Origin of the sequence: Rouxiella silvae (assembly GCF_002093625.1) — a bacterium.
Lineage (GTDB): Bacteria > Pseudomonadota > Gammaproteobacteria > Enterobacterales > Enterobacteriaceae > Rouxiella > Rouxiella silvae.
The window spans coordinates 1-56,122 of sequence record NZ_MRWD01000036.1; the positions used below are offsets into that span (position 1 = coordinate 1).

General features: G+C 50.7%; 53 protein-coding genes and 1 other annotated feature. Of the genes, 25 read left to right on the plus strand and 28 right to left on the minus strand.

The genetic code is table 11. The annotated features are described in order from the left end of the window. The coding region (locus BS639_RS24925) for a coiled-coil domain-containing protein (RefSeq protein WP_206601160.1) at positions 1-457 on the plus strand (457 nt) is incomplete at its 5' end. Positions 458-530: 73 nt separating this feature from the next. Here BS639_RS24925 and hisIE read toward each other — a convergent pair. From hisIE to hisG, 8 genes are read right to left on the minus strand one after another with little or no spacing between them, the layout of a single operon-like run. Next, positions 531-1,145, minus strand: a complete 615-nt coding sequence (gene hisIE, locus BS639_RS15000) for a bifunctional phosphoribosyl-AMP cyclohydrolase/phosphoribosyl-ATP diphosphatase HisIE (RefSeq protein WP_084983518.1) — start codon at positions 1,143-1,145, stop codon at positions 531-533. 44 nt (positions 1,146-1,189) lie between these two features. Continuing rightward, positions 1,190-1,963, minus strand: a complete 774-nt coding sequence (gene hisF, locus BS639_RS15005) for an imidazole glycerol phosphate synthase subunit HisF (protein ID WP_055780292.1) — start codon at positions 1,961-1,963, stop codon at positions 1,190-1,192. Further along, positions 1,945-2,682, minus strand: a complete 738-nt coding sequence (gene hisA / locus BS639_RS15010; RefSeq protein WP_084983495.1) for a 1-(5-phosphoribosyl)-5-[(5-phosphoribosylamino)methylideneamino]imidazole-4-carboxamide isomerase — start codon at positions 2,680-2,682, stop codon at positions 1,945-1,947. Before hisA ends, hisF begins: the two co-directional genes overlap by 19 nt. Before the next feature lie 5 nt (positions 2,683-2,687). Further along, entirely contained in the window at positions 2,688-3,278 is a 591-nt protein-coding gene (hisH, locus tag BS639_RS15015; protein WP_055780286.1) for an imidazole glycerol phosphate synthase subunit HisH, read from the minus strand. After that, a complete protein-coding gene (hisB, locus tag BS639_RS15020) occupies positions 3,278-4,345 on the minus strand; it encodes a bifunctional histidinol-phosphatase/imidazoleglycerol-phosphate dehydratase HisB (protein ID WP_084983519.1) in 1,068 nt (355 codons plus the stop codon). The genes hisH and hisB overlap by 1 nt, the downstream gene beginning before the upstream one ends. An 11-nt stretch (positions 4,346-4,356) precedes the next feature. Further along, positions 4,357-5,517, minus strand: coding sequence for a histidinol-phosphate transaminase (gene hisC, locus BS639_RS15025; RefSeq protein WP_084983496.1), 1,161 nt, complete (start codon positions 5,515-5,517; stop codon positions 4,357-4,359). Then, positions 5,517-6,830, minus strand: coding sequence for a histidinol dehydrogenase (gene hisD / locus BS639_RS15030; protein ID WP_055780279.1), 1,314 nt, complete (start codon positions 6,828-6,830; stop codon positions 5,517-5,519). Before hisD ends, hisC begins: the two co-directional genes overlap by 1 nt. 4 nt (positions 6,831-6,834) lie before the next feature. Continuing rightward, on the minus strand, positions 6,835-7,734 hold the full coding sequence (gene hisG, locus BS639_RS15035; RefSeq protein ID WP_055780276.1) for an ATP phosphoribosyltransferase: 900 nt from the start codon (positions 7,732-7,734) through the stop codon (positions 6,835-6,837). 70 nt (positions 7,735-7,804) lie between these two features. Then, positions 7,805-7,928, minus strand: a sequence feature (His leader region). Between the two features lie 337 nt (positions 7,929-8,265). Between hisG and BS639_RS15040 the strand changes: the two genes are divergently transcribed. Both BS639_RS15040 and BS639_RS15045 read left to right on the plus strand, forming a co-directional pair. Beyond that, complete coding sequence (locus BS639_RS15040; protein ID WP_084983497.1) at positions 8,266-9,099, plus strand: SDR family oxidoreductase; 834 nt, start codon at positions 8,266-8,268, stop codon at positions 9,097-9,099. A 111-nt stretch (positions 9,100-9,210) separates the two neighbouring features. After that, on the plus strand, positions 9,211-9,990 hold the full coding sequence (locus BS639_RS15045; RefSeq protein ID WP_084983498.1) for an ABC transporter ATP-binding protein: 780 nt from the start codon (positions 9,211-9,213) through the stop codon (positions 9,988-9,990). Between the two features lie 29 nt (positions 9,991-10,019). Here the strand turns inward: BS639_RS15045 and BS639_RS15050 are convergent, their stop codons facing one another. The 4 genes from BS639_RS15050 to BS639_RS15065 form a co-directional block, all read right to left on the minus strand. Beyond that, positions 10,020-11,150: an NAD(P)/FAD-dependent oxidoreductase gene (locus BS639_RS15050; protein ID WP_084983499.1), complete on the minus strand. Its 1,131-nt coding sequence runs from the start codon at positions 11,148-11,150 to the stop codon at positions 10,020-10,022. 107 nt (positions 11,151-11,257) lie between these two features. Beyond that, positions 11,258-12,034: an amino acid ABC transporter ATP-binding protein gene (locus BS639_RS15055; RefSeq protein WP_084983500.1), complete on the minus strand. Its 777-nt coding sequence runs from the start codon at positions 12,032-12,034 to the stop codon at positions 11,258-11,260. Position 12,035: 1 nt separating this feature from the next. Continuing rightward, the gene (locus tag BS639_RS15060; protein ID WP_055780260.1) at positions 12,036-12,824 is read right to left on the minus strand and encodes an amino acid ABC transporter permease; all 789 of its coding nucleotides are present in this window, start codon (positions 12,822-12,824) and stop codon (positions 12,036-12,038) included. Positions 12,825-12,898: 74 nt separating this feature from the next. Then, positions 12,899-13,726 (minus strand): ABC transporter substrate-binding protein, encoded by an 828-nt coding sequence (locus BS639_RS15065; protein ID WP_084983501.1) that lies wholly within the window; start codon positions 13,724-13,726, stop codon positions 12,899-12,901. Between the two features lie 202 nt (positions 13,727-13,928). Here BS639_RS15065 and BS639_RS15070 point away from each other — a divergent pair, with 202 nt between their 5' ends. Beyond that, complete coding sequence (locus BS639_RS15070; protein WP_084983502.1) at positions 13,929-14,993, plus strand: LacI family DNA-binding transcriptional regulator; 1,065 nt, start codon at positions 13,929-13,931, stop codon at positions 14,991-14,993. Positions 14,994-15,083: 90 nt separating this feature from the next. Here BS639_RS15070 and BS639_RS15075 read toward each other — a convergent pair whose 3' ends face one another. From BS639_RS15075 to BS639_RS15105, 7 genes are all read right to left on the minus strand, one after another. After that, positions 15,084-15,941 (minus strand): transporter substrate-binding domain-containing protein, encoded by an 858-nt coding sequence (locus tag BS639_RS15075; protein ID WP_055780251.1) that lies wholly within the window; start codon positions 15,939-15,941, stop codon positions 15,084-15,086. A 27-nt stretch (positions 15,942-15,968) separates the two neighbouring features. Continuing rightward, entirely contained in the window at positions 15,969-16,691 is a 723-nt protein-coding gene (locus tag BS639_RS15080; RefSeq protein WP_055780248.1) for an ABC transporter permease, read from the minus strand. After that, entirely contained in the window at positions 16,691-17,407 is a 717-nt protein-coding gene (locus BS639_RS15085; protein ID WP_084983503.1) for an ABC transporter permease, read from the minus strand. Before BS639_RS15085 ends, BS639_RS15080 begins: the two co-directional genes overlap by 1 nt. A 35-nt stretch (positions 17,408-17,442) precedes the next feature. Next, positions 17,443-18,903 (minus strand): M20 family metallopeptidase, encoded by a 1,461-nt coding sequence (locus BS639_RS15090; RefSeq protein WP_084983504.1) that lies wholly within the window; start codon positions 18,901-18,903, stop codon positions 17,443-17,445. A 247-nt stretch (positions 18,904-19,150) separates the two neighbouring features. Then, entirely contained in the window at positions 19,151-19,843 is a 693-nt protein-coding gene (locus tag BS639_RS15095) for a CidB/LrgB family autolysis modulator (protein WP_055780239.1), read from the minus strand. Then, on the minus strand, positions 19,840-20,238 hold the full coding sequence (locus BS639_RS15100; RefSeq protein ID WP_055780237.1) for a CidA/LrgA family protein: 399 nt from the start codon (positions 20,236-20,238) through the stop codon (positions 19,840-19,842). Before BS639_RS15100 ends, BS639_RS15095 begins: the two co-directional genes overlap by 4 nt. A 204-nt stretch (positions 20,239-20,442) precedes the next feature. Continuing rightward, on the minus strand, positions 20,443-21,519 hold the full coding sequence (locus tag BS639_RS15105) for a sugar ABC transporter substrate-binding protein (RefSeq protein WP_055780234.1): 1,077 nt from the start codon (positions 21,517-21,519) through the stop codon (positions 20,443-20,445). A gap of 348 nt (positions 21,520-21,867) precedes the next feature. Between BS639_RS15105 and BS639_RS15110 the strand changes: the two genes are divergently transcribed. Next, positions 21,868-23,043, plus strand: a complete 1,176-nt coding sequence (locus BS639_RS15110) for a PQQ-dependent sugar dehydrogenase (RefSeq protein ID WP_206601161.1) — start codon at positions 21,868-21,870, stop codon at positions 23,041-23,043. Between the two features lie 48 nt (positions 23,044-23,091). Here the strand turns inward: BS639_RS15110 and BS639_RS15115 are convergent, their stop codons facing one another. Beyond that, the gene (locus tag BS639_RS15115) at positions 23,092-24,369 is read right to left on the minus strand and encodes an MFS transporter (protein ID WP_055780231.1); all 1,278 of its coding nucleotides are present in this window, start codon (positions 24,367-24,369) and stop codon (positions 23,092-23,094) included. Next, positions 24,366-25,805 (minus strand): M20 family metallopeptidase, encoded by a 1,440-nt coding sequence (locus BS639_RS15120; protein WP_084983505.1) that lies wholly within the window; start codon positions 25,803-25,805, stop codon positions 24,366-24,368. The genes BS639_RS15115 and BS639_RS15120 overlap by 4 nt, the downstream gene beginning before the upstream one ends. A 165-nt stretch (positions 25,806-25,970) precedes the next feature. On the opposite strand from BS639_RS15120, the gene BS639_RS15125 reads away from it, so the two are divergent. After that, positions 25,971-26,894 (plus strand): LysR family transcriptional regulator, encoded by a 924-nt coding sequence (locus tag BS639_RS15125; RefSeq protein WP_055780227.1) that lies wholly within the window; start codon positions 25,971-25,973, stop codon positions 26,892-26,894. Between the two features lie 30 nt (positions 26,895-26,924). Here the strand turns inward: BS639_RS15125 and BS639_RS15130 are convergent, their stop codons facing one another. Beyond that, positions 26,925-27,632 carry an HAD family hydrolase gene (locus BS639_RS15130; RefSeq protein ID WP_084983506.1) on the minus strand — a complete coding sequence of 236 codons (708 nt, stop codon included), beginning with the start codon at positions 27,630-27,632 and terminating at the stop codon, positions 26,925-26,927. A gap of 411 nt (positions 27,633-28,043) precedes the next feature. Here BS639_RS15130 and BS639_RS15135 point away from each other — a divergent pair, with 411 nt between their 5' ends. Then, positions 28,044-29,312: a serine hydrolase gene (locus BS639_RS15135; protein ID WP_055780221.1), complete on the plus strand. Its 1,269-nt coding sequence runs from the start codon at positions 28,044-28,046 to the stop codon at positions 29,310-29,312. A 55-nt stretch (positions 29,313-29,367) separates the two neighbouring features. Here the strand turns inward: BS639_RS15135 and ybjG are convergent, their stop codons facing one another. Both ybjG and BS639_RS15145 read right to left on the minus strand, forming a co-directional pair. Then, positions 29,368-29,973, minus strand: a complete 606-nt coding sequence (ybjG, locus tag BS639_RS15140) for an undecaprenyl-diphosphate phosphatase (RefSeq protein ID WP_084983507.1) — start codon at positions 29,971-29,973, stop codon at positions 29,368-29,370. A 368-nt stretch (positions 29,974-30,341) separates the two neighbouring features. Further along, the gene (locus BS639_RS15145) at positions 30,342-30,893 is read right to left on the minus strand and encodes a cysteine hydrolase family protein (protein WP_084983520.1); all 552 of its coding nucleotides are present in this window, start codon (positions 30,891-30,893) and stop codon (positions 30,342-30,344) included. Positions 30,894-31,209: 316 nt separating this feature from the next. Here BS639_RS15145 and BS639_RS15150 point away from each other — a divergent pair, with 316 nt between their 5' ends. The 3 genes from BS639_RS15150 (at position 31,210) to BS639_RS15160 (ending at position 33,468) form a co-directional block, all read left to right on the plus strand. Next, positions 31,210-31,869 carry a class I SAM-dependent methyltransferase gene (locus BS639_RS15150; protein ID WP_228779658.1) on the plus strand — a complete coding sequence of 220 codons (660 nt, stop codon included), beginning with the start codon at positions 31,210-31,212 and terminating at the stop codon, positions 31,867-31,869. Positions 31,870-31,917: 48 nt separating this feature from the next. After that, a complete protein-coding gene (locus tag BS639_RS15155) occupies positions 31,918-32,565 on the plus strand; it encodes a glutathione S-transferase family protein (protein ID WP_084983509.1) in 648 nt (215 codons plus the stop codon). 264 nt (positions 32,566-32,829) lie between these two features. Next, entirely contained in the window at positions 32,830-33,468 is a 639-nt protein-coding gene (locus tag BS639_RS15160; RefSeq protein ID WP_084983510.1) for a hypothetical protein, read from the plus strand. A 99-nt stretch (positions 33,469-33,567) separates the two neighbouring features. Here the strand turns inward: BS639_RS15160 and BS639_RS15165 are convergent, their stop codons facing one another. Both BS639_RS15165 and BS639_RS15175 read right to left on the minus strand, forming a co-directional pair. After that, the gene (locus tag BS639_RS15165; RefSeq protein ID WP_233427683.1) at positions 33,568-33,831 is read right to left on the minus strand and encodes a TyeA family type III secretion system gatekeeper subunit; all 264 of its coding nucleotides are present in this window, start codon (positions 33,829-33,831) and stop codon (positions 33,568-33,570) included. A gap of 580 nt (positions 33,832-34,411) precedes the next feature. Continuing rightward, the gene (locus BS639_RS15175) at positions 34,412-36,094 is read right to left on the minus strand and encodes an aspartate:alanine antiporter (protein WP_055780091.1); all 1,683 of its coding nucleotides are present in this window, start codon (positions 36,092-36,094) and stop codon (positions 34,412-34,414) included. A gap of 299 nt (positions 36,095-36,393) precedes the next feature. Here BS639_RS15175 and ybjM point away from each other — a divergent pair, with 299 nt between their 5' ends. Both ybjM and BS639_RS15185 read left to right on the plus strand, forming a co-directional pair. Next, the gene (gene ybjM / locus BS639_RS15180; protein ID WP_084983512.1) at positions 36,394-36,765 is read left to right on the plus strand and encodes an inner membrane protein YbjM; all 372 of its coding nucleotides are present in this window, start codon (positions 36,394-36,396) and stop codon (positions 36,763-36,765) included. Positions 36,766-37,289: 524 nt separating this feature from the next. Further along, the gene (locus BS639_RS15185) at positions 37,290-38,501 is read left to right on the plus strand and encodes a conjugal transfer protein TraF (protein ID WP_173882100.1); all 1,212 of its coding nucleotides are present in this window, start codon (positions 37,290-37,292) and stop codon (positions 38,499-38,501) included. Positions 38,502-38,624: 123 nt separating this feature from the next. Here BS639_RS15185 and BS639_RS15190 read toward each other — a convergent pair whose 3' ends face one another. Then, on the minus strand, positions 38,625-38,888 hold the full coding sequence (locus BS639_RS15190) for a GrxA family glutaredoxin (RefSeq protein ID WP_055780082.1): 264 nt from the start codon (positions 38,886-38,888) through the stop codon (positions 38,625-38,627). Positions 38,889-39,224: 336 nt separating this feature from the next. On the opposite strand from BS639_RS15190, the gene nfsA reads away from it, so the two are divergent. The 9 genes from nfsA (at position 39,225) to rlmC (ending at position 48,099) form a co-directional block, all read left to right on the plus strand. Continuing rightward, positions 39,225-39,947 carry an oxygen-insensitive NADPH nitroreductase gene (gene nfsA / locus BS639_RS15195; RefSeq protein ID WP_084983514.1) on the plus strand — a complete coding sequence of 241 codons (723 nt, stop codon included), beginning with the start codon at positions 39,225-39,227 and terminating at the stop codon, positions 39,945-39,947. Positions 39,948-39,965: 18 nt separating this feature from the next. After that, positions 39,966-40,868 (plus strand): 30S ribosomal protein S6--L-glutamate ligase, encoded by a 903-nt coding sequence (rimK, locus tag BS639_RS15200; RefSeq protein ID WP_055780076.1) that lies wholly within the window; start codon positions 39,966-39,968, stop codon positions 40,866-40,868. Between the two features lie 237 nt (positions 40,869-41,105). Continuing rightward, entirely contained in the window at positions 41,106-41,588 is a 483-nt protein-coding gene (locus tag BS639_RS15205) for a type III secretion system chaperone family protein (RefSeq protein WP_055780073.1), read from the plus strand. Positions 41,589-42,113: 525 nt separating this feature from the next. After that, positions 42,114-43,223: a spermidine/putrescine ABC transporter substrate-binding protein PotF gene (potF, locus tag BS639_RS15210; RefSeq protein WP_055780070.1), complete on the plus strand. Its 1,110-nt coding sequence runs from the start codon at positions 42,114-42,116 to the stop codon at positions 43,221-43,223. Between the two features lie 192 nt (positions 43,224-43,415). Continuing rightward, the gene (potG, locus tag BS639_RS15215; RefSeq protein WP_407690310.1) at positions 43,416-44,579 is read left to right on the plus strand and encodes a putrescine ABC transporter ATP-binding subunit PotG; all 1,164 of its coding nucleotides are present in this window, start codon (positions 43,416-43,418) and stop codon (positions 44,577-44,579) included. 15 nt (positions 44,580-44,594) lie between these two features. After that, positions 44,595-45,548: a putrescine ABC transporter permease PotH gene (gene potH / locus BS639_RS15220; protein WP_055780066.1), complete on the plus strand. Its 954-nt coding sequence runs from the start codon at positions 44,595-44,597 to the stop codon at positions 45,546-45,548. Further along, positions 45,545-46,390 carry a putrescine ABC transporter permease PotI gene (gene potI / locus BS639_RS15225; RefSeq protein ID WP_084983515.1) on the plus strand — a complete coding sequence of 282 codons (846 nt, stop codon included), beginning with the start codon at positions 45,545-45,547 and terminating at the stop codon, positions 46,388-46,390. The genes potH and potI overlap by 4 nt, the downstream gene beginning before the upstream one ends. Before the next feature lie 37 nt (positions 46,391-46,427). After that, complete coding sequence (locus tag BS639_RS15230; protein WP_055780060.1) at positions 46,428-46,874, plus strand: YbjO family protein; 447 nt, start codon at positions 46,428-46,430, stop codon at positions 46,872-46,874. A gap of 82 nt (positions 46,875-46,956) precedes the next feature. Continuing rightward, entirely contained in the window at positions 46,957-48,099 is a 1,143-nt protein-coding gene (gene rlmC / locus BS639_RS15235) for a 23S rRNA (uracil(747)-C(5))-methyltransferase RlmC (RefSeq protein WP_055780057.1), read from the plus strand. Between the two features lie 26 nt (positions 48,100-48,125). Here rlmC and BS639_RS15240 read toward each other — a convergent pair whose 3' ends face one another. Beyond that, positions 48,126-48,302 (minus strand): GhoT/OrtT family toxin, encoded by a 177-nt coding sequence (locus tag BS639_RS15240; protein ID WP_084983516.1) that lies wholly within the window; start codon positions 48,300-48,302, stop codon positions 48,126-48,128. A 334-nt stretch (positions 48,303-48,636) separates the two neighbouring features. Here BS639_RS15240 and fliZ point away from each other — a divergent pair, with 334 nt between their 5' ends. The 4 genes from fliZ to BS639_RS15260 all read left to right on the plus strand — a co-directional run. Continuing rightward, positions 48,637-49,173 carry a flagella biosynthesis regulatory protein FliZ gene (gene fliZ / locus BS639_RS15245; RefSeq protein ID WP_084983517.1) on the plus strand — a complete coding sequence of 179 codons (537 nt, stop codon included), beginning with the start codon at positions 48,637-48,639 and terminating at the stop codon, positions 49,171-49,173. Positions 49,174-49,330: 157 nt separating this feature from the next. Then, complete coding sequence (locus tag BS639_RS15250; protein WP_082457415.1) at positions 49,331-50,374, plus strand: D-cysteine desulfhydrase; 1,044 nt, start codon at positions 49,331-49,333, stop codon at positions 50,372-50,374. Between the two features lie 406 nt (positions 50,375-50,780). Further along, positions 50,781-51,536, plus strand: coding sequence for a YoaK family protein (locus BS639_RS15255; protein WP_055780049.1), 756 nt, complete (start codon positions 50,781-50,783; stop codon positions 51,534-51,536). 329 nt (positions 51,537-51,865) lie between these two features. Continuing rightward, the coding region (locus BS639_RS15260; RefSeq protein WP_139804116.1) for a hypothetical protein at positions 51,866-56,122 on the plus strand (4,257 nt) is incomplete at its 3' end.

Below are 56,122 nucleotides of genomic sequence, written 5' to 3' on the forward strand. Positions count from 1 at the left end.
CGTCTATTATAAACCTTTCTACGATACTTATTTATTTATCATTGAACATTGTGCAGAAGAATATCTATTCTATTTAAGAATGAATTTAGAGCGTGATATTGAGGAGTCTCATAACCAGATTGCGTCATTAGAGGCCAAGTGTCATGAAGCTCAAAATGAGATCGATGAGTTTATTGATAGAGTAGAATATTTAACTTCTGAAGCACACAGTACGCAACTCACGCTCGATGAAATTAAAGCGGCGAAAGAGCTCCTTATTGGCGAACACGAAAGTATTCGTACAAAATATGACACCGAGTTAGCGGCAAGAGAAGAGAAAATTGCTCAGCAAAATGAGCTGATTGCCACGGTGATAGCTGACGCTACGGCAAAAGAGCGAATGATAGAAAGTCTCTTACAGTCACGCTCTTGGCAAATAACGTCGCCGTTGAGATGGGTGATGAACAAGTTAAGGTAAAGGCCTGACTCGTTCGATAAGCACAAAAAAAAGCCGCGTAACGCTATGTTTGCGCGGCTTTTTTATTAGAATATTACTTGGCGTGACGTTGACGCAGATTCTCAATCACCGTGCTGAAATCGAGGTCCTGATCTTGCAGCAGCACCAGCAGGTGATATACCAGATCCGAAGCTTCATTTTTCAGTTCAAAACGGTCGTTGACGGTGGCGGCCAGCGCGGTTTCAACGCCTTCTTCACCGACTTTCTGCGCAATACGCTTGGTGCCGCTGGCGTAAAGGCTGGCGGTGTAGGAGCTGTCCGGACTCGCCGTTTTACGTGACGCCAACAGTTGTTCCAGCTGGTAGAGAAAACCCCAGTCGGAGCTAGCAGGGTGGAAGCAGCTGTTATTGCCTTTGTGGCAGGTTGGGCCAATCGGGTTTACCAGAATCAGCAGTGTGTCGTTATCGCAGTCCGGCGTGATGCTGACAACGTTAAGGAAGTTGCCGGAGCTTTCGCCTTTAGTCCACAGACGCTGCTTGGTGCGTGAGAAAAAGGTGACTTTGGCCGTTGTCTGCGTAACGTTAAGGGCTTCCTGATTCATGTAGCCCATCATTAGCACTTCACCGGAAACCGCATGTTGCACGATGGCAGGCATCATGTTGTCGGTTTTTCCCCAGTCAAGCTGCGCCAACTGTTCTGTACTTAGCATAACCGGATCTTTAACAGGTTTAACTTCATTGACTGCTGAATTACTCACAAGCGGATCTCCACGCCTTGGTCGGCCAGATAGCGTTTAAGCTCACCGATATTAATGATTTGTTTGTGGAACACCGAGGCTGCCAGTGCGCCATCGACTTTTGCCAGTTTGAAGGCGTCGAGGAAATGCTCACGTGTTCCGGCACCGCCCGAGGCGATTAATGGCACGCGGCACACTTCGCGAATGGCGTTCAATTGACGCAGGTCGTAACCGTTGCGCACACCGTCCTGGTTCATCATGTTCAACACAATTTCACCCGCGCCGCGTTCCTGCACTTCTTTTACCCAGTCCACGGTTTGCCAGGTGGTGACCTTAGTGCGTGCTTCGTCGCCGGTAAACTGATGTACCTGATAAGTGCCGCTTGCTGCGTCATGCCAAGTGTCGATACCGACCACGATGCACTGTACGCCGTAGCGGTCAGCGAGGCGAGTGATCAGCGACGGATCCGCCAGCGCAGGGGAGTTGATAGATATCTTGTCGGCACCGAACTGTAAAATATTGCCTGCGTCTTCGATGCTTTTAATGCCGCCCGCCACGCAGAAGGGAATATCAATGACTTCCGCTACGCGCGAGATCCAGCTTTTATCGACGACCCGGCCGTCGGATGAGGCAGTGATGTCATAAAACACCAGCTCGTCGGCACCTTCTTCGGCATAGCGTTTGGCCAGTGGCACAATGTCGCCGATTATCTCATGGTTACGGAATTGCACGCCTTTTACTACCTGACCGTCTTTAACATCCAGGCAGGGGATTATCCGTTTTGCCAGCATGAGATTGCCTCCGTTACGTTAAACTTGCCGTCGAGCAGGGCGCGACCGACGATAACACCTTTCACTCCGCTGCCGCGCAGAGCGGCGATATCATCAAGATTTCCGATGCCGCCGGAGGCTTGAAACGCTACCTGCGGAAAACGTTGGCAAACTTCACGATACAGCTCAACGTTAGAACCGGCCAAGGTACCGTCGCGTGAAATATCGGTACACAACACATGTTTAAGCCCGAACGGGAGAAATTTTTCCACTGCTTGTTCCAGCGTTGAATCGGAGTTTTCCTGCCAGCCGCTGACGGCGACATGTTTGTTACCGGCTTCGTCAATGCGCACGTCCAGCGCCAATACCAGCGCATCTGCGCCAAAGCGGGTAAACCACTGCTGCACTCGTTCAGGATTTTTTATCGCCGTGGAACCCACCACCACGCGAGAAACGCCAGCCTCAAGCAGGGCTTCAACGTCCTGCTCGGTGCGAATACCGCCACCCACCTGCACTGGGACGCTAACGCCCGCGACTAACTGTTTGAGCAAAGGAATCTGGCGCGCCGCCGGGTCTTTAGCACCTGTCAGGTCAACCAGGTGCAGAACCTGTGCGCCCTGCGCCTGATAGTCCTGCAGGCGAGGCAGCGGCGAACTGCCATAGTCGCGCTGCTGTCCATAATCGCCCTGATGCAAACGCACCACGCTGCCTTCGATTAAATCTAAAGCGGGGATAATCATGCTGTTCACATCTCCAAAAAGTTTTTCAACAGCTGCGCGCCTGCGGCACCCGAACGCTCTGGGTGGAACTGCACGCCGAAGAAGTTATCTTTCTCTACCGCGGCGGTAAACGCGTCACCGTACTGCGTCTGCGCGATAGTGTTCTCACACACCGGCATCGCATAGCTGTGCACAAAATAGAAGTAGGCATTGTCGTCAATGCCGCGAAACAGGTGATGTCCTGCCTTGGCGGTCACCTGATTCCAGCCCATGTGCGGCAGCGGCAGGCCGCGCTCAGGCATCTTGATCACAGTTTGATCAACGATACCCAAGGTGTTGATGCCGCCGCTTTCCTCACTTGAACTTGCCAACAGCTGCATGCCGAGACAGATGCCCAGCACCGGTTGGGTGCAGGCCTTAATGAGGTCAACCAAATCACGTTCAATGATTTGGTCCATCGCCGCCTGTGCGGTACCTACGCCGGGCAGGAACAGTTTATCTGCCTGTAAAACGATATCTGAATCGCGGCTCACCACTGGGTCGTAGCCCAGTCGCTTTACCGCCGCCTTGACTGAAAACAGATTGGCGCAGCCGGTATCAAGAATAACCACATCCATTAAAGCACTCCTTTAGAGCTCGGCAGGGTGTTGCCCTCGACGCGGATCGCCTGACGCAGCGTGCGGCCAAAGGCTTTAAACAGGCTTTCAACACGGTGATGATCGTTCTTGCCTTTGGTTTTCAGGTGCAGCGTGCAGCCCATCGCGTAAGACAGTGAGCTGAAGAAGTGCTCAACCATTTCAGTGCTCAGATCGCCTACGCGCTGATAGCTGAATTCGGCCTTGTATTCGAGGTGCGGACGGCCTGAGATATCCAGCGCGCAGCGCGCCAGGCATTCGTCCATCGGCAGCACAAAGCCAAAGCGGCCAATCCCGCGTTTGTCGCCCAGCGCCTTGTTTAAGGCTTCGCCCAGCGCCAGACCGGTATCTTCTACCGTGTGGTGATCGTCAATATACAGGTCACCTTTTACTTCGATGTTCATACGAAAACCGCCGTGGGTGGCAATCTGGTCTAGCATGTGATCGAAGAAGCCGACGCCGGTTTTAATTTTGCTGCCGCCTTCGCGGTCCAGCCACACGTCAACGTCGATGGCGGTTTCGCGGGTTACGCGATTAACCTTGGCGTGACGGTCGCGCTGGGTCAGCTGCTTGGTAATTTCAGCCCAGCCGAGATTGTCACGCTGGTAGCGCAAACCGGCGATACCCATGTTCTGTGCCAGCTGGATATCGGTTTCGCGGTCGCCAATGACATAGCTGTTAGCCAGGTCCAGCACGCCGCTGTCGAGGTAACTCTGTACCAGCTGTGTTTTTGGTTTGCGGCATTCGCAGCCGTCGGCGGGCAGGTGAGGGCAGATGAGCACCTCGTCAAAGACGATGCCCTGAGAAGTTAGTACCTGCATCATCAGGTTATGCGGTGGATCAAAGGTTTCCTGCGGGAAGCTTGAGGTGCCCAGTCCATCCTGATTAGTGATCATCACCAGTTTAAAACCAGCGGTCTGTAGTGCGAGCAGCCCAGGGATTACGCCCGGCTCAAAGGCCAGCTTGTCGAGGCGGTCAACCTGAAAATCTTCCGGTGGCTCAGAAATCAGCGTGCCGTCGCGGTCGATAAAAAGGATTTTCTGACTGATAGGGGACTGGCTCACATTGGCTCCTTGCTGGCGCTGTTGTTATTAACGGATGAATCATTAACGAATGGAACACGAACGGATGATTTAGCGCCCGGTAGTGGACGAAGTGCGTCAACGACGCGCTGGCATTCCTGACGGGTGCCAATAGTAATACGCAAACAGCCGGAAAGCCCCGGTTGCTTATTCTGGTCACGCAGGATAATACCTTGATCCCACAGCGATTTAAATACGCTGCTGGCGGCGGTAAAACGCGCCAAAAGATAGTTGCTCTCACTGGAGAATACCTGCTCAACGCAGTCGCACTGTTCAAGCTGCTGGCGTAGCCATTGGCGATTATTCGTGACGTCGGCAACGCGCTGACGCATGGCGCTTAACCCTTGCTCACTCAGCGCCTGAGCGGCAATGTCGGCCACCGGCGTAGAGAGCGGATACGGTGCGATCACTTTCATCAGGACTTCGATCAGCTCGGCGTTGGCCAGCGTGAATCCACAGCGTAAGCCGGCTAGCGCAAAGGCTTTCGACAGCGTACGCAGGATGGCGAGATGTGGGTAATCTTTTAGCCAGCCTGCCACGGTGGCCTGCGGGCAAAATTCGATATAGGCTTCGTCAACCGCCACAATCGCCTTGCCGCGCGTGGTTTCGAGCAGTGAGCGAATATCGTCAGGATTGATCAAATTGCCGGTCGGATTGTTCGGACTACATACGTAAACCAGCTTCACGCCGTCCAGCGCCTGCTCAATGGCCGGTAAATCAAGCTGCCAGTCCTCTTTTGCCATCACGGTGCGGCCTTCAACGCCAAAGGTTTCGGCGCTGACGCTGTACATCCCATAGGTTGGAGGACAGTAAAGGATGGCGTCTTTGCCCGGCACGCAGAAGGCGCGGATCAGCAGTTCAATGCTCTCATCGGCACCACGACAGACCAGAACCTGCTCCGGCTGCACTCCTGCATAGGCCGCATAGCGACGGATAACTTCAACCGGCTGGCATTCAGGATAGCGGTTGAAGGTTTGCGCCGTGAGCTCAAAAGTGGGTGCCAGCGGATATTCGTTGGCATTGAGCCAAACGTCACCGTTGCCGCCGAGACGACGCGCCGACTGATAGGGCGTTAACCGCTGAACATTTTCACGCGCCAGTGTGGTGACAGAAGCACTGTTATTGGTCGTCTCACGCATTATTTACGCTCCATCAGGGCGGCAACGCGCAGCGTTACGGCATTTTTATGTGCGGTAAGCTGTTCGGCCTGCGCCAGGGTTTCAATGGTTGGTGCCAATGCCAGCAGGCCGGCAGGGGTTAATTGCTGAACGGTCATACGTTTCTGGAAATCCGCCAGGCCCAGACTTGAGCAGGTTGCGGTATAACCGTACGTTGGCAGCACGTGGTTGGTGCCTGAGGCATAATCCCCCGCAGACTCTGGCGACCAGTCACCAAGGAACACTGAACCTGCGCTGGTAATGCTGTCTACCAGCGCTTCCGGTTCCCGGGTTTGCAGGATCAGGTGCTCGGGGCCGTAGGCGTTGCTGATTTCAATACACTGCGCCAAATCCTTCGCCACAATCAGTCGGCTGCTCTCTAGCGCCTTACGCGCAATCGCGCTACGCGACAGAGTCTGAAGCTGATTTTCTACCGCAACGGCTACCGCATTGGCCATGTTGGCGTCGGGGGTGAGCAAAATAACCTGTGAGTCTGGGCCGTGTTCCGCCTGAGAAAGCAGGTCGGAGGCCACAAAGTCTGGTGTGGCACCGGCGTCGGCAATCACCAAGACTTCTGAAGGACCGGCCGGCATGTCGATAGCCGCGCCGTTAAGATTCTGGCTCACCTGACGTTTGGCTTCGGTGACAAAGGCATTGCCCGGGCCAAAAATTTTGGCGACTTTAGGCACGCTTTCGGTGCCGAAGGCCATGGCAGCAATAGCCTGAGCACCGCCGAGCTGATAAATTTCTGTCACTCCGCACAGCTTGGCGGCGTAAAGGATCGCATCGGCAATGGGCGGTGGCGAGCACAAAATAACTTTATTGCACTCGGCAATGCGTGCAGGCGTTGCCAGCATCAGCACAGTAGAAGGCAGCGGTGCCGAGCCCCCTGGAATATACAGGCCGACGGAGGCAATCGGGCGGGTAATTTGCTGGCAGCGCACGCCAGGCTGCGTTTCGATATCAACAATCGGCAACTTCTGCGCCTGATGAAACGTCTCTATATTGCGCACCGCATTGGCCATCGCCTGTTTGACATCGTCACCCAGACGCGCCGAGGCCTGCTCGATTTGTTCGGAGGTGATGCGCAACTGGTCAATCTCGATTTTATCGAAGCGCGCGCAGTATTCACGCAGGGCGCTGTCGCCCTCATTGCGCACGCGGGTCAAAATTTCAGTCACCGTCTCGGTAATGCTGCCTGAGGCGGCGATAGCAGGGCGAGTCAACAAATCGCGGCGCTGCTGTTCGTCACACTGCTGCCAGTCAATAGGGGTAGAAAAACCGTTGCCTTGCATCGTCTTACTCCATCATTTTTTCAATTGGCAGTACCAGAATAGAGCTGGCACCCAAGGCTTTCAGTTTTTCCATGGTTTCCCAGAACAGTGTCTCGCTGCTGACCATGTGCATGGCGACGCGCTGTTTGTCGTTGGCCAACGGCAGAATGGTTGGACGCTCGGCACCCGGCAGCAGGGCGATGATTTCGTCCAGACGTTCGGTTGGCGCGTGCAGCATGATGTATTTGGACTCTCGCGCCTGAATAACCCCCTGAATACGGGTCATTAGCTTGTCGATCAGCAGTTGTTTGGACTGTGGCATTTCGCCGTCGCGCTGAATCAGACAGGCTTTAGAACGATAAATAACTTCATCTTCTTTCAGACCGTTGGCTTCAAGCGTTGCGCCGGTAGAAACCAAGTCACAGATTGCATCGGCCAGACCCGCACGCGGTGCCACTTCAACGGAACCGTTGAGCAAACAGGATTTGAAATCGAGGTTCTTTTTGTCGAAATACTGTTTGAGGATGTGTGGATAAGAGGTGGCGATACGTTTATTGCTCAGGCTTTCGGGACCGGCATAATCAAAGTCCAGCGGCGTTGCCAGCGACAAGCGACAACCACCGAAGTCGAGACGGCGCAGCGTGAAGTAGCGTGGGTCTTCGCCTTGGGCGCGGCGCGCCAGCAGCTCTTCTTCCAGCACGTTTTCGCCGATAATACCCAAGTCAACCACGCCGTCCATCACCAGTCCTGGAATATCGTCATCGCGTACGCGCAAAATGTCGATTTCCATGTTCTCGGCGAAGGCAATCAGACGCTGTTCCTGTAGGTTGATTTTGATCCCGCAGCGCGCCAGCAGTTCACGAGAATCGTCGCTCAGGCGACCGGATTTTTGCATGGCGATACGTAAACGATTTTTGTCCAACATAGTGACCTCTGTCCTTTCTATACTTATGATTTAATTTAATATTTAAATTGGTTCAGCAAATAATTTAGGTAAAAAAAAACCCTCGGAAGAAATCTTCCGAGGGCTCTCTGCTGCATTCTGCGCCACTGGAAGATCTTAAAAGTCTCCCAGCACCAATCTGCCTGAAAGACTAGTCAGGATGATGGTGATGATGGTGGTTGATCAGAATGTTTAGCATTGTTTGTTTCTCAATGTGAGTATTTTATTTCCCTACCGCTGTCTCAGCCATAGGGTCGTATTCAATTGTCAATTAACCTAAACCACCGCGCCGAGGTGTGCAACCTTTTTCTGGTTTGATGAATATTATTAATATTAATCATCATTTAATGATAAGCGCGAATGGATTGTATAGAAGACTGAGTGCTTTGCTGGTGATGTGATTGCTGACAATGACTTAAAAATCATTACATATTAAGCTGTTGTTTCGGACCGGCTGCAGGGGTAGCCTGCTAAACTTACCGCACGAGAAGTTCGCAAGTATTGGAGAGCATCATGAAAAAGGTATCGATAATGGGTTTAGGCTGGCTCGGAATGCCGCTGGCCATGGCGCTGAATGCCAGGGGATACCAGGTTGTCGGTAGCAAAACTACCTTGGACGGCGTAGAAGCCGCCAGAATGAGCGGCGTCGAGTGTTATCAGCTCAACTTTACCCCTGAAATGGCGATGGAGTGTGACGCTGACGACCTCGACGTATTGCTCAACGTTGATGCACTCATTATCACGCTGCCCGCCAGAAGAACCGTTGAGGGCAGTGAACTCTATTTTCAGGCGGTGCAGATGTTGGTCGACAGTGCACTGGCCCACGGGGTCGGGCGCATTATTTTTACCAGCTCAACCTCGGTTTACGGCGAAGGGACCGGCACAGTGCGGGAAGATTCTCCGCTACAGCCGGTGACACCGAGCGGCAGAGTATTGAAAGAGCTTGAGGAGTGGTTCCATCGTTTGCCAAACACCTCAGTTGACGTGCTGCGTTTGGCCGGGCTGGTGGGTGCAGACCGTCATCCCGGACGTTTCCTTGCGGGTAAAACCGACGTCAAAGGTGCAAACCACGGCGTCAATCTGGTGCATCAGGACGACGTTATCGCTGCAATTGTGCTGTTACTCAGCCTGCCGCGCGGCGGTCACACCTTTAATCTTTGCGCACCGGCTCATCCGGCGAAACAGCAGTTTTATCCCATGCTGGCCAGAAAGTTGGGCCTGACTGAACCTACCTTTGCGCCAGAGCCCCAGGACTCGAGCGGCAAACTGGTTGACGGTAGCCGCATTGTTAAAGAGTTAGGTTTCGACTACCTTTATCCCGATCCCGTTCGCATGCCGATTAACTAATACCGCCTACAGGCCAGCGTCTCGCCGCGTATTGACCTTTTGGCGGGATGTTGGCCCTGATCTTGCTTTACTCTGTAACGAAATGGAGTAATAAACAGGAGCAGCGCCACCATGATCCAGCCCATCACCCTATCAATGATCGACATCCGTAAATCCTTTGGCGAACACCAGGTTTTAAAAGGCATTTCTCTGGACGCGCGCAAAGGCGACGTTATCTCGATTCTTGGTGCCAGCGGCTCGGGGAAAAGCACTTTTTTACGTTGTATCAACCTGCTTGAAACGCCAGATTCTGGGACGGTCGCGGTTGGCGGTGAGACTATTCACATGCGGCGCAACGGGCTGGGGAATCAGCTCGCTGCCAATCGTAAACAGGTTGAAAGTATTCGCGCGCGGCTCGGCATGGTATTTCAAGATTTTAACCTGTGGTCGCACATGACGGTGGTCGAAAACGTCATGGAAGGGCCACGCTTTGTGCAGAAAAAAAGCCGCAAAGAGTGTGTTGATAAAGCCGAAGCACTGCTCGAGCGAGTAGGGCTTTATGAACGGAAGAACTTTTATCCGTCACAGCTCTCAGGCGGGCAAAAGCAGCGCGTGGCGATAGCTCGCGCATTGGCGATGGACCCAGACGTGATGCTGTTTGATGAACCCACCTCGGCGCTGGACCCCGAGCTGGTCGGCGAAGTGTTGAAAGTCATGCGCAGCCTGGCTGAAGAGGGCCGGACTATGCTGGTGGTCACTCACGAGATGGGCTTTGCACGCAATGTCTCAAATCAGGTGGTGTTTTTGCATCAGGGAGAGATTGACTGCAAGGGAACCCCTCAGGACCTGTTTGGCTCTCAGGGTTCCCCGCGTTTTCAACAGTTTATTTCAAGCCACATGCAGCCTGCCTAACCTGGGCTGTCACGCTCAGGCAGCTATTTTCAAATATTAAAGCGTTCTGGGCGGAATGTGGCCAACATCGGATGTTTTTCACCGCTGATGATTTCACTGGCCAGTAACTCGCCGACGATCAGCGCCAGCGTTGCCCCTGAATGGGTAAAGGCCACGAAACAATTCGGTACTTCCCGCAGTTCCCCCAGCACCGGTTCACCGTCGCCAGGGACTGGTTTGAGGCCAATTTTCCAGCTTGCCGCCTTTAACGGCGGTTCACCTGCCAGCACGTTCGCCGCTTCGGCTACCAGCTCGTTGACCACGGCTTCGTCAATGGAATAGTGACCGTTTTCATTAAGGGTGATTGCCGACTCATACCAGTCGTGATCTAGAGCCAGGGTGTTGCCCGGATTAGGGCGCAGCGCCACTCTCGGCGTATTCATGACTACCTTTACACTTTTCTCGACCGGTTCAGTCATCACCAGCATCGACAGCGGCGATCCGTTGGGGATAGTCACGCCCAGCGGAGCAATCACGTCGGGGGTTTGTGGTCCACAGGCGACCAGCACCACGTCGGCGCTGAGCGTTTCTCCGTTGGCCATGGTCACGCCCGTAGCCTTGCCCGTGCTATCGGTAATGACTGCGGATTTTCCTGCATTTTCAATCAGTTTTCCGCCGAGATGATGAAACTCCGCAAGCAGATGGTCGGCCAAATGCGGCAGGCTGACCCAGCCCTCGCCGGGGTTATACAGCGCTGTTTCAGAAACGGCGCTGCTGGCGACGCGTTCATCCACGGCGTTAACCGTTGCGCGGCCGGTAAGCTGGGACGCATAGCCGTGGGCGCACTCATAGGCGTGGCGAGCGAGGGTGGCCGATTTTGCCTGTTCACCGCCCCAAAACAGTCCGCCGTCAAAGCGTAGCCACGCGTGTGATGCATTGTCTTGGGCGTAAAGTGTACGATAACGGTCAATGCCAGTCATTCTGAGTGCATGATATTCCAGCGTGCGGTCGGCGGCAGAGTTTAGCCACGACAGCGAACGTCCCGACGCGCCGGAGACCTTCTCAGCCTCGGTAATGAGTGTTACCGACTGCCCGCGTCGCAGCAGATGTACTGCGCTGGAGATGCCAATTATTCCACCGCCGATCACGGCGATTTCCTTTTGCCTATTTTCTGCTGACATATGTTGTGCCTTATTTTGCGTGTTAAATGAGAAATAAATCCTTCCGGCCAAGCGGGAAATTCACCGGTTTTGACCTGGATTGATAAAATAAAAAATTGAGCGAGAAGCTAAAGTACTTCGGATAAAAAACGCCGTAAGCGCGCCGACTGAGGGTTATCAAAAATCTCCCCCGGGGTACCTGCTTCGACGATTTCCCCTTCATCCATAAACACCACCTGATCCGCCACCTTACGAGCAAAACCCATCTCGTGAGTCACTACAATCATGGTCATACCGCGCTGACATAAGTCAGCCATCAGATTCAACACGCCTTTGACCAGCTCTGGATCCAGCGCCGAGGTGGCCTCATCAAACAGCATCACTTCGGGGTCCATGGCCAGCGCGCGGGCAATGGCGACGCGCTGCTGCTGGCCGCCGGAAAGATAGCGCGGCCGGTGATCGGCACGTTGCTCAAGGCCGACCTCTTTCAACCGATCCGCCGCTAACTGATAAGCCTTCGCCTTGGGCAGTTTTTTGATTTTCCACGGCGCCATCGCCACGTTTTCCAGCGCGGTGTGATCCGGAAAAAGATTAAAATGTTGAAACACCATGCCAATGCGCAGACGCAGTGCATCGGGTTTGTCCTTTAATACCGAACGGCCCGAAACAATGACGTCGCCCGACTGCGGTTCATGCAAGCGATTAATGCCGCGCAGCAGGGTTGATTTGCCGGAGCCAGAAGGCCCGATGATGCAGGTGGTGGTCCCCGGAGCGACCTTGAGAGAAACCTTGCGAAGAACCTGAATTTCGCCGAATGCCAGCGTCAGGTCACGAATTTCTACGCTGGCGCCGTGAAAAGTCAGGTGTTCGTCAGTGTCGAACGAAGATACTGGAGAAGAAGTCATATTATTGTCCCCGTCCGCTGGTTAATGGCGCAATCTGCTGCATTTCATCGACCTCTTTCAGGCTGCTGACCGGGCGCGTCATTTTGCGGCGTCCAGTGCGGAACCTGTCGTCCACGTAGTTCACCAAATGCGTCATCGGCACGGTAATCATCAAATAGAACAGCCCCGCCAGCATCAATGGCGAAAGGTTGCCGGTGAGTACGGCGGCGTCTTGGCCAACGCGGAAAAGCTCGCGCTCGTTGACCATCAGTCCGAGCAAATAGACCAGCGACGAGTCTTTAATAATGGCAATAAACTGATTCACCAGTGCGGGTAATACGCGACGGATCCCTTGTGGGATAATCACCAGCCGCATAGCGCGACCGTAGCTCATGCCAAGTGCGCGGCAGGCCTCAAGCTGACCCTTTTCAACGCTTTGAATTCCCGCGCGAAATATTTCACCCATGTAGGCACTGGCGATCAGGCTGAGGGCAAAAATGCCCAGCGGGTAGGGTGAGGGGCCAAACAGCTCATAGCTGTAGCGCGCGAGGCCTTGCCCAATCAGTAAAATGGTTAAAATTGACGGCAGGCCGCGAAACAGGTCGGTATAAATGCGTGCCGGTGCGCGCAGCCAGCGCGATGGGGAGATGCCCATCAGTGCCAGAATCAGCCCGATAGTCGTACCGAGTACCGTAGCGGCAATCGAAATAATCAGCGTATTCATCAGCCCGACTTTTAACAGTTGGGGCAGCACCTCGGCCATCGAATGAAAGTCGAAGAAAGTCCGGGAAATCATGTCGAACAGACTCATAGTGGGCCTCGCTCTATAAGAGGGTGGGGTTGCCCCCACCGCAGGGTGAACAGTGTGTCATTGCGCGCGCGAGTTTATCCCGCGTTTGGCAGATACTGTTTCGGCATAGGTGAACCCGGGAACCACTTTTCGTACAGTTTTTTCCAGGTGCCGTCCTGCATTGAGGCTTGTATGGCTTTGTTTAACGCGGCTTTGAACTCCGGCTTGCCCTTGGCAATGGCCACGCCCGCCGGTGCATCGAACGAGGGAATGTCGGCCGCATGAATCAGATTAAAGCGAGTGGCATAGTCTTTCGCCGCCTCATAGTCGAGGAAGTCAGCATCGACTGTTCCGTTGTTTAAAGCCGAAATAGCCGCGTTGTTATCAGGAAAACGCACCAGGTCGGTTTGGGTGAAGTGCTGCATGGCATAGCTTTCCTGCAGCGTGCCTTGCACCACCGCCAAACGGTGTTTTGCCAGAGAGTTCACGTCGCTGACGCCGGAGTCTTTACGCGTTAACACGGTTAAATAACCGGCAAGATATCCGCTAGAAAAGTCGACCGTTTTTTCACGTGCGGGGGTGATACCGATGGCGGCAACGCCTGCGTCATAGCGGCCGTTGGCCACCGAGGGTAAAATACCGGCGAAGTCCTGGCCGATAAACACCACCTTTTTAATGCCGATGCGGTGCGCTACGTCGGTGAAAAACTCTACGTCAAAACCGGTGAAATTACCGGAGGCATCGGTGAAGGTGTAAGGCTTGGCGTCTCCGAGGCTGGCGACGCGCAGTTCACCGGGTTCGATCAGTCCGTAGGGGTTGTCCTGTGCGCCTGCGGCGTTTGCCGTTGGGGTTAAAATAGAAAACAGTGATACGCAAGCAAGCAGAGTGGTGGCCAGTTTGAACAGGGTCTTTTGCGATTTCATATTGAGTCCGTTTTTGTTGTAGTTAACATCAACGACTATTGAGCTTTGGCCTATTATGTTTTTTCGAGACCGGTCTCAATGCAGGAGCTGAATATTGAGTCAGGTCATTGTGAGACCGGTCTCAAATCAGTTACAATGATACTAGCAACGGGATTATCGAATCGTCAATCACCCTTAACGGAAGCTGTGATACGAATAACTTATGACCATAAACTCATCACGAATCAAGGCCCCGACGGTAGCCGACGTGGCGCGTCAGGCGAAGGTCTCCAAGGCGCAGGCCGCGCGCGCGCTAGGTGGATATGGATCCGTTAGCGAAGACGTATTAACCCGAGTGATGGCAGCAGCGCAGAGCCTCGCCTATCGGCCCAACGAACTGGCGCGCAGCATGAATACCGGGCGCTCTAATACGCTGGGAGTGATCGTCGGCGATATAGAAAATCCGCACTTTGGTTTGGCGCTGCGCGGCATCTCAGACGTGGCACGTCAGGCGGGATATCACGTGCTGCTGAGCAACAGCGACGAGACGCTGCGGGTGGAGCAAGATGCCGTGCGGGTTATGCTCGAAAAACAGGTTGATGGCGTCATTATTGCCCCCTGTTCATCACGCGTGGAGGACAACCTGCATCTGCAGCAAATTGTGGCTGACGGCAGGGTGCTTAAGCTGTTCGACCGCGCGATACCTGATCTTGGCGTCGAAACTATCGGCATCGATTTCACGCCATCTTCACGTGAGGCGACGCTGGCGCTGCTTGATGCAGGACATCGGCGGATAAGCTATATCACCAGCATGCCTCTTGAAGGTATTTACAACGCCACCAAGGGGTTAGGCGTCACGCCGGTCGCGCAGCGTGTCGCGGGTATGGAGCAGGCGTTTGCGCAGAAAAACGTGCCTTTTGACCCGCTGATGATTAAAGGAAACGCCAGCAGCGAGGCGGCGATTAGCGCCATCATTGACACGTTGTTTAACTCTCAACCTTCACCGACGGCCCTTATCGCCTCTGACAGTCTGATTGCGATGAGCGTCCTGCGAGAATTGGGTCATCGCGGTCTGCGGGTGCCGGTAGATCTTTCTTTTGTGATGTTTGATAACTTCCCGTGGACTGAAATTGTTTCACCGCCGCTGTCGGTGATTGCCCAGCCGGTGTATGAAATGGGCCGTGAGGCGGCCAGAAGAATCATTTGTGAACTGCGCCAGGAGGAAGCAGGACCCATGCCTAATTTTTCGGCACAGTTTATTCAGCGGCTCTCGATAGGGCGTATTTAACGCATTAAGTCGCTGTTGCTCCCTACCAACCTTACCCCCGCTGAAAAGAGCGGAGGTAAGGACTCACGATATTTGAAAGCGTCCGCCATATTATTGTGGCACGGTGTCCATACCAAACCATTTGATGGCCAGCGTTTTCAGCGTGCCGTCCTGCTTGACCTGAGTAATGGCATCGTCGAACATCTTTTTCAGCTCAGGATCGCTTTTACGGATGCCCACCGCAGAACCAGAGCCGAGCAGACCGCCGATGAACAGTGGACCCGTCAGTTGCATATCCTCATTACCCGCTTTTGCCTTGGCGCCGTTCAGATAGGTGGTTGAAGCAAACACCATGTCAACGCGGCCGGACTTCAGGTCAAGATCGTGCTCTTCAGTGGTTTTATACTGACGAATAGTGACGATGTCTTTCATGTATTTCTGCAAAAACTGCTCGCCAATCGACGAACCCTGCACGCCGATCACTTTGCCTTTCAGCAGTGGGGCAATTTTTGCCACTTCCGCCTGCGCACCGGCTTCGTCGGTGGTTAAGGAGAAGCGTTTACCTAAATCGGGGAGCTTGGCCAGCGGGCTGTCTTTTAATACGGCAAAGGTTTGTCCGGTATTGCTGTAAGGAATCGAGAAATCGATGATTTTCCTGCGCGCATCGGTGGCAGAAAGTCCGTCCATTATCGCGTCGAACTTACCGGCATTAAGCGCGGGAATTACGCCGGCAAAAGGCTGGACCACGATTTCGCATTTGACGTTCATTTTCTGGCATAAAACTTTATAGAGATCGATTTCAAAACCATCGAGCGTGCCATCAGGTTTAGTAAAATTGAACGGACGGAATGCCCCTTCAGTCGCAATTTTCACTACGGTCCATTTTTTTCCCTCTTCTGCATGACCACTGAAGCTGGTGACTAACGTTGCTGTTAAGCATAAAGCACTAACCAAGCTTGCCAATTTCATGTTCTACAACCCCTTTAGTATTGATAGTTATTGAATAACATTGTGTTTTTTCACGGCTAACGTCATGGTGGCGCGTAAATGTGGTGTCAGACGGTATTCAAGCAGCATGACAATTCGGCTAATGACCAAATTGATTAGCAGATAAATCACGCCGGTCACCATAAACACTTCAAGCGCCCGATAAGTGTCGGAAATAATTTGTGCGGCGATGCCGGTAATATCCATCAGCGTGATGATTGAACACAGTGAGGTGGACTGCACCATTGAAATCAGCTCGTTGCCGTAGGCAGGAAGGGCCTGGCGAATCGCGATGGGCAGAATTATCCTGCGTACCATCAGCAGGCGAGACATCCCGCAGGCGCGGGCGGCTTCAAGGGCCCCGTGGGGAACACTTAGCAGTCCACCCCGCAAAATTTCGCTGCCGTAGGCCGCCGTACACAGCGAAAGTGTTAGCAACGCGCAGCCGTAAGGTTCACGCAGCATCGGCCATAAAAAGCTGTGGCGAACGCTTTCGAACTGGCCCAGTCCGTAGTAAATCAGAAACAGCTGCACCAGCAGCGGAGTGCCGCGAAAGCAGAAAACGTAAATTCTCGCCGGTTCGCTAAGCCAGCGGTAGGGTGAAAGGCGGGCAAAGGCCAGCAGCAGGGCAAAGCAAAAGCCGATCGCTACCGAATAAAAACTCAGTTGCAGCGTGAGCGGAATGCCCGGCAGCAACTGCAGCAGCGTGTCCCACAGAAACTCGATGTCCATTAGCGTTTCACTCCGCGTGAATAATGCACTTCGGCTTTACGCAGCGACCAGCCAGAACAGGCCGAAATCAGCAGGTAAAGCAGCGCCGCGGCACAGTAGAAGTCAAAAGGTTTACCGGTTGATCCCGCGCCGGTTTGCGCCTTGTTCATCAGTTCCGCTAAACCGGTCACCGACACCAGTGCCGCTGCTTTCAATACCACCTGCCAAACGTTGCCCATTCCCGGCAGCGCGTGGCGCAGCAGAAGCGGAATAATAATGCGCCGAATGCGTACCGGTGTGCTCATGCCAAAGGCTTTTGCTGCCTCCAGCTCACCCGGCGCAATGGCATAAAACGCCCCGCGAAACACTTCGGTTTGCTGAGCGCCGGCGGCAATTCCAACCGCCAGCATCCCGGCGAGAAAACCGGGAAAACTGATAAATTGCCCCTCACCGAACAGCTTGCCGAGGCTAGTCAGCAACTGACTGCCGCCAAAATAGAGTAAATAAATAATCAGCAGGTCAGGGATGCCGCGCACCACAGTGGTATAGGCATCAGCCAGATACCGCACCGGACGATTGCCGCAAACTTTTGCCCACGAGAACAGGCCGCCTATCACACCGGCCAGTAAAAAGCCGCACAGCGATAAGGCTATGGTCATCAATGCCCCCGATAGCAGCATTGGCCCCCATCCGCCTTGGCCGAAGCTCAGCGTTTCTAAAAATCCCAGATTGCCCATTTCTCTGTCCTTGTCGTTAGCCGGTTTGGCCGTGCTTAATGGCTACCGGGAAACGGTGGCTGCACGTCATCAGGGATCGGATTTACAAACGGCGTGCCTTCGAGCAGGCTGGCGTGTTCGATTTTTGCATCGGCAATCAGCCGTGGCTGAATAAAAAGACTGACAGCCGTGCTGGCCATCAGCTTGGCAGCGTGGGTTAACCCCTTGTGCGCCAGCGCCGATTTGCCCTGTGCCACCAACTGCCAAGAATGCCCCGGCGTACCGATGGTGTAAGTTGCGCTACGACACTGCACGGTCGGCACCACCCAGCTCACTGAACCGACGTCGGTTGAGCCAATCATCGAGCTTTCAGGTCGGTCGAGCGGCAGCACGTAGTCACACAGCGTTTCACCTGGGCGATAGGCGGAGCCGGTACGCTGATAGGCGCTGCGGATCTCTTCTTGATTCATCGACTGCTGAAAACGCGCCGCGTAGGCATAGTCTGCATCGTTAAAGCCCGGTCCGCCGAGCTGCTCAAGATGTGACTGCATCAGCGTTTCGAGCACACGGTTGCCGACCAGATTGGCGTCACCGCTGAGAATATTGCGTTTCATGCGAGTTTCGGTCATCAGCGCCGCGCCCTCGGCGACTTTATCGACCCGTTTAAGCAGTTCGGTAAGTTCCGGCAGCGTGCGGGTGCGCACGAGATAGCGCACAGTTGCCTTGGCCTGTACCACGTTGGGGGAAAAACCGCCGGTGTCGGTAATGGCATAGTGAATACGGGCACTGCTCGGCATGTGTTCGCGCAGATAGTTAATGCCCACGTTCATTAGCTCAACCGCGTCAAGTGCGCTGCGGCCCAAATGTGGCGTCGAGGAGGCGTGAGCGGCGCGGCCATAGAAGTGGTAGTTAAGTTCGTTGCACGCGAGGGAATGAGCATCCATCACGCAGTTAAACGCACCAGGGTGCCAGCAGATAGCGACGTCAACGTCTTCAAACAGTCCGGCACGCACCATAAAACCTTTGGCCGAACCGCCTTCTTCTGCGGGGCATCCATAATAGCGCACACGACCCGGCAATCCGCTCGCCTCAAGATAATCTTTCACCGCCGTAGCGGCCAGCAGCGCCGACGAACCTAACATATTGTGACCGCAGCCGTGCCCGTTGGCTCCCTCTTCTAAGGCAACAGGCTCCGCCACATCGGCCTGCTGACTGAGGCCTGGAAGTGCGTCATATTCCCCCAGAATGGCGATAATTGGCCCACCTTCACCCGCTTCACCCATCATGGCGGTGGGTAAACCGGCCACGCCTTCGGAAACGCGAAATCCCTGTTTTTGTAACAGTTCGAGGTGTTCTTTAGAGGATTTGTATTCGGTGTAATTAACCTCGGGCGTGGCCCAGATACGGTCGCTGAGGTCCCAAAAGATGCTCTTTTTCTCATCGATTAACGACCAGACGTGTTTGAGCAATTCACCGTCGGCTGACGATGAAGATTCTGTCTCGGGGATCGGCTGCATGGCAATAGTCCTTATTGGCGTAGAAGGTTTACTCATCTATACATGTCTATTTGCCAAGCAATAAGGAGGCCAAGAATTCAATATATTTAAATTCAGAGAGAAAGGGGGGGAAAGACAGGCCTGAAGGGATAACGCGCAGAAGCACACCGGCGTAGATTTGAGCCAAAATGATCCATTTAACCGGTACAGTGTGAGGCGATGGTGCGACGGAGGATGCCGCAGCCAAAAATGAAATGATGACGAAGAATTAGCCGAACAGTTTTAACAAAATCGGGAATAAAAACGGTGCCAGCAACGAGGTAATGATGCCGCAGATGACCAGCGCCAACGAGCTGAATGCGCCTTCCTGATAGTCAACTTCCGCACAGCGGGCAGTGCCCAGGGCGTGTGAGGCATTGCCCATTGCCAACCCGCGCGAGGCTTTGGTGGTGATTTTAAAAATGTTCAAAATGGCATGTCCAAAAACAGCGCCCAAAATGCCAACAAAAATCACACACACCGCGCTAATCGCCGGGATGCCGTTAATTGACTGTGCGGTGGCCATCGCAATCGGCGTAGTGACTGATTTTGGCAGTATGGAAGCGGCAATCTCTGGCGTGGCCCCCATCCATAGAGCAATGGCGGTGCCGGTGGTCATCGCTACCACGCTGCCGATAAAGCAGATACTGATAATGGATTTCCAGCGTGCGCGAATTTGGTGCAGCTGTTCGTACAGAGGGAAAGCCAGCGCCACCACCGCAGGCTGAAGCAGGTCATTGAGAATTTTACTGCCGGCAAAATAGCGCGCATAAGGAACATGGGTGATGAGCAACAGCGGAATAATCACCACCATCGACATCAATAACGGATTGAGCAGCGGCATGCGCAGTTTAATTGCCAGTTTGCGGGTCGCGAAATAGACCAGCAGCGTCAGGGGTAATGACCACCAGATCTCGCTCATTGTTCGTCCTCCGTTTTACCCATAACGGGGGGTTCTCGGTGTATATAGTGTGACGAGAAAGCAACCACCAGCAGCACAATCAGCGTGCTGACCACGCAAGAAACCACCAATGGCCCAAACTGGCTACGCAATGGGTCGTAATAGTTCATTACGCCAACGCCGATGGGCACAAACAGCAGCGCCATGTAGCGAAGTAATACGCTGCATCCGGGTTTGACCCACTTGTAAGGTAAGATCTGAGTGGAGAGCAGAGTAAAAAGGATCAGCATGCCAATAATACTGCCTGGAATCGTGATGGGAAGCAGGGCGGAAATCGCGTTGCCTGCGTATAAACAGGCATAAATTAGAATAAATGCCCGAATATATTGAATAGGTAGTGTCAAAATGGATCGCATAGCCTTTGTCCCAGTCGATAACTGCATTCATCATACAATTAAATTATCGATGATGCTAGTGTGATCTGCATCACGTTGTGTTGCACCTTATTGATAAAAGTTATGACATATTGATTCAGTGCCCACAATAGAAAAAGCCCGCCTTGCCTGATGATATCGGCGAGACGGGCGTTTAACTGTGCTTCAAGTGAGTGAAGGCTGGAATTACTTTTTGTATTTGGCTTCCAGGGTAGCAAACCACGGCGCAGTAAAGTCTTCTGACTTGCCCCAGCCTGGAATGATTTTACCCAATGCGCTGACGTTAACCGCGCTCGGTTGGCTCAGCAGCAGAGACTGTGGAATAACTTGCGCAGGGAATTCATAGGTATCCGGCGTTTTATCACCGGCAATTTTCAATGCCACCAGACGCAGGTTAACGGCACCAATCAGTTGGGTATCAACGGCGGCGGTGAATTTCCACGGGCTGTCTTTCTCACGCATCAACTGCAAGTCCTGATTGGACGCATCAATGCTATAAAGCTTAATTTCAGTGCGGCCATTTTCTTTAAGCGCTTTATAGGCACCTTGGCTAAAAGCGTCCCATGCGCCCCAAATTGCATCGATTTTACCCTTTGGATATTTGGCTAAAATCGCGCCGACCTGATTGGCAGTATCACCCTGCACGTCGGAAGAAACCGCGCCAATCGACTCAAGCTGATGAATGCCAGGATTATCTTTGAGGATCTGCTGATAGGTCACGTTGCGACGTTCCATCGGCGGGAATCCGGCAACCCACAGGCGCACAATGTTAGCTTTGCCGTTGAAATCTTTAACCAATTCGCCCATTGACGCCTTAGTTAACGAGGTGTCGTCCTGACGCGTAACCGTCACGCCCGGCGTACCTTCAGTCACTTCAGTATCAAATACCGACACTGCAATACCGGCGGCAGTAATATGCTTGACCAGATTATTAGAGTAAGGACCGCGGCCCTGAGAAAGAATAATACCGTCGTATTTTTGGCTGATTGCCTGATTCACAAAGTCCTGAAATTTAGCATCGTCCCCGTTGCTTAAAAAAGTATCAACCTTAAAGCCAAGCGCACGACCCTGCTTGATAGCCCCGGCCAAAAACTGGGTGGTATTGTCGTCAGAACCCAGATTACGGATAACCGCAATACGCACCGGACCACTGTGTTGGGCGATAGCGGCAGGCACGGCGGCCAACACCGGCTGCTCAGCTGCAAAGGTAGGCACGGCGGCAAACAGGCTTAAAGCGAGCAGTGAGGCGGACATTTTTTTCATTATAGACTCCGTCAGGCGTTGGCTGAGATCGAGAAATAAGTACGGCACAAATAAAAATACAGAATAGTTATTTTTAGACATCTATAAGGCTAGGTGTCCAGTTGAGCAAGCAGTGTAACCGCTTGTTTAAAAATTGGGAATGGGCTGGATTTATTATTTTTAGCACAGTGTTTATTCACTTTGGTTATAAGTCAGTCACCGGTGAGAGGGGTGACAAAGTTATGTAGATGCAGACTTTTCAGTGATTTAGCCGCGCTAAAATTTACAGTACCTATACAATAAGCCGCACGAGAGTCGAGATTACTGGTCTAAAATTAGTGTTTAGTCATTTTAAGAAGGGATACTTTTATGTCGATTTCATTCAATAACCTTTCCGCTATAAATCAAAAAGCTGCCTGGGGTCTGATGCTGGCCGTGGGTGCTGTTTCACTTCCTGCTTTGGCTTTCGCACAAGCCGCAGGCAAGCCGGTGCCGACGGTAGCAGTAAAAGTACAGACTGAACTTACCGGGCTTAATCATCCGTGGTCTTTGGCATTTTTGCCGGATAATCAGGGCGCACTTATCACCGAGCGCGGCGGCAATCTGCGCCTATGGCAGCCGGGTAAGCCGCTCTCTGCGCCGATTACCGGTGTGCCGAGTGTTTGGGTTGAAGGGCAGGCCGGACTGTGGGACGTGCGCATCGCTCCGGATTTTGACAAAACTCGGCGAGTCTACTTAAGCTATGCCAAAAAAGATGACAAGGGACAGCCGCACGCCGAACTGGGGTATGGCACGCTCTCGGCCGATGGGCTGAATCTTGAAAACTTCAAGACTATTTTCGTAGAAACGCCTGCGCTTGAGAGCGGAATTAACCTCGGCGGCAAGCTGCTCTTCGACCCTCAAGGCAATATTCTGATGTCACTGGGTGATAACAATCAGCGCATCGAGGCGCAAAATCTCAATTCGCTACGCGGCAAGGTCATTCGCCTGACCGCAGAGGGCGGCATCCCGCAGGACAATCCGTTCGTCAAGCAGCTGGGTGCGCATCCTGAGATCTATACCTTTGGCAACCGAAATCCTCAGGCGCTGGCGTTTAATCCGTGGAGCGGTGATCTTTGGGAAACGGAGCACGGCCCGCGCGGCGGTGATGAGGTAAACATTCTCAAGCCGGGCAATAATTACGGCTGGCCGCTGGCGACCTACGGCATTAACTACTCTGGCATGCCGATCCCAGAAGCCAAAGGTACCCACATCGACGGTATGGAGGACCCGCTATATTACTGGCGTATTTCGCCTGGGGTGAGCGGCATGGCGTTTTATAACAACGCCAAATTCCCCGCGTGGAAAGGTACCCTGTTGGTGGGCGCGTTAAAAGAAACCTCGCTGATACAGCTCAAAGTCAACAATAAAAGGGTGCTGAGTGAAAAGCGTATGCTGACCAATTTGGGGCAGCGCATTCGTGAAGTGCAGGTAGGTCCGGATGGATATGTGTATGTACTAACCGATGAAAGTGCCGGTAAATTACTTAAAATTTCGCCTAAATAAAGCCAATTACAGGGCCTCGCCGATGACGATTCGGCGAGGCTCTGTAGATCAACGACTGTTTTGCTGTGACTTGACTAACGCCCACAGGCTGAGCAGCGCAACGATCATCAGGTAGTAGCTCGGTGCCAGGCTGGTTCCGGTGGCGGTGATGAGCAAGGTGCAGATAAACGGCGCAAAGCCGCCAAAAACAGTTACCGCAATGTTGTAGCCGATAGCCATGCCGCTTGCGCGGGTGCTAACCGGGAACAGGTCGGCCATCATCGAAGGTACTGCCGAGAAGTAGACCGATTTTAGCAGCGCCATCCAACAGACCAATGCAATCAGAGAGAACGCCGTGGTGTAGTGGGTCATCAGCCAGAAGCCAGGATAAATGGTCACCAGCAGCAGGATAAGCGAGCCCCACATCAGGGGTAAACGTCCCACTCTTTCAGCCCAAAGCCCCATAATCGGCGTAGCCACGGTGAGGATCACCCCTGCCAACAGCGTAGCGGTAAAAGCAATCTGACCTGAAAAATGCAGCGTTTTGGTTGCGTAGGTTGGCACATAGTTCAACATATAGTTGACCGCCGTTGATACCACCATCAAGCCAACCGCCATGCACAGCAGAGACTTTTGAGTGCCAAACAGCGTTTTGAGCGGCGATGCCGTTTTGTCAGATTTAACAAAACTCTCGGCCTCGTCAATATTACGGCGGATGTACAACCCGACCGGACCAATCAATAGGCCGAAGGCAAACGGCAGACGCCAACCCCAATCCTGAATCTGAGATTCGGACAGCCACTGCGACAGACCCAGCCCGAACGCCGACGCCAGCAGCGTGCTTGCCCCCTGCGTGGCGAACTGCCAACTGGCGATATACGCCTTACGCTCGGGAAAATGCTCAACCAAAAACGCGGTAGAGCTGCCAAATTCCCCGCCCGCCGAAAAGCCCTGAATCAGACGCGCCAGCAAAATAAGCAGCGGTGCGGCCATACCAATCGTGGCGTATGACGGGGTTACTACGATAATCAGGCTGCCGAGGGTCATTAATCCGATTGAGGCCAGAAGTGAAGCTTTGCGACCGGCGCGGTCGGCAAAGGCACCTAAAACGACAGCGCCGAGCGGGCGAATAAGGAATGACACCCCGAAGCTACCAAAGGCCAAGAGCAGCGAAACGGTTGGGTCGGTGGTTGGGAAATAGGCCCGCGCGATATACGCCGCAAAAAAAGCATAGACCGCGATGTCAAACCATTCTAAGGCGTTGCCAACGCAGGTCACAAACAGTGTTTTGGTCAGGCTGGGTTTCACCGCCGTGCGGGCAGGGCTTGCTGGGGATAGGTGGCTCATTTTACACCACCTTGAATCGCGTTACGGGCTGCATGCTGGTGGTGTGCTGCCAGCAGGGCGTTACCGCGGCAGCCCAGGTCCCAGAACAAACGTGTCATAATTTCTAGCCCTTCACGGGCAATTGAAATCAGCATGTGCTCATCTACCGCGTGTTGTCCGCAGGCCGGATATGAGTGAGGAACCCACAGCGTCGGCAGGCCCAGAATATCGGCAAACACTTCATTGGGCAGCGAACCACCAAGGTTCGGCAGCAGCGCCGGTTTTTTATCGCTGCTTTGCTTCATCACGTCGAGTACCCAGTCGACCAGAGGGTCGGTAGGGTCGAAGCGAGTGGCAGGAGAACCGCGCAGAAATTCAACTTCAACCTGCTTGAATCCGTGTTGATCAAGATGATTACGCACGTGTTGCTGCAGATTTTTCCAGTCGGTTCCTACCACGAAGCGCAGCTGGCATACCGCCGTTGCGCTAGCCGGAATGGCGTTCATCGGACGCGCCGGGTTACCGGTTAAAAATGACAGCACTTCCATCTGGTTCCAGGCAAAAAGACGTTCTGCTGGACTGAGTCCCGCTTCCCCCCAGTTGACGTCAATTTCAGGGTCGCCCGGCGTAGAAGCAACCTCAACGTCGGCAAGAATTTCACGAATTGCCGCGCTGACCGCAGGCGGTTTTAGGGCCGCAATCTGCATTTGACCCTGCTGATTGATTAAACAGGAAACGGCATTAGCCAGCAGCGTGCCTGGGTTAGGCAGTAAACCGCCCCAATTGCCCGAGTGGTAGTCTTTGTCGCGTGCGTTGACTGTCAGGCGGAAGTTAACCGCCCCGCGTGAGCCAAGAAACAGTGTCGGTCGCTCGGCGTTCAGGCGCGGTCCGTCGGAGGCCAGAAATATGTCTGCACGTAATGTTTCTTTGTGGATCCGGCAAATATAGGCCAGCCCGGGGGAGCTTATCTCTTCGCCCATTTCGAACAGCAGCTTGCAGTTAAAGCCAAATATTCCGTCGCGTGCGGCAAAAACCTGCTCCAAAGCGGCCAGATTAACACTGTGCTGTCCTTTGTTATCGGCACTGCCGCGGCCATACCAGCGGTCGCCGTCTTCAAACAGCACCCACGGGTCCAGACCCTCACTCCAGTTTTCGTCGTCGCCAAATACCACATCGCCGTGGCCATAGCTCAGAACCGTCGGCAGAGAGGGGTCTTCAATACGAGTGGCAATAAGGAAAGGGCGGTTGGCTGCATGAGGATTATCGAGAAGCTGCAACTCAAAGCCCATTGCGAGAAGTGAAGGACTAATTTCCTGGTCAAAATAGCGCAGTAATAATGCATCACGCTGTGTCGATTGACTCTCGGTTGCCAGCGCAACGCGTCTTGCTAATACGGCTTTGAATTCGCCGCGATCAAACCAGCCCAGTGCCTGGCTCACTGCTTTTTCAACTGTCATAAAATGTCTCGATGTTGTGTTAATTATTTTTTTATGGGTATTCCCCTTTGGCTATCTAATAGAAAACTTATCTTTGCCACAATAATAATAATTGCAACGAAGCCTTGCTTAAATTATAACGCTGACATGCACAAAATAGAGGCATGCAGGGTTTTGGGGCAAAATATGCACAGTACGGAAATTCGATATTTTTTGGCCGTGGCAAATACCGGTTCGCTCAGTGCCGCCAGCAAGCAGCTTTTTGTCGCTGTCTCGGCTATCAGTAGACAGATCCAGCAGCTTGAGGCGCGCATCGGTGCCACCCTGTTTGAACGCCACGCACGTGGCATGGTGCTCAACGATGCGGGGCAAATCCTAGAAAATCACGTCCGTAAAAGCATGATGGACATGGAGTTTGCGATTGCCGAGATCCAAGGGTTGAAGGCGGTGCGCCGCACAGTGATCCGCATAGCCTGCACCGACGGAACGGCGTTTGACCTGCTTCCGCAGATGTTTGCACGTTTTAGAGTTATTAACCCTGGAGTCATGTTTTATCTAAACGTCGGCACGGCGATGCAGGTTTCTGAAAATATTCGCAGTGGTGAATATGATTTGGCCCTGCAATTTAGCCTGTCGCCGGAGCGGGGCGTGGACGTACTGGCTTCTTATCCGGCCACCGTGCGTATGGCAATGAGGCCCGATCATCCCCTTGCATACCAAAATCTCCAGCTAAGCGACTTGCATGCATATCCGCTGGCACTTAACGAACCCAGCAGCACCATACGCCAGTTGTTTGATTTATCGTGTCGGATGAACGGGATTTTTCTTGAGCCTGCCATGAGCTGTAATCGCTTTAATACGCTGTACGATTTTATGCTGAATACGCCGGGCGCCATTGTAGCCTGCAGCCATTTTTCGGTACTGTTTAAAGCGCGACGAGACGGACTGGTGATGAAGTCGATTAACATTGAGCAACTGAGTCAGCGTACGCTCCAGCTGCAAACGCAGGCTGGCAGGCACCGTTCTGCCGCACTCAGCCAGTTCATTGAGTTTGGATGTGAATTACTTAACAGAGAGAGTGCCGCCTTTGAGCGCGACTTTTACCGGTGATACACGACGTTATTGAACCCCGTGTTGAAACTAAGACGTCACCGCCGCTCTTACCGGATGCCGTGACCAATTAAGCTCAGGCCAGCCTTGAAGCGCGGCAACCTCACGCAGCGCGCGACAGCCATTTACCACGCTGGGCTTATCGACAAACTCCAGCAGCGGCAGGTCATAAATAGAGTCACTGTAGGCGTAAGTTTGCTTAAACGCCGGCGTGGAAGGGTGCGCGAGCCAGCTCTCAATGCGTCGAACGCTGCCTTGGTGAAAGGTCAGTTCACCAAGAGTATTGCCGGTAAAACATAGAGGACTGTCGTTAACTTCTGCTTGCAGCGCAAAAACATGCTCAATGCCAAGCCTGCGGGCCACGGTTTTCACCAGATGCTCACCCGACGCCGACACCAGTGCGATGCTGTCGCCGCGCTCTTTATGCCAGGCTATTTGCTGTCTGGCCTGCGGATAAAGGCGGGGTAAAATATCACGATGAACAAAGCGTTCAACCCATCCCGACACGGTGGAACAGTGATAACCGCTCATGGGAGCCAGCGTGAGTGCAAGATAAGAAGTAATAACGGCGGGATCGGGCGGGGAGTCGGAATAGTGGCTGACAGCGTGCATATGTTTAAGGTGAGTATGCAAACTGTCGCGCGGCGTGTAGCCTTGCGAAACCAGCCAGTGAAGCCATAGACTGGCGCTATCATCGCTAATCAGCGTTTTATCGAGATCGAACAGCGCTAAATTCATAACCGAGTTCCCGCGTTTAATGACGACCTATTTTCAGGTTAGCGGAAATTTCTGTGAAGCGTAAGACAGAATAAGAAAATTTTTGTTTAACCTTGCCGCAGAATGAACGCGCTGGCTACACTGATTTTTATATGATTAATCAATTATGTTGATAAATCATTTAGATCTACCGGCTTCTCACCCGTTAACCTATGCAGATTGTGAGTAAAACAGGGAGTTTTTGGCAAAAGTCACACAATTGCGTTCCCGAAAGCCCACAAAAACGCAATTATGACTACTATTCAAAGAAACTTTACATTACAGAGGTTTCTTATCGACGAATAAAACGGTACTTTTTATACCGATAGAGTTCAAACCTGATTGAAAGATAAGATAAATTTCAGTTACCCGGACAGAAGCGCTAATAAACCTATGACAATCTCTTTCTTATCCAAACGGAACCTTCTTTGTACGTTCAGCGGCACCGTTTTACTGCTGACGTTTCCTGCTGCGCACGCTGACACCGCTCCGGCAAAAGCGGTCGAGCTCGCGGCCCCTTCAACGTCGACTCCGGGCGCGCCAGCCGCCCCGCAAATTAACGCAAAATCTTGGGTGCTGATGGACTACGGCAGTGGAAAAATTATTGCCGAGTCGCAGCCTGACGCACGTCTTGACCCTGCCAGTCTGTCCAAAATTATGGTCAGCTACGTGGTCGGTCAGGCGTTAAAATCAGGAAAAATTCACGAAAGCGATATTGTCACTGTCGGCAAAGACGCGTGGGCGACCGGCAATCCGGTGCTTCGTGGCTCATCGTTGATGTTCCTTAAGCCGGGCGATCAGGTTCCGGTATCAGAGTTGAACAAAGGCGTGGTTATTCAGTCAGGCAATGACGCCAGTATCGCGCTTGCCGACTACGTAGCAGGCAGTCAGGATGCCTTTGTTGGCCTCATGAACCGCTATTCTCAGCAGCTGAACCTGGCGAATACCCAGTTTAAAACCGTTCACGGCCTGGACTCGGACGGCCAGTACACGTCGGCGAGAGATATGGCACTGCTTTCTAGAGCGCTTATCCACGATACGCCTGACGAATATGCGATGAACAAGGAAAAAGAGTTCACTTTTAATCGCATACGTCAGGTTAACCGCAATCGTCTGCTGTGGAGCACTAACCTAAACGTTGACGGTATCAAGACCGGCTACACTTCTGGCGCGGGCTACAATTTGGTGTCGTCAGCAGTAGACTCCACCGGCATGCGGTTGATTGCGGTGGTAATGGGTGCACCGAGCGACCGTGTACGTTTTAGTGAAAGTGAATCGCTGCTGACTTGGGGTTTCCGTTTTTACGAAACCATCACCCCAATCAAGGCAGCTGACGCCTTTACCACTCAGCGCGTCTGGTTTGGTGCTGATAAAACGGTGCCGCTGGGCGTAGCCGAAGACGCCTCACTGACCTTCCCGAAAGGCCAGCTTAAAAACCTGAAAGCCAGCTTTACGCTCACCAAGCCGCAGCTTGAGGCACCGATTACCAAGAATCAGGTTGTTGGTACCATAAACTTCTCGCTGGATGGCAAAGTGATTGACAGCCGTCCGCTGGTGGCAAAAGCCGATGTCCCTGAGGGTGGCTTCTTTAGTCGCATTTGGGACTTCGTAATGATGAAAATTAGCGGTCTGTTTAGCAGCTTCTTTGGCAAATCTGCCTAACTGCTACGGGCGTTGTAAATGAAAAGGCGAGGGATCATTCCTCGCCTTTTTTGTATCATTCCTGAACCCAGCCTTTGCGAATCGGCAGCGCGAAACTAAAACGATAAATCTTTTCAAGCACAGAGCCAATTTGCGAGCCAAACAGGTTCCAGACCAGCTGTGAGAAAAGGCAACCGAGCATACCGACCAGAAAACCGCCCAACATATCCATCGGCCAGTGAACGCCAACATAAACGCGCGACCACGCAATGCCAATGCCGATGACCAGGAGCAGCACGCCTGACCATAGGCGATGCCAAAACAGGAAGGCGAGAGCAAAGGTGAAAATTGCCGTGCCGTGATCGCTCGGGAAGGAGCTGTCTGGGCTGTGATGCAGAAAATTAAAGCCAAAACCTTCGACAAACGGACGGGCGTGAGGAAACAGTTCGGATAATGTTTTGGCGCAGGTCATAGCAAAAATCAGTGCTATCGCCGTTTTGCTGACCAGCTCGCGTTGAAAAGCAATGTGATTATGACGGCCCCAAAGCCAAAGCCCAATAATTAACACCGGCACGATAAAAATCATGTCGTTTGCCAGGAATAACGCAATATCCAGCAGCCACTTTGGCGAATCTGGCGTCGCATTAATCCAGGTAAACAGCATGTGGTTAAGCTGTTCCATTTATACCCTCATCTTTTGGTCGGCAAATAGGCGCCGAAAATTGTGTACTGCAAATCGTTTACTGCAAATTGACTGACATAATGACCGTTGAAATCAACTTCAGTTCAACGTTAAAGCTTAAGGTACAGAGGGTAAAGAGTGTGACAAAATATAAATGCACCTTATTTAAGCTCTGTATAGGTTATGAACCGCATTGATATTACTGGATTTAAATTAAGGAATACTTAAGGCGATAAGTGAGGAGGCGATTTATTGTGCGCAATAAGGGATTATTCTTAATTTAGATTCATTTATGCAATCGAATAAAAAACGGACAAGGTTGAACTTGTCCGTTTATAGTCTTTGCTCACAATTTGAATGACCAATAATTAAGAGCGGGCTTCTAAAAATGCTGCGGTGTCCATTACGTGCGCTATCGGTCCATTCAGACAGGCATTGTGGTGAGCGATTATATCGGCAGCAGAAAGTTGGGGAGTGTTAATACAGCTGTGCGCATCGGCGATCAAAATGGGTTTAATGCCCAAAGCCAGCGCTGAACGACAGGCAGTGTCTACGCAGTATTGAGTTTTGAGCCCAACAATCACCGCTTGGTCAATCTGCTGTTGGTGCAGTAACTCGGCCAGAGATGTACCGTCAAAGCAGCTGGCTCGGTTTTTATCAATAAAAGTATCGCGCTCGGCATCCCTATTTAACTCGGGAACTACATTCCAGACAGCTTCCCCGGCTGCATAAGGGGAACCTGGAGGACCCGCGTGGCGCACAAAAAACACTGGCCGATTGTGCTGATGAAAATGATCAATGAGCTGATTAATGTTGCTCAGCAGTGCTTCGCGGCCAAAGGGCAGTGGCTCCAGCGAACATTGACCGATTTGCATATCGATGACCAGCAATGCCTGATTTGACGAAGTATTTTCCTGCATGGTTTTCTCCTTGTTTAAGCCGGCCACGTCAGGATAAAAAAAAAGCCCTGCCGTTTTCGGCGGGGCTTCAGTTGTCATTTACACAGCGCGCAACAACCTACGACCCACCAGTTAGGGGCGTTGTTGTCGTAGTGGTGAACTTATTAGCGCGATATGTTTTCATTCTTTGAATATGTCACTGGCAGTTGGGTTCGTCAAGTTCGTTAGCAAACTAATGTTAAGAAACATTTTCTTAACATTAGTTTGCGGTGAAAATCGGTTTGTTGAGGTCGAAGGGAGAATTACCGCGTTAATTTCGACAAAATGCCAGTTTACTATGGAATCGATTTTAGGGCCTGCATCGAGTGACACGCCACTGTGGCTTTCATCTTTGAACAGCGAGTATTCAATGGATTTAAAAACGCTTACTACCTACGACCAGGACGCCGAACACTATGCGCAGGAATGGGAGTCTCAACCCGCAGGCGATGACCTCAGGGAAACGGTGAAAAAGTTCTTTACGCAAGGGCCAACCATTGATGTTGGCTGCGGCAGTGGCCGAGACGCCGCCTGGCTTTGCGCCAATGGCTATCCCACCCTTGGCGTTGATGCCTCTGTAGGCCTGTTGAGTCAGGCCCACGCACTGCATCCGGAGCTTATCCTTGTTCATTCGGCACTGCCGGAATTACCGGGGATTGAAGAACACCACTATGAAAATGTGCTGTGTGAAACGGTGATTATGCATTTGCCGGTTGACCTGATTGAGTCTTCAGTGCACAAACTGCTGATGCTGCTCAAGAGTCAGGGCATACTCTATTTGAGCTGGCGGGTGACTGAACACCAAGACCGGCGTGACGAGAAAGGGCGGCTGTATGCGTCTTTCGATGAAAGAATTGTTATCAACGGACTGGTAGGTGCGCAGCTATTGATGGATGAGAAAGTCGTGAGCCAATCTTCAGGGAAAATCATTCGCCGCATTGTGGTCAGAAAAGATTGAGTTAAGATTTATTATCAACAAGTTAATCTTACAGGGAACATCGCACACATGTATCAACTCTATTATTGCCGTGGAAAAGCCAGCCTGACGCCGCATATGCTGCTTGAAGAACTTAACGTTCCCTATGAGTTGGTCCCTGTAGAGGTGAAAAACAACCAGCATAAAAGCCCGACGTATTTAGCGCTTAATCCTGCGGGAAAAATTCCTCTGCTAATTGATGACGGCGTAGTTATTTCTGAAACGGCGGCTATTTGCCTCTACCTAACTGATAAACATCCTGAGAAAAATCTTGCCCCGCCAGTCGGCACCGTTGAGCGTGCAGAGTTTTATAAATGGCTAATTTATCTCACCAATACACTGCAAACCGAGCTGATGATTTATTTTCGTCCGCAGCAATACAGCCTGATTGATGATGTCAATATCAAGCACAACGCCTACAGGAATATTGCCGCTATGCTCGATATTATCGAGAATGCGCTGGTGGCAAATCACGCAAAAAATAAAGGGCCATATTTACTGGGGGAGGAATGTAGCGCAGTGGATCTGTTTATTTTAATGCTTGCCCGTTGGACCCGCGATTTTGCCTCTCCGGCACGTGCAAGGCTTCGCTTTAGTGAATATTTACAGCGGGTGTCAAGCCGACCGGCGGTGTTACGTACTTTTGAGGCTGAAGAGATTCATTCTCCCTATTATTAGAATAATGTAATTTTAAGGTTATTTTATGTAACTTACTGTTTAGCTTGTCTAAACCTCTAGGTTTTTGAGGTCTTTTTTGACGAAAATATGAATAAATCGCACAAATTAATCGTACTAAAGATCGTTAGTCTGATAGTCTCATTTGATATTTAAAAATGTTTAATTTGACTTAAATGATAAATGCCGCGTAGGGACGTTTATTTTAGGTTTTACACCTCATAGTGCCTTGTGAGGTGATGTGTGATTGTGCGGTCCATTATAATTATGAAAATAGTCAGTGTGTGTCGGTCCGGCGGCGAGTATTCGGCCAAGCATGTACAATGGATACATGACCAATTGCCCAAAGGCTATGATGCGGTGTGTTTTTCAGATATTGAAATTCCTGGCGTAAATACGATCCCATTTAAATATAACTGGCCAGGTTGGTGGTCTAAGATTGAGATTTTTAATCCTGAAGCAATAGATGATGATATTTTTTATCTTGATCTGGATACTGTTATTGTCGGCGATATAACAAAACTACTCGCCAATAAGAAAATGGCTATGCTTGCTGATTTCTTTTTCCCCGCAGAAACTAAAAATTCCTCCATTATGTATATTCCCAAAGAAATGAAGTCAACAGTGTGGGATACCTTTTTACGTTACCCCGAAATGTTTATGAAGTCTCACGCTGGGGGAGGCGATCAAACCTTTATTACCGCCTTACTGCCTCAAGCTGTTGACTGGCAATCGCTGTTTCCGCGCTCAATAGTCAGTTATAAAAAACATGTGGTTAAGAAGCATCGAAAACTTGAACATGCGACGGGCAACGGTGAAATACCCCTTGGGGCAGAGATAGTTTGTTTTCACGGTAAGCCTCGCCCGTGGGATTGTGGCGAACCATGGGTACCCGTGCTCAAATAAGTGAATGTACTTATGGCGTGATGTGTTGCTCAACCGCGAAGTATAATAACGATGATCAATAATTTTGCCCTGTAAGGGCCTGTACAACAATACTCCCCGCTATTCTTCTTCGTCCGCCAGACGCTCCTGATAATCATTGAATGCCTGAAGCACGGTTTCGCGTTGCTCTATGTCTTCGAAACACAACTCCGGCAGCATTTTGACCAGTCCAACCATCCGTCGCGCATAGCCGTGATGACTTTGCCCTTCGGGTAAAAGCTTACTGGCCCTGTCGTATAGCCAGTCGCTGTAGACCCACGATTGCTGAACAATTTCCAGCAGTTCCTCGGTAATGCGATCGCCGGTGACCTCGGGATATTTCAACTCTGCTCAGACTATAGCCCAGCAGATGACGACCCTAATGGAAACTCATAGCCAACTTATAACGGTCGAAAATGAATTGAAGAAAAATTTAGCAATGACGAAATTGCACAATAAAAGAATGAAATCTGAGCGGCCGGCGGATAAAGAACGCTTATCTAACAGACTGCTAGAACAAAAGCATAGTCTGGAGTTGAAAATCGAGTCCCTAAAGTTAACAATATCAACGTTAGGTGTTGGAATTAATGCAAAGAATTAACGGGTCTCTAGCCTTTAGGAACGTAGGGTTTTGCTGAGTCAAAAAGATTCATAATAATCAACTTGGTGAAGTCGCTATAAATCTAATACTGAACCCGGGGCCGTTGACCAAAAATTGTGCTCTCTCTGTAGAGCAGGCAAGAAAAAACCCGGTAGTCTTGAACCTAATCAGGCGGGACTAACGGGCTCTCCAATATGGGGACTTCTAAAGTAAAGCAGTGGCAATAATTAAGACTGCTTGTACTAAAGAAAGTTCTTCACGGTTCAAAAAAAATACAATTCATTATTGATATTTCAAAACCACTAGCCTAGTCAATGGGTTACTTTATGAACCAGGCCAGATAATCACTATTAGCGTACCGGCAAGGGTGAGCAATACGTTAGCAATAGCGTAAGTTCCCGCATAACCCAGCGCGGGAATGTTACTGCGAGCGGTATCACTGATAATTTCCATCGCCGGTGCGCAGGTTCGTGCACCCATGATTGCGCCGAACAGCAGTGCGCGATTCATTCGCAGAACGTAGGCGCCAAATATAAAGCAGATAACTACCGGCACCAGGCTGACTATCAGCCCTGATACCAGCATTTGTCCACCCACCGCACCCAGTCCGTGGTTAATACCCGCTCCCGCACTTAAGCCAACCCCCGCCATGAACACCATCAGCCCAAACTCCTTCACCATGTTTAACGCCCCTTGCGGGATGTAGCCGAAAGTAGGGTGGTTGGCGCGCAGGAAGCCGAGCATGATGCCGGCGAACAGCAGTCCCGCCGCATTGCCGATGCCGAACGTAATGGTTTTAAACTGGAAGGTAATCAGGCCAATCATCAGGCCAACAATAAAGAAGGCGCAGAAAGCCAGCAGGTCGGTCACCTGACTATGAATCGAGATAAACCCGATGCGTTCAGCTACGCTTTTAACGCGTCGTGCGTCACCGCTAATTTGTAGCACGTCGCCTTTATTGAGCACGATGCTGTCATCGATGGGCATTTCAATCTGACTGCGTATTACACGGTTAAGGAAACAGCCGTGGTCGGTAAGATTTAGCTGGCTGAGGCGTTTGCCCACAGCATTGTTATTCTTCACCACGATTTCTTCCGTTACGATGCGCATGTCGAGCAGGTCGCGGTCAAAAACCTCTTTACCGTTGCGGAAACTTGGGTCAAGGCGTGAATGCGCGTCCGGGTAACCCACCAGTGCGATTTCATCGCCGTATTGCAGCACCGCATCGCCGTCTGGCGTAGCCAGAATGCCGTTGCGGCGAATGCGTTCAATGTAGCAGCCGGTTTGACGATAGATCCCAAGCTCGCGCAGGTTTTTACCGTCTGCCCAGGCAACCAGTTCTTGCCCCACGCGATAGGCACGAATAACCGGCAGGTACACTTTACGCTGACTGTCGGTATCCAGACCGCGCTCGCGGGCAATTTGCTGGGCGCTGGTGGAGAGATCCTGATGTTGCAATTTAGGTAAATAACGGGCGCCAAAAATCAGGCTGACCAGACCAATCAGGTAGGTTAACGCATAGCCCAAGCTCAAATTATCCAGCTCGGGACCTAGCATTTTTGTGCTGCCGAGGGTATTACGCAGCGTATCGCCCGCGCCGACCAGAACCGGCGTTGAGGTCATTGATCCTGCTAGCATACCGGCGGTAAGGCCAATGTCCCAACCAAAGAAGCGGCCTAAACCAAAGGCCAACAGCATTGCAGTTCCTACCATCACCAGTGCGAGCATGAGGTAGTTTTTACCGTCGCGGAAGAAAATTGAGAAAAAGTTAGGACCGGCTTCGATGCCGACGCAGAATATAAACAGCATGAAACCGAGATTGAGGGCTTCGGTGTTGATGCTAAAATGTTGTTGCCCCAGTAACAGGGAAACGACCAAAACTCCAATGGAATTACCTAATTGTACCGATCCAAGTCGTACCTTTCCTAGGCATAGGCCAAGCGCCAACACCACGAAAAGGAGCAGGATGTAGTTACCATTTAACAAACTAGCGACATTTATATTCACAGGGTATTACTTATTGGTTACCAGCAATTTATTGAAATATATAACGGCAAGAGATAAATTCATTCATGCTGCTTATCAAATCACGCAGCCAACGTATTGTACTCAATCGCTGTTACTGTTTATCCGAAATCTCGGGCAGTATTCTAGTCCTTGTAAAGGCATACAGCCAGTTTTAGCCAGTGTTTAAGAGTAAAAACAGATGTATAGCTTAATGGACAGTGGCTGTACGGCTTCACTTTTGCTTGCAGCGGCCAAAAATTGCCCGCAGGTGTAGGTTAAATTAACCATGGAGAGAGGACATGAAACGGGTTTTTCCCTTTTTAGCCAGCGTGATAAATGGGTTATTGTTTATAATTGTTTTTATTTCGTTAAAAGGTCATGTCATTAATGTTAATAAAGTTATTCCTGAAGGAGATATTTGCATGCTGCTGTATCTGCTGCCGGGAATAATCGCCAGTTTTATTAGCCGTGGTGAGAATTTTATTGCCTTATTCATCGGTTCAGTGATTTGCATCCCGCTGTGTCTGCTGATTCGGCACTATTTCTTATTGGAAATCCGCAGTTACTGGGAAGAACTTGCCTATTTAACCAGCGCGGTATTCTGGTCGATGCTCGGTGTCATGCTAGTGACGCTTTATCGGGTATGGAGCAGGCAAACGCGCCGCCAATAAGCGCGGGTTATGTAGAGGCAGGTTTGTGCATACAGACCTGCGCCCCTTCCATAGTTAATTAAAATTTAATCTCACTTCCGGCTTTTTATTTTTTGTCTGATTATTTATTACTTAATATTACCTTTTTATATTAAATAATATTCACTGTTGCACCCATGAAAATATCACCAGAAGTTGTATCAGCTTGTAATTCACAAGAAAATACGCGTAGTTATATTTTCGCGTCTATTTTGCGTATATATCTTTCTGCTGATCTGAATCAATGTGTTATATACGCCATCGGCATTATTCTTACGCCGGAGAAATGTGTTTAAGTTGCGGCGGAAGTAAATCTGCGACTCAGTATTATTGGTGATTTTAATTATTTAAAACCTAATAGAGATATTTCTTAGTAAGATATTTTTCATTTTTTGTATTTAACGGCGCCAGGGAAAACTTTATGTTTTTTCACGATAGGTATTTCACCTAAAACATCGTGAAAGGTGTCTCTCTATCTAAAAATAGTGTGTAATCTAAGGGAAAGTATGAAGTTTGTCGGCAATCAGTATTCACTTATATCTTTATCGGTTCTACTTGCTTTGTCTGGAAGTGTTAATGCAGCAGGCACTTACATGGAAGCACGCAACGACGCAATGGGCGGTACCGGTGTAGCCTCTTCCCATTATGGAACGGCTCCATTGGCCAACCCTGCACTGATGTCCAGCTTTGGTAAGAGTGATGATTTCAGCCTGATTTTGCCCTCAGTCGGCGCTCAGGTAACCGATCCTAATAATATGCAAGACGGCCTTAAACAGGTTAAAGACGCACGACAGAATTACGCAAATGAACTTGGGACGGGCAGGGTATCTGCGGCTACAGCCAAAGAATACAAAAGCAAATTGATAGATCTCAATAAGGCGAAAACGACCGGGCAAGTCAGTGCTGGCATTGTGACAGCAGTGCCGAACAGCGTGATGCCGTTTGCATTGGTAATAAAATCCTGGGGGACCGCCACATTAGAGGGCAAAGTCAACGGTCGTGACTTGCAATATCTTGACGGTGTTGCGAATGGAACCATTAATCCCACTGATGCCGGTGAAAATGCACTGACATCTCATATGATTGGTCGTGCAGCCACAATTACGGATGTCGGTATTGCGTTCGCCAAAGAATTTGAAATTAACGGTGTTAAGTCTTCGATAGGTATTACGCCTAAATACCAGCGCGTAGATTTATATAACAACAACATGACGTTGAAGAACTATACCGGTAAATATTTAAGCGCTAAAAACTACCTCAGCACCCAATCAAACTTCAACGGTGACATTGGGTTTGCGACTTATCCAACTGATCACTGGACATTGGGGTTGGTTGCGCAAAATATCGTGCCACGCATGATGGAAAGTAAAGAAATTAATGGCTTTAAAGAAACGTTTAAAGTGCGTACGCAGGTGACCACAGGTGTTTCTTGGCATAACGATTTCTTCACTGGCGCAATGGATGTGGATCTCACACCCGCGAGTGGTTTTGCTAAAGATGAAAAGCGTCAATTTGCCAGCGTAGGGGCAGAGCTTAATGCCTGGGATTGGGCACAACTGCGCGCCGGTTATCGCCAAAACATGATGTCAAACAGCGGTAGCGCACTCACCGCCGGTGTGGGCCTTTCACCTTTTGGCGTGATACACGTGGATGTGGCAGCGATAAAGGGCACAGACCGTACTTACGGCGCTGTGGCACAGCTTAGCTTTACCTTCTAATTTGCCATGCTGTTTTTAAAACGACCTTATGAAGTGGGTTGAGTTAAACAGTGCGATGAAAATAAAAAGGCCCCACTTTTCAGCAGGGCCTTTAATCAATCTTTCGCTAATAATCTGTTCTAACTATTGATACAGCGCCAGATTTTCTTTTGCGTAAGCTTCAAATTCAGTGCAACCACCAATGTGTTTCTGGTCGAGGAAAATCTGTGGAACGGTCTCAACAGGTTTACCGACGGTTTTTTCCAGATCTGCCTTGCTGATGCCTTCGGCGTGAATGTCAACATAGCGGAAATTGAAATCATCACGTTCTTCAGTCAGTTTTTCAGCCAACTCTTTTGCACGAACACAATAAGGACAGCTTGGACGCCCGAAAATTACTGCAAACATGTAGACTCCTTAGAATTTAAAATACCTGTTTCACCAGGATTTAGTAAATTTGAGAAACGTATCGCAGAAATTTTTTATAATTTAGCGCAGAGCTCTCAATGCATGGAACTACTATGCCTGTCTCCCTTGCGAAAAAAAAGAAGGAATTACCTGTCGCTTTGATGTGCTGTGCCTATCTGTTTAAAAAATCAGCACCCTGATGCCATGCCGCACACTTTTGCTCGCCACGACGAAGCAATTAGTGCGCCAGCGCTTGCAATGGGCACTGCGAACATGAATCATTGCCGGCTTAAGGGGCCTATCTTACCCCCTCAAATTTAACCAAGGACATGCATTATGACGCCCACTATTGACCTCCTGCTTAACCACAGTTCAGTGCGATCTTTTACCGATCAGGCGCTGAGCGCTGAGCAGCGAGAGGCCATTATTGGCGCAGCACAGGCTGCGTCGACGTCGAGTTTCTTACAGTGCTCATCAATTATTCGCATTACCGACCCTAAGCTTCGTGAAACGTTGGTGCATTACACCGGCGGTCAGCAGTACGTGGCTACTGCCGCTGAGTTTTGGGTATTTTGTGCCGATTTTAATCGTAATTTGCAAATCAATCCTGAAGCGGAACTCGGCTTGGCCGAACAGCTACTGTTGGGCTGTGTTGACACGGCGCTGATGGCGCAAAACGCGATGGCTGCTGCCGAATCTCTGGGTTTAGGCGGGGTGTTTATTGGCGGCATACGTAACAAGGTTGAAGATGTTGTGTCCCTGCTAAATCTGCCAAAATTTGTTATGCCGCTGTTTGGCTTTTGCGTGGGGTATCCGGCGCAGGTCAACGCGTTTAAGCCCCGTATGCCGCAAAGCATGCTGGTACACGAAAACAGCTATCAACCGCTGGATAAAGACCAACTGGCGCAGTACGACGCTGAACTTGAGTCTTATTACCTCAGTCGCGACAGCAACGCGCGCCGCGATAACTGGAGCGATTTGATTGTGCGTACGCTGAAGAAAGAGCAGCGTCCCTTTATGCTCGACGCGCTGCACAAGCAGGGTTGGGCAACGCGTTAATCGACAACGGAGTGTCTGATGAAAATTGCCATTCTTTCCCGCGACGGTAGCCTTTATTCTTGCAAACGCCTTCGGGAAGCGGGGGAGTCTCGCGGCCATGAAATTGACGTGATTGACCCCCTTTCATGCTATATGAACATCAACTGCGCTGCGCCCAGCGTGCACTACCGCGGGCGTCAGCTTGATAAGTATCAAGCGGTTATACCGAGAATTGGTTCAGCAATCACCTTCTACGGGACAGCCGTTTTGCGTCAGTTCGAAATGTTAGGCAGTTTTCCCTTAAATGAATCGGTGGCGATCACCCGCGCGCGCGACAAACTCCGTTCCATGCAAATCCTGGCCCGCGAAGGTATCGACCTGCCGATCACGGGTTTTGCCCACTCACCGGACGATACCTCAGACCTGATTGCGTTGGTTGGCGGTGCACCACTGGTGGTGAAACTGGTTGAGGGCACGCAGGGGATTGGCGTAGTCCTGGCCGAGACGCGGCAGGCGGCAGAAAGTGTGATTGACGCCTTCCGTGGACTCAATGCACATATTCTGGTGCAGGAATATATCCGCGAAGCTAACGGCAGCGATATTCGCTGTTTAGTGGTGGGTAAAAAAGTGGTGGCCGCTATTGAGCGCCAAGCCAAACCGGGTGATTTCCGCTCCAACCTGCATCGCGGCGGCACGGCGCGCAACGTTGACATCACGCCGCTGGAAAAAGAGGTGGCTATTAAAGCCGCACTCACACTCGGGCTCGACGTGGCAGGCGTCGATATTCTGCGCGCCGAACGGGGGCCATTGGTGATGGAGGTTAACGCCTCGCCGGGGCTTGAAGGCATAGAAACCACCACCGGCCTGGATATCGCCGGTATGATGATCGACTACATCCAGCAGCGTGCCAAACCCGGCTTTAAACTGAAGTCGGGTGGCTGATGCGGTGAATAAATCAACGATGTGACGTTTTTGAGTCAAGGGTAGCCATAATTTAAGCGAATAATTGCTAATGTCGGCATTGATCGTGGCGTCGAACGGGAATTTTCCGTAAGCTGTCGCACTTAACTATTCGCTTAAAATGACCGATTACGTAAGAAAATTGCGTAAACTGATTTTCGAGTTCCGATATTTTTACGATTCGTCATCGTGCTTTTTGACACACTGAGGCTGATTATTATGGATTCACTCATCGTCCCTGATTTGGCGTTGTTACGACGCTGGCTCGATCAGCTGGGCATCTCTTTTTTCGAGTGTGATTCTTGTCAGGCTCTACATCTGCCGCACATGCAAAATTTCGATGGGGTTTTTGATGCCAAGGTCGACTTGGTTGATAACGTGATCCTTTTTTCTTCGCTGGCCGAAGTTAAACCGACTGCCTTAATCCCGTTAGTGGCTGACCTTAGCCAAATCAACGCCAGCTCGCTGACGGTGAAAGCCTTTGTCGATATTCAGGACGACAACCTGCCAAAACTCATTGTTTGTCAGTCAATTAGTGTTGCCGTGGGCATTACCATCGAACAGTTCGCCCATTTCCTGCAGCAGGGCGAAGAGCAAATGTCGATGATCATTCTCGAAGCGCACGCCAACGACCTGCTGTTTGTGGGGGACGAAGACGAAAGCACTCCTCCCATTAGTTTGAATATTCCGCTGCTGCACTAAACCGCAGGCGGTTACAGCCGCACCTCTTCCTCAGAAGTTCACTCCGCCGAATTCTTGAACAGCGCAGACATCCCGATGGCTGCGCTGTCATTCATGCCTTTAACGATATTTTATGCTAAGCATTGCCCTGTGTTACTGTTTGTTTCTCTTTGTATGGTCTGAAATGACGCAGGGTATAGACCAAAGTGCATAAATAATCGATTAATGACGTTTTTTCGCCGCAGGTCTGGTGTGATGTGTCTCACAACGTTATGCTGCACAAACTGCATGGCGAGTAAGATAGCTCGAAAAACCAATGGATTATTACACCGTTGATGCAGTAATCAGCGTGCATGGCTATGCATAGTATCTTTTAGCCAGGGTAGGCAAAAAAATGTTCAGATGGGTAAAGTTTTTACTAATCTATTTAATTACTGGTTAGCAGACTTATTCGTTTACAAAGGCAGCGTTTTGTCTTGGTGGGGCTGATGAGCGCGATGACCGGAACATATTTTATTTTATCACCCCTGTTGGAGGTAATAACGGATGTTTACCCTGCGTAAAAAGTGGTTGTCTGGTGTTATTGCCGGTGTGGCTATGGCCGCGTCTGTCGCCGCGTCTGCGGAAGACAAAACGCTGCATATCTATAACTGGTCTGACTATATCGCGCCTGACACGGTGGCCAATTTCCAAAAGGAAACCGGCATTAAAGTGGTGTACGACGTCTTCGACTCCAACGAGGTGTTGGAAGGCAAGCTGATGGCAGGCAGCACCGGTTTTGACTTAGTGGTTCCTTCAGCCAGTTTCCTTGAGCGCCAAATTTCTGCCGGCGTGTTTAAACCGTTGGATAAGAGCAAGCTGCCAAACTACAAAAATCTCGATCCTGAACTGTTAAAAATGGTCGCCCAGCACGATCCTGGCAACAAATATGCCATCCCTTATCTGTGGGCAACGACCGGTATCGGTTATAACGTAGATAAAGTGAAAGCCGCACTGGGTAAAGATGCCCCGGTTGACAGCTGGGATTTGGTATTAAAGCCTGAAAACCTCGAGAAGCTGAAAAGTTGCGGGGTTTCCTTCCTGGATGCGCCGGCAGAAATTTATGCCACAGTGCTTAACTATCTGCATCTTGACCCTAACAGCACGAAAGCTACCGACTACAGCACGACGGCAACCGATTTGCTGTTGAAACTGCGCCCAAGCATCCGTTACTTCCACTCGTCCCAGTACATCAATGACCTGGCGAACGGCGATATCTGCGTGGCGGTCGGCTGGGCGGGGGATGTAATACAGGCATCAAACCGTGCCAAAGAAGCGAAAAACGGCGTTAACATTGCCTACAGCATTCCTAAAGAGGGGGCGCTGGCGTTCTTCGACGTCTTTGCGATGCCTGCCGATGCTAAAAATACCGACGAAGCCTATCAATTCCTTAACTATTTGATGAAACCAGAAGTCATGGCAGGAATAAGCAACGCGGTGTATTACGCGAGCGGAAACTCTGCCGCAACGCCGCTGGTGAAACCAGAAATTCGCAATAATCCGAGCATTTATCCGCCGGCAGACGTGCGCGCCAAACTCTTCACCCTCAAAGTTCAGGACCCGAAAATTGACCGCGTGATCACCCGTTCGTGGACCAAAGTGAAGAGCGGTAAATAATCAGCAAGGTAGCAGGCGCAGCACACACATAAGGTGAAGCGCACACTTCGCGGCTCCGGAACGCTCTCGGGGCCGCTTCGCTTTGCAGATTGGGGTGTGAATACATCAGATTACTGGCTAATGGTCCGGCGAGTTTCGGCAGGGCTGTTATGCTTAAATTAACTAACCCGCTTCTACCGGAGACACCTCTGAGTGAACGACGCTATTCCAAACCCGCAGACTCAGCTCAACAGCGAACGCCTTAAAGGTGAAAAAAGTCTTAAAGAGTTCACGCCGCTGTTGGAAATTCGTAATTTGTCCAAGTCTTTTGACGGGCAATACGCCGTCGATGATGTGAATCTCACCATCTACAAAGGCGAAATATTTGCTTTACTGGGCGCGTCAGGGTGCGGCAAGTCAACCTTGCTGCGTATGTTGGCCGGGTTTGAGTTGCCCACTAAAGGGCAGATAGTGCTCGACGGACAGGATTTGTCGCAGGTGCCGCCGTATCAACGCCCCATCAACATGATGTTTCAGTCCTATGCGCTGTTCCCACACATGACCGTGGAGCAAAATATTGCTTTTGGTCTAAAACAGGACAAGCTGCCGTCGGCTGAAATCAAGGCTCGGGTCGCTGAGATGTTAACGCTGGTGCATATGCAAGAGTTTGCTAAACGTAAGCCGCATCAGCTATCCGGCGGCCAGCGTCAACGCGTTGCACTGGCGCGTAGCCTGGCAAAACGCCCGAAACTGCTGCTTCTGGATGAGCCGATGGGGGCGCTGGATAAAAAGCTGCGTGACCGCATGCAGCTCGAAGTGGTCGATATTCTCGAGCGCGTGGGCGCCACCTGCGTCATGGTGACTCACGATCAAGAAGAGGCGATGACTATGGCGGGACGTATCGCCATCATGAATCGCGGCAAGTTTGTGCAAATTGGTGAACCCGAAGAGATTTATGAGCATCCTAACAGCCGTTTTAGCGCCGAGTTTATTGGTTCGGTTAACGTGTTTGAAGGTTTACTCGAATCTCGTGAGGAAGAGGCACTGATTCTGCGTAGCCCGGGATTAATGCATCCGTTAAAAGTGTCGCCCGACGCCTCCGTTATCGACGGCGTGCCGGCCTTTGTAGCACTGCGGCCCGAGAAAATTATGCTCTGCGAAGAGGTTCCGGCAGACGGGTGTAACTTCGCTGTCGGTGAGGTGGTGAATATTGCCTACCTCGGTGACCTGTCGATTTATCACGTCAGATTGCACAGTGGCCAGATGATTACCGCCCAGTTGCAAAACGGACATCGTTTCCGTAAAGGGATGCCAACCTGGGGCGATGAAGTTCGCCTGTGTTGGGAAGCGGACAGCTGCGTTGTGTTGACCGTTTAGGTCGAGGGGATAAAAATGACCATGTTGACTGACCCACCGGAGGCCGCGCCTCCCGCTAAATCACGTTCGCTGCTCTGGCGGCTCCAACAGGCGCACGGTAAAAAGCTGGTGATCCTGCTGCCGTTGGTGTGGTTTATTTTGCTGTTCGTATTGCCGTTTTTGATTGTGCTGAAAATCAGCTTTGCCGATATGGCGCGCGCTATTCCACCCTACACCGACCTGATGAGCTGGGCCGACGGCGTGCTGGATATCGCGCTAAACTTTGGCAACTATATTCAACTGGCAGGCGACGCGCTGTACATCGAGTCTTATCTGCAATCGCTACAGGTGGCCGCAATTTCTACGCTGCTGTGCTTGCTGATTGGTTATCCACTCGCCTGGGCGGTGGCGCACAGTAAGCCGTCCACACGTAATATACTGCTTTTGCTAGTTATTTTACCTTCATGGACCTCATTCCTCATCCGTGTTTATGCCTGGATGGCAATCCTTAAAGACAATGGTGTGTTGAACAATTTTCTTATCTGGTTGGGCGTTATCGACCATCCGCTGGTCATTATGCACACCAATCTGGCGGTTTATATCGGCATCGTTTACTCGTATCTGCCGTTTATGGTGTTGCCAATCTATACCGCACTGACGCGGCTGGACTACTCGCTGGTGGAGGCTTCTTTAGATCTCGGTGCCAGGCCCTTCAAGACCTTCGTCAAAGTCATTGTTCCACTGACCAAGGGCGGCATTATTGCTGGATCAATGTTGGTATTTATTCCTGCCGTGGGTGAATACGTAATACCTGAACTGCTCGGTGGGCCAGATAGCATCATGATTGGCCGTATTCTGTGGCAGGAGTTCTTTAACAATCGCGACTGGCCGGTGGCTTCTGCGGTGGCCGTGGTGATGTTGTTACTGTTGATCATGCCCATCCTGTGGTTCCACAAATATCAGAATAAACAGCTGGGAGACAACGCATGAATCCGTTACCGGTTGTTCGTTCGCCATGGCGCATCGTGATTCTGGTGCTGGGCTTTGCTTTTTTGTATGCCCCGATGCTGATATTGGTGATTTACTCATTTAATAGCTCCAAACTTGTCACCGTGTGGGCCGGGTGGTCAACGCGCTGGTATACCGCGCTGTTTCACGATTCTGCAATGATAAGTGCGGTGAGCATGAGCCTGACCATTGCCACCGCTGCGGCCAGTATGGCCGTGGTGGTCGGTACACTGGCCGCGGTTGTCATGGTGCGCTATGGCCGTTTTAAAGGTTCCACCGGTTTTGCATTCATGCTGACGGCGCCGCTGGTCATGCCGGACGTCATAACCGGTCTCGCGCTGCTGCTGCTGTTTGTCGCGATGGGCCACACGCTGGGTTGGCCGGGCGAGCGCGGCATGTTCACCATCTGGTTGGCGCACGTGACTTTTTGTAGTGCCTACGTCGCGGTGGTGGTCTCGGCGCGCCTGCGAGAGCTTGACCGTTCGATAGAAGAAGCGGCAATGGACTTAGGCGCAACGCCGCTCAAGGTATTTTTTATTATCACGATCCCGATGATTGCTCCGGCGCTAGTTTCAGGCTGGCTGCTGGCCTTCACGCTGTCGCTCGACGACCTGGTTATCGCCAGCTTTGTGGCAGGCCCGGGCTCAACTACGCTGCCGATGCTGGTCTTTGCCAGCGTCCGTTTGGGGACCAATCCCGAAATAAATGCACTGGCGACGCTGATTCTGCTGGTGGTGGGTATCATTGGGGTCATTGCCTGGTGGTTTATGCACCGGGCCGAGAAACAGCGTGTGAAAGATATGCAGCGCGCCACGCGGCACTGAGTACAACTGATCTTTATAGATAGGGTAACAAGGAAGTATGAAACTGGCCTTTATTCCGGTTCCGGTCATGGCAGGCGCGACGGCAATCATCGCCACGCGCCTGCTGGAGTTCGTTTTACTTTTTGACGCCTACGGTTATGTCGGCGTCCAAGAACTACTCAGCGTGGGCAGCGAGTCGTGGTTTAACAGTATTATTATGCTGGCGGGCCTGTTGATTGTGCTGCTCGAGTGCCAGTGTGCCTACGCTATGATGCGCGGGCGCGGCTGGAGTCGGCGGGTGTTTCTTGCCTGCCAGTTGTTGAGCGTTGTTTACCTGTTCTGCGCCTCCGAGGAGTGGATTGGACCGATGCTGTTTCGGTTAGATTACAACACCACGCCGCAGCTAATCGCCGAGTTGGTGCAGAGAAAAGTACCTGATCTGGCGGTGTTGCTGCTCATTTATTTGCCTTTAAGCAGTCGTCGTTTTTTCCGGCGTGATAAGTGAGCCTTTACGCGCGTGGGGTGGTACACTTCGCGCCAACTTTTTAACTGCCAGAATACGCAACAGCGATAACGGTCACTCATTTATGCATTGCGCACAATATACCGCCGGAACCTGCCGGTCATGTCAGTGGCTCGACAAGCCTTATGCCACTCAGCTCGAAGACAAACAGCATGATTTGGCCGAATTACTCGGCGATTTGCCGGTTGGCGAATGGCGGGAGCCGGTTTACGGCGCAGAGCAGGCGTTTCGCAACAAGGCGAAAATGGTGGTCAGCGGCAGCGTTGAGCGCCCGCTGCTTGGCATGCTTCATCGCGACGGCACGCCGGTTGATCTCTGTGATTGTCCGCTGTATCCCGCAAGTTTTAGCGACGTGTTTCGTCATCTTAAAACCTTTATAGCCCGCGCAGGACTGACCCCTTACCATGTTGGGCGCAAGCGCGGTGAGCTTAAACACCTGTTATTAACCCAGAGCCAATTCAGCGGTGGACTGATGCTGCGTTTCGTTCTCCGTTCTGAAACTAAGCTGGCACAGCTGCGCGCTGCGCTGCCTTGGCTCATGCAGCAGGTTCCAGCGTTGCAGGTCGTATCGGCAAATATTCAGCCGGTGCATATGGCGATTTTAGAAGGGGAGACGGAGATTGCGTTGACCGACCAGCAGGCGCTTGAGGAGCATTTTAACCAGGTTCCGCTGTTTATTCGTCCGCAGAGTTTCTTTCAAACCAATCCACAGGTTGCGGCTGCGCTGTATGCCACTGCCCGTGATTGGGTGGCCGAGCGTGATATTTCCAGCATGTGGGATTTGTTCTGCGGCGTAGGGGGCTTCGGACTGCACTGCGCCGGGCCTGAGACACAGCTTACGGGCATAGAAATCAGCGCCGAGGCGATTGTCTGCGCAAAAATTTCTGCTGCACGACTGGGGCTGAAAAACGTTGAGTTCAAAGCCCTAGACTCGACGGGTTTTGCGACCGGTAACGACGCCGTACCAGAGTTGGTGTTGGTGAATCCGCCACGCCGTGGTATTGGCAACGAGCTGTGCCACTATCTTGATAGTATGGCACCGGCTCGGGTGCTTTATTCAAGCTGCAATGCCGTCAGCATGGCGAAAGATATTCGCGAGCTAAAAAACTACCGCATAGAACGCGTGCAACTGTTTGACATGTTCCCGCACACGGCGCATTACGAAGTGCTGACGCTGCTAATTCGTGAAGACGCTGTTGACCTGTGAAGAAGGGTCGTGCGGGAAGCGTAAACTTAAAACAAAGAGAATAACATCACTACCGGCAGGCTCATCGGCCAGGTTAACCCGATTATACCTGAGGTCAGCAGCCGGATTTTAAAAGAATCGCGGCTCACTAACAGGGTAAATAGTGCGGCAATACCCAATCCGCCCCAGTAAATTGTTTTAATCACTTCCCACCACAAATGCACGCTAACTCCTGCTTTTTAATAACACGACTCATCAGCGGGTATTCTATTCGGTTAACATTTTGCAATCAATTGGTAAGTGATTGTGTTCACAGATTTACAAAGTAAACAAAATGTTAAATATTAATCGACTGTTTTAATTGAAGATTGATTTTGGCATCCTTAAACCTGTTAACCGAAGTGTGAAGGTGATCGATTGCGCGTTTCACAATCATTGCTTGTCCACAGTGGATTGACTGGTTTAAGCTGGTCGAGAGCTTAAAAGCTTCACACTAAAGGCCCAAAGAGGCCACCACAATGATCACTACGCAGTATCACTACTTTTTTGGAATTCATTATGCCAGCGGGAAATAAATCACGGCCTCTGAGCCGATATCTCAAAGATTATAAGCACAGTCAGACCCACTGTTCACAGTGTGGGAAAGAGCTCGACAGAATGGCTCTGGTGTTTCAAGGCCAGGTTATCAATAAAGAGGCGATTGCTAAAATGGATCAGCTTATTGACGAAGAAGTGTGGCGGGGGCTGACTAAAGAACTTACCGCACTGTGCCGTTTTTGCAGCGAGATCTCTTTTAATAGCAACTCCTCTTATTTTGATATTATTGCTTTCAAGCAGTATCTGTTTAAGCAAACCGAAATGAATCACAGCACGGTCAGGGAGTACGTCGTTCGCCTGCGCCGACTGGACGAAATTTTGGCCGCCAGTGATTATCCCCAGGACAGCATCAACGGGGAGAATATTCACCAGCGTATTATCAATGATGTCCCGGTTGCAGCCACGGATAACTATCGAATTGCTTTGCGAAAGTACGACCAATACCTCGCCTGGCAAAAAGAAAGCGCATCCAGCCCGGTCTATCTCGAGCAGGCTTGAAACTCGGCATTCATTACAGATAAATTGAACCCTAAATTCAGCAGGCATCTCAAGATGCCTGCCTTTTAAATGCGTTTTTTTTCTTAAAGAGTATCGCGGTGAGAGGTATATTCACTGATATACTCCCCTCATACCTGCCTGTAAAACCTATAACTTTATGTCATCGCTTCGGAGGAACACCGTGCCTTCATCTTTGCCTGATTCATCTTCATTATCGATTTTGAAACATCAGTTAGAAAAATTTTCTCGCATTGATTTAGTGGGGAACAGTACGCCCCTCGAACGTTTGAATCGTCTTTCAGACTTCGTCGGTCGCGATATCTATATCAAACGTGACGACGTCACGCCTTTGGCTCTCGGTGGTAACAAACTGAGGAAGTTAGAGTTTCTTGCTGCTGCTGCCATCGACGAGGGGGCTGATACCTTAATCACCGCCGGTGCGATTCAGTCGAATCACGTGCGTCAAACGGCGGCCGTCGCCGCGAAGCTGGGCCTTAAGTGCCTGGCTTTGCTGGAGAATCCGATCGGCACCGACGCGCATAATTACCTGTCCAACGGTAACCGCATGTTGCTCGACCTGTTTAATGCTGAAGTGGTGATGTGCGATGCGCTGACTGACCCTATGGCGCAGATGGCCGAACAGGCCGAGCTGCTCGAGGCACAGGGTTTTCGTCCCTATATCGTGCCGATTGGCGGTTCAAATGCACTGGGTGCACTGGGCTATGTGCAGTGCGCAATTGAAATTGCAGAACAAAGTTCCGCCGGTTTTGTTGACTTCAGTGCAGTAGTGGTGGCTTCCGGCAGTGCAGGAACCCACGCGGGACTGGCCGTCGCGCTGCGTGAGCTGATGCCTACTACGCAGCTGATAGGTGTGACGGTGTCACGTACTGCCGATGCGCAGCGCCCTAAAGTTGAAGCCATTGCCCAAGATTTGATGCAAAAACTTGAACTGGAAGGTGACGCCCCTGAGATATTGCTGTGGGACGAATATTTTGGCCCACGCTACGGCGAACCTAGCCAGGAAGGGAATGCTGCCATAAAACTCCTTGCGGAACTTGAGGCGATGCTGCTCGACCCGGTTTATACCGGCAAAACGATGGCAGGGCTGCTTGACGGTTTGGAGCATCAGCGTTTTCCAGGCGATGGACCTATCCTGTTTGTTCACACCGGCGGTTCTCCGGCGCTCTTCGCCTATTTGTAATACTTCACAGCAATAATGCTCCACAATGAAGCATACGCACTCATTATTATCTTTAAGCGCCCTATAATAGGGCGCTTATTTTTTTATTTAAGGGTAATTAGGTCTGAAAGCTCGTCTTGCAGTTAATTTATACTAATAAATAAAGTTTATCCGTAATTTAAAATTCACATCGTGTAACCTTTACAATACTTTTAACAAACTCGGTATTCGATTCGACACATATTCTATAATGTTTAAAGTCACCTTATTTAAACGCGCTGGGATGGACAACAACGCTGAGATAACTTTTTATCATGAGTCAACTTTCATTTAAGAACGCTCTATTTATGATGAAAAATTGATCGTGAAAGGCAATGTAAGTGGTCTTGGCCTTGCTGAGGCGTTAACGAGTTAATAAGAGGTGATGATGTTAAGCATGCTGATAAGACGCAAGGGGCGCAGGACCCACACTGATGATAGAAATCTGGCGCTGGTGCTAGCCACCACGGCCGGTATCCTCAACGCAATGGCGCTAGGGGCGTTTGGCATTTTCCCCTCCCACATGTCGGGAAACACCTCACAGCTTTCTTCCGAAGTTTCTAATACTGACTTAAGCGACGTACTGTTTCTGGCGGCTATGATCGGTGCGTTTGTAATAGGTTCAGTGACTTCACGGCTGATCGCCATTAGCGGGCTTAAAAATAATATTCGCACTATTTACAGTATTATCCTATTGCTTGAAGGGATATTACTGGTATTCATTTCTCTTTTTGAAACGTATTATTATTCATACGGAAATAGCCATGAGATAATCATTTTCCTAGGCTTCTTGATGGGGGTGCATAATTCCACCTCAACCCAACTCTCGAGCGGAAGGGTGCGCTCAACGCATATTACCGGTACGCTCACGGATATCGGCATTGCATTCGCCTCGGTGTTGGCTTCACTGCTAAGACGGGATCCGTCGAAACAGGTCAAGGTTCAGCGCAGTCAGCTGATTACCCATCTTGTGACCCTTTCTTCGTTTTTAATCGGCGGAATTGCCGGCCTGTTGCTGTTCAAGCAGTTTGGCTTCAACTCAATGGTAGCCGTTGGTATTTTTCTGGTGTTGGTGGCGATAGGTTCAATCACACTCACCATCATGATTTCGCGCAGAAGAATGATGCGACTGCATTTTTTATAAGACCGTTTTATTCCGTCGTTAATCCGGTTGTAAGGTAAAAGCCTGCCGAGTCATGGGCAGGCCATCCGAATTTCCCTTCTCAATGCCCAATATACAACCCACGCAAGCCCTTGCGCCACAAAGCTGCACGATGGAATTCCGCTTACAGCCTCATTACTGGTGTTGCTAAATCGGCAATGACCACTGATTTCGAATCATCCACATCTTAATAGTCCTTATTTTGGGAGCGGAGCCACGGCGTGCGTGCCGCCTCGTGGGCAATATAAATAACTGAAACGCCTCAAGGGGCAACTGAGCACGCTCTTGCTGTCAATAATAAGGGTTAATTTATGGACAAAAACATCACACGTTATACCAGTAGTCGCCCTTATCACTTATTGTCACTCGTTCCAGAAAGTACCGTCAGTTCAATAGCGCCCGCAATGAACGCAGTCGTACAAAATCACACCGCTCGGATAAGCTCTTTTCATCCAGGAAATTCGCCAATATCGACTCATTTATCCGGGGAACATCCTAGCCCCTCAGGGGGGAGCCTGCGAGTCTCAGCCCCCGTCCTTGCTTCATTCCCCAACGTAGATTTCCCGCCGTCACCTAAAACCTCTTATTTTTCCACTCTGCATTCTGGAGACTGCGCATCGGCTCCGGAGGTTTGTATTAAAGGTCTGCTGCAATCGCAGACCTTCAGTGCCGAAAAACCGGTTGACCGCGTCGCAGAGTGTATTCGCGTCGCCCTGCAAGGTGGCGAATGGGGCGCACTGACCGATGACTTTGCCTCGCTTGAAAGCCAGCTCACCCCGGCAGTTAAAAAAAGATTGAATACTTTTCTCGATGACGTCAGGCAGCAGGCGTCGAATCTTTTGGCTCTGAGCGAAGGCGGTGATACGCCGTTAAGGGTTTTACAAAGTGGAATCGAACGTGATGGTTTCATGCGCACGTTTCTGTGGCACAGCTGTGAACCTAATACCAGCCAGAGAGAAATGTACCTCGGCATGCTGGGCAAGATTATTGGAGAGGAGGGGGTGTTAGCCGTACAGCTGGTTTATTGTCTTAGGGATATTAATACTGGGTTGGCACTGCGTCGGGTTGATGCCCTGGATGATTATCTTGGAAAAGTGAAGCAATTGCTGGATAACGTTGAAAATACGGGCGGAGAACTGATTAAGGGGAGGATAAAAGGAACAATCTTCGAGCTGCGACGAAAAGTGGAGACAGGCCTTTTCGATGTTAAAAAAGGCCAGGATGCAATGAGCAAAACAACGCTCTCCCAGATGTTAACTGCCGTGAACGCGATGACAAGCACAATGCTCTCCCTAGGTGATAATTCTGAGGTTTCCATCCCTTCATGCCTTTCGGGGGCCTATTTAACGCTGGATAACACGGCTGATGCTCTCCGCCGGGTGAGTGCAGTCGATAGCGACAAGTTGGCCAGGTTAATAAGTAACAGAGAGCAGTCCAAGAATGGACTGAGTGTCAAACTAAGTAAGAAGTTATCAGTGAGGGATCGGCTGTCTTTGCTGGAGAAACAGCGAGAGGCCAATAACGCGCTGGAATTGTTTGCCAATGAAAGCGTCGAGGTAAGACGATTATTAAAAATTCTCCACAAGCCGGAAACTCACATTTCTCAGAGGTATATAAATGCCCTGAAGGAGTGCGAGATACCGCCCTTGCAGCAGGATAGAAGTCGGTTGCTTACCTTACTCAGGACTATCCTTGAAGAGTCCGCTTTCTACGATGCGGCCCTTAAAGCAGGCGAATTCCTGCCAGATGCCTCGAGTGTGGGTACTATCGACAATAACATCAAAACTCTACTACAAGCGTTGGAAACTCGAGGGAAAAAAGTTCAGCGCGAGGCTATCGCGGACGAATGCCTGGCTCTATTTTCTGCGCTAAACCAGTGGCTAGGACAAGGAGAAAATGCCCGTAAAGCCGCCGGTGATGATGAAAAAGACCGGAATTTTCGGATGCAACGTCACATGTACGCCTCAGAGCGTGAGGCAAGTTTACAGCAACAAATCGCAGTGGCTGAGGCGAGTGAAGCGGTAAGGCAGTTCGAAGACGAGAAAACCGATGTCATGGTTTTAATCTACGGCACTGAGTATCGAATCATGGAAGGAGAGGGTCAATACAAATCAGCTATGACGGGGGCGGTAATTTCCCCAATAATGGTGAAAATTTCACGCTCGGAGCAACTGAAATATCTGCGGGCAGAAGAGAAAGGTGAAAACGGTAAAGCGAGGGAATTATTACAAAAATGGGCTAAAGAGAACGTGAATAAGATCCCAGATTTTGAGGCGCAACGGACGTATACCGATAATCTTACTGGCACGCATTACAAGCTACACGTTGAGTGGAAGGTCGATGAACTCGTCGCGTATTCCGGCAGCGATAGGCAATATCGCCCAGCGCAGAGTGTCCATTCTGTCATGAAAGAGACGCTTGACGTGATTAAGGACGCGGCGCCTGCGTTTTCACCCGCAGCGGATAAGTTTACTTCATCACTTGGTCATACTCTGACTCCGTCCACCCTGATAAACGCCAGACAGGCACAGCCCCTTCGTTATGACCCAAGTCAACGACCACAGACGCCTGACTACTCGACGACAATCGCGCAATCGAAAGAGCATATGATGACGCTCGGGGCCGGGCAGAGAGGGATCACAAAATGGGCTGATCCAATAACCTTGGGGCAGTTGAAGAACGCACTCATTGACCTGCCTTATGGGTTATCACCTGACAAAAGTTGGATCTTCCAACTGGATCCAAAGCAGATAATTCCGTATTACAAAGATATTCAGGTCAACATGGCCAAAAAGAAATCACACAAGACTTCCCATTCACGAAAGGTCAGCGTAGCAGAGAAGGTATTAGCCGACGCAAATATTACTCTCTCTTTCAATAAGGCATGGGCCAATGATCATGGTTCAGGCGCCTCGCAAATCTCAGAGGCTAAACCGATAGCGGGAAACCACAAAAAATGGGCCTCAAGCCAGGAAGTGAGACAGGGTTATGTCGCGGCTCAGTCTGTCTCCTGGGAGCAAGAGCAAGAAATTTCTTTAGCTGCTGCTGATTTGCCTGCTGAGGAACAGATTTCCCTACAAGATTACACGCGAATACCAAACAAACCAGACTCTTCCGGATCCCGCTATTCTGACTGCCTGCTTTTTTCACTGGTTCAGCATATGACTCAGTGCTACGACGTTGATGACCATAACAACAGGGAGTGGGTTTATCACTATCGCACGGCTCTGGTAAATCATGGCTGGCATCGACCCGGAGTACAGGGGGGATTCGCAGAAGATGGTTATATGCACTCTAATAGCGAGTCAACACGGTTATTAATCAACGCCATTAATACTGACTTGGAACGCGCGGGGCAGCGCCCACTTAGAGTCATTCTGCACCAATTCAGCCCAATAGAAACGGGGGGGAGTATTGCGGATTTTACAGACACACACGGGCCAATAGATGGACGCGTGGTTCATATTCGGTCAGGCGACCAGCATTTTGAAGCACTTGTGCTTAACAGCATCGCGAATGAGGTGAATAGAAACACCACCAGGCAAGCTAATAATATGGCTGATAAAACGTCGGTAAAGGGAAGGGTTAAGGCAGAGAATGGCAACAAAACAGAACATGAGCCGGATGTTGATGTGCCATTAACGTTAGAACAGAAAAAGTACATAAATAAGTACCCTACAGCAGATTTTTTACGATGGCTTTCTCATGTTATTAGTTATCCCATAATCGAGAAGAAATTATCAGGAGAGACATTTAGGTATGAGGCCGGTGAGATAAGTATTGGCAGTAATAACATTGAAAATATTGCTTCTGCTATCAAGATATACCAGAAAGGTGATGGCACATTTATGGTTATCGTGACTGAAAAAACCAGTAATAATGAGAGTGAAAACGCAATAAAAGTGTTTGATAACGTCTCCATTTTAAACGCTGTGACAGCAGATATTGAAAATTCAGAAGACAAGCAGAGTATTATTGATTTGTTTGATGAAAGGTATTGCCTGCAAAATTTAAAGGAACGCGCGTCAATATTATATGGCATATTGTTAAATAACACAGCTACATCGGCAGAACATATCGCTAGATTATGTGAGGCGATAAGTGAAAACTTAAGGGGATTACCCTTGTGCTGTACTTATATCGTTATTCAGGAGATTTTTAAACTACTGCGAGGTACTGAAGACAGGTTATTAGGATCAGTAGCATTGTCCGTGGTTAAGTTTCTTGGCGTACCCCCTGGGGACATGTTGGAAAGACTAACGCAAAACATGCTAAAGAACATGAATCTTCCTCAATCTCAATGTAATAAGACGGTGGACGTGGCGGTATATATATATAAGTTAGCCATTAGGGCTTCAGATAGATATTTGTCAGGGTTTAACGAATCTATTGAGCTAATCATTAATGATTTCAATTCGGTTGATAATACAGCCAAACGTCTTCGGGATTTATTTGTTAATGTAAGGTTGTGTGTTTTTAATATGATGAATAGAGACTCTCAACCCGTGGAGGACTATCAACCGTTGTTGTTGAACGTTTTCAATGCACTCGAAAATGCTATTAATAAC

Bases quoted from the DNA above. Each gene is read 5' to 3' on its own strand.
- hisIE (WP_084983518.1), bottom strand. From the start codon at position 1,145: ATGCTAAGTACAGAACAGTTGGCGCAGCTTGACTGGGGAAAAACCGAC.
- hisF (WP_055780292.1), bottom strand. From the start codon at position 1,963: ATGCTGGCAAAACGGATAATCCCCTGCCTGGATGTTAAAGACGGTCAG.
- hisA (WP_084983495.1), bottom strand. From the start codon at position 2,682: ATGATTATCCCCGCTTTAGATTTAATCGAAGGCAGCGTGGTGCGTTTG.
- hisH (WP_055780286.1), bottom strand. From the start codon at position 3,278: ATGGATGTGGTTATTCTTGATACCGGCTGCGCCAATCTGTTTTCAGTC.
- hisC (WP_084983496.1), bottom strand. From the start codon at position 5,517: ATGCGTGAGACGACCAATAACAGTGCTTCTGTCACCACACTGGCGCGT.
- hisD (WP_055780279.1), bottom strand. From the start codon at position 6,830: ATGCAAGGCAACGGTTTTTCTACCCCTATTGACTGGCAGCAGTGTGAC.
- hisG (WP_055780276.1), bottom strand. From the start codon at position 7,734: ATGTTGGACAAAAATCGTTTACGTATCGCCATGCAAAAATCCGGTCGC.
- BS639_RS15040 (WP_084983497.1), top strand. From the start codon at position 8,266: ATGAAAAAGGTATCGATAATGGGTTTAGGCTGGCTCGGAATGCCGCTG.
- BS639_RS15045 (WP_084983498.1), top strand. From the start codon at position 9,211: ATGATCCAGCCCATCACCCTATCAATGATCGACATCCGTAAATCCTTT.
- BS639_RS15050 (WP_084983499.1), bottom strand. From the start codon at position 11,150: ATGTCAGCAGAAAATAGGCAAAAGGAAATCGCCGTGATCGGCGGTGGA.
- BS639_RS15055 (WP_084983500.1), bottom strand. From the start codon at position 12,034: ATGACTTCTTCTCCAGTATCTTCGTTCGACACTGACGAACACCTGACT.
- BS639_RS15060 (WP_055780260.1), bottom strand. From the start codon at position 12,824: ATGAGTCTGTTCGACATGATTTCCCGGACTTTCTTCGACTTTCATTCG.
- BS639_RS15065 (WP_084983501.1), bottom strand. From the start codon at position 13,726: ATGAAATCGCAAAAGACCCTGTTCAAACTGGCCACCACTCTGCTTGCT.
- BS639_RS15070 (WP_084983502.1), top strand. From the start codon at position 13,929: ATGACCATAAACTCATCACGAATCAAGGCCCCGACGGTAGCCGACGTG.
- BS639_RS15075 (WP_055780251.1), bottom strand. From the start codon at position 15,941: ATGAAATTGGCAAGCTTGGTTAGTGCTTTATGCTTAACAGCAACGTTA.
- BS639_RS15080 (WP_055780248.1), bottom strand. From the start codon at position 16,691: ATGGACATCGAGTTTCTGTGGGACACGCTGCTGCAGTTGCTGCCGGGC.
- BS639_RS15085 (WP_084983503.1), bottom strand. From the start codon at position 17,407: ATGGGCAATCTGGGATTTTTAGAAACGCTGAGCTTCGGCCAAGGCGGA.
- BS639_RS15090 (WP_084983504.1), bottom strand. From the start codon at position 18,903: ATGCAGCCGATCCCCGAGACAGAATCTTCATCGTCAGCCGACGGTGAA.
- BS639_RS15095 (WP_055780239.1), bottom strand. From the start codon at position 19,843: ATGAGCGAGATCTGGTGGTCATTACCCCTGACGCTGCTGGTCTATTTC.
- BS639_RS15100 (WP_055780237.1), bottom strand. From the start codon at position 20,238: ATGCGATCCATTTTGACACTACCTATTCAATATATTCGGGCATTTATT.
- BS639_RS15105 (WP_055780234.1), bottom strand. From the start codon at position 21,519: ATGAAAAAAATGTCCGCCTCACTGCTCGCTTTAAGCCTGTTTGCCGCC.
- BS639_RS15110 (WP_206601161.1), top strand. From the start codon at position 21,868: ATGTCGATTTCATTCAATAACCTTTCCGCTATAAATCAAAAAGCTGCC.
- BS639_RS15115 (WP_055780231.1), bottom strand. From the start codon at position 24,369: ATGAGCCACCTATCCCCAGCAAGCCCTGCCCGCACGGCGGTGAAACCC.
- BS639_RS15120 (WP_084983505.1), bottom strand. From the start codon at position 25,805: ATGACAGTTGAAAAAGCAGTGAGCCAGGCACTGGGCTGGTTTGATCGC.
- BS639_RS15125 (WP_055780227.1), top strand. From the start codon at position 25,971: ATGCACAGTACGGAAATTCGATATTTTTTGGCCGTGGCAAATACCGGT.
- BS639_RS15130 (WP_084983506.1), bottom strand. From the start codon at position 27,632: ATGAATTTAGCGCTGTTCGATCTCGATAAAACGCTGATTAGCGATGAT.
- BS639_RS15135 (WP_055780221.1), top strand. From the start codon at position 28,044: ATGACAATCTCTTTCTTATCCAAACGGAACCTTCTTTGTACGTTCAGC.
- ybjG (WP_084983507.1), bottom strand. From the start codon at position 29,973: ATGGAACAGCTTAACCACATGCTGTTTACCTGGATTAATGCGACGCCA.
- BS639_RS15145 (WP_084983520.1), bottom strand. From the start codon at position 30,893: ATGCAGGAAAATACTTCGTCAAATCAGGCATTGCTGGTCATCGATATG.
- BS639_RS15150 (WP_228779658.1), top strand. From the start codon at position 31,210: ATGGAATCGATTTTAGGGCCTGCATCGAGTGACACGCCACTGTGGCTT.
- BS639_RS15155 (WP_084983509.1), top strand. From the start codon at position 31,918: ATGTATCAACTCTATTATTGCCGTGGAAAAGCCAGCCTGACGCCGCAT.
- BS639_RS15160 (WP_084983510.1), top strand. From the start codon at position 32,830: ATGAAAATAGTCAGTGTGTGTCGGTCCGGCGGCGAGTATTCGGCCAAG.
- ybjM (WP_084983512.1), top strand. From the start codon at position 36,394: ATGAAACGGGTTTTTCCCTTTTTAGCCAGCGTGATAAATGGGTTATTG.
- BS639_RS15185 (WP_173882100.1), top strand. From the start codon at position 37,290: ATGAAGTTTGTCGGCAATCAGTATTCACTTATATCTTTATCGGTTCTA.
- BS639_RS15190 (WP_055780082.1), bottom strand. From the start codon at position 38,888: ATGTTTGCAGTAATTTTCGGGCGTCCAAGCTGTCCTTATTGTGTTCGT.
- nfsA (WP_084983514.1), top strand. From the start codon at position 39,225: ATGACGCCCACTATTGACCTCCTGCTTAACCACAGTTCAGTGCGATCT.
- rimK (WP_055780076.1), top strand. From the start codon at position 39,966: ATGAAAATTGCCATTCTTTCCCGCGACGGTAGCCTTTATTCTTGCAAA.
- BS639_RS15205 (WP_055780073.1), top strand. From the start codon at position 41,106: ATGGATTCACTCATCGTCCCTGATTTGGCGTTGTTACGACGCTGGCTC.
- potF (WP_055780070.1), top strand. From the start codon at position 42,114: ATGTTTACCCTGCGTAAAAAGTGGTTGTCTGGTGTTATTGCCGGTGTG.
- potH (WP_055780066.1), top strand. From the start codon at position 44,595: ATGACCATGTTGACTGACCCACCGGAGGCCGCGCCTCCCGCTAAATCA.
- potI (WP_084983515.1), top strand. From the start codon at position 45,545: ATGAATCCGTTACCGGTTGTTCGTTCGCCATGGCGCATCGTGATTCTG.
- BS639_RS15230 (WP_055780060.1), top strand. From the start codon at position 46,428: ATGAAACTGGCCTTTATTCCGGTTCCGGTCATGGCAGGCGCGACGGCA.
- rlmC (WP_055780057.1), top strand. From the start codon at position 46,957: ATGCATTGCGCACAATATACCGCCGGAACCTGCCGGTCATGTCAGTGG.
- fliZ (WP_084983517.1), top strand. From the start codon at position 48,637: ATGCCAGCGGGAAATAAATCACGGCCTCTGAGCCGATATCTCAAAGAT.
- BS639_RS15250 (WP_082457415.1), top strand. From the start codon at position 49,331: ATGTCATCGCTTCGGAGGAACACCGTGCCTTCATCTTTGCCTGATTCA.
- BS639_RS15255 (WP_055780049.1), top strand. From the start codon at position 50,781: ATGTTAAGCATGCTGATAAGACGCAAGGGGCGCAGGACCCACACTGAT.